Below are 46,310 nucleotides of genomic sequence, written 5' to 3' on the forward strand. Positions count from 1 at the left end.
ATGCCGTTGATCGATGAACAACCGCCCAGCACGCGGCCACGCGGATAGGAAAGCGAGCGGCCGTCGAGTCCCGGTTCCGCCTGCGTCTTGTACAGCCAGTCCGTGCGCGGATTGCCGATGCAATACAAATAACCGACCGGCACGTGGATCCAGTGATAGTTATCCCGGCCTCCCGCTTCCAGCAGAAGGACATTTACATCGGCGTCTTCGGTCAGGCGATTGGCAAGCACGCACCCCGCAGTCCCCGCGCCCACGATGATGTAGTCGAATTCGCCCTCGAGCTTACGTGCGTCCTGTTTCATTTTCGCCTCCTGCACGGCTTCATATGGGGCCGTTCATCCAAGTTTTGAACCGTACTTTCTGCACACCCTACTGCGGTCGCACCGCAGCAATCCAATCAGATATCTTCAATAGCTTTATAAGCCACGTTAATATCAGGCATGGACCTCACTCTTCTCCGTGCCTTTATAACCGTCGCCCGCGAGGGCAATCTAACGCGAGCCGCGGTGCAACTGCATGTAACGCAGCCCGCTGTCAGCCTGCAGATCAAGAACCTGCAGGAAGCGCTTGGCGTGACGCTTTTTGTGCGGACGTCGCACGGACTCATCATCACGCGCGACGGCGAAGCGCTGCTGCCACACGCGGAGCGCGCGCTCAACGCCGCGAGCGAAGTGCGGCGCGTCGCCGCCGCGTTGCGGCACGAAATCAGCGGGCGTCTGACTATCGGTACGATTCTGGATCCCGAATTTCTCCGGCTGGGCGGGTTCTTGCGCGCGCTGGTGGAGACGTATCCGCGCGTTGAAACCGCGCTCAGGCACGGCATGTCGGGCTGGGTGCTGGAGCGCCTGAAAGCGCGCGACCTGGATGTCGGGTTCTACATCGGCGATCCGGCAATCGATGAACCCCGCGATGCGCATCGATTTCATGTCGTACAGCTCAAGCCTTATCTGTATCGCGTGCTCGCGCCGGCCGGATGGAAGGATCGCGTCAACCGGACGACACATCCGAAGACCGGCACGCCCGACTGGGTCGCGCTTGCCCGTCTGCCCTGGATCTGGACGCCAGCGGAATCGGCGCATAACCGTCTGCTGACCCGTCTCTTCAACGCCCACGGCGTTCAGCCCGTCAAGGTCGCTGAAGTGGATCAGGAGCCGTCCATGCTCGATCTCGTCAAATCGGGCGTGGGTCTCACGCTCGTGCGCGATTCCATTGCACTTGCGGAAGCGCACGCGCATGCGCTCACTATCGTGGAAGGCGTCACGGTGCCGACGCAGTTATCGTTCATCGTATTAGCGGAGCGCCGCGAGGAGCCGAGCATTGCCGCGGCGTTACGTCTGATCGAAGACCAGTGGGCGACGTAGCGGCGAAGAAGACTCGCGGCCGCCAAACTTTGTTAGTCTGAGGGACGCGCTTCTCGCGCCCACGTCAACAGGAACACGCAAACATGGCACGCAACATTGAAATCAAGGCTCGCGCACATCAGTTCGACCAGCTTCTCGCGCGCGCGGCTGCGCTCGCCACTGAACCGCCCATGATCTATCGCCAGCAGGATTTTTTCTACGACGTGCCGAACGGCCGCCTCAAATTGCGTCAATTCGATGACAACACGCCTGCCGAACTGATCTTCTATCAGCGCGATGACCGCGACGGTCCGAAGGTTTCGTATTACTCGCGCAGCCCGGTGACGAACCCGGAAGCGATGCATGCGCTGCTCGCGCAGGCGCTGAACACGCGCGGGATCGTGAACAAGGAGCGCCATGTTTATATTGTCGGGCGCACGCGCGTGCATCTGGATCGCGTTGATGGACTCGGCGATTTTATCGAACTGGAAGTGCTGCTCGGCCAGGATGACGACGAAGAAGGCGGCGAGAAGGAAGCCGAGGAATTATTCGCGAAGCTGGGTGTATCGAGCGCGGATCTGGTGCCGGTTGCGTACGTCGATTTGCTCAGCGAACCGGCCTGATTCCTTTTTAGTCGATATCTTTCGGCGCAAGATGCCCGAGCGGCAACGGTCCATTGCGCTTGAACGTAGTCAACACGATGTTCGAACGCACGCTGTCCACGCCGGGCACACGCATCAGTTTTTTCATGACGAACGTGGAAAGCGCGTTCAAATCGGGCGCGACAATGCGCAGCAAATAATCGGCGTCGCCGACGGTCGCGTGGCATTCCAGCACTTCCGGCAATGTCTCGATCTGCTGCTGAAACTGGTCGATGACCGTATCGCCGTGATGCTTGAGCTTCAGGCTCGTGAACGCGGTCACGCCGAGTCCGAGCTTTTCCGGACGCAGCACCACACGGTATCCATCGATCACGCCAGTCGCCTCCAGCCGCTGAAGCCGCCGCCCGATCTGGGACGGCGACAACGGCACTTCCTCGGCCAGTTGCTGATGCGTGGCGCGGCCGGAGCGCTGCAGAACGTCGAGTAGCGCGAGATCGAAGTGATCGAGATCGATCATGGGAAAGCCTGCGTTAGATCTGAAAGGACGCAAGCTTACCGTGCCCGGACGCAAGATAATGCGTCGCCAGGCCCGACATTGCGAAGGAGAAAAGATCCGGGACTCGCATAACCATCACAATAAAGTCAATCGATCCGCCATGAATCCGTAACCTTCGTATTACAAACGATGACATCCAAAAACCGCAATAACCACGGCTAAAAGACATGTCACACCGTCATTCGAAAGCAAAAACAAAGTGATATGCAAGCCTGAATCGACTTATCCTTACATATGGAAAGTTGATTCCTGATCGATGTGTAAGCTTTAACTGCAACGCTGCGCCCTCGGTTACGTCACTTCGTTGGCGGTACAGGGCGACCCTGTACAATCACCACGCATGCGGTTTTGGCGGCGCATTCAAACTGAAAAAGCCTGGAAGCGCAGCAAAAACCCGATGCGGCCAATTCGACGCAAATGGGAACTGGCGAGTGTCGAGCCGCAATAAACCGCTGCAAGGCAATGTGCAATGCAGCATTTGGCGTAATAAGAAAGGATTGCTGACCTGCCCCGGACGCCGCCGCGGTATGCAACACGTGCGATTTCCGGCTGGCAGCCGCAGCGTGCAATCGAGCCTAACCCATATCGTATAAGAGCGACTTCCATGCGAATCCTTCTGATTGAAGATGACCGCCCTATCGCACGCGGCATTCAAAGCAGTCTCGAACAAGCCGGTTTTACCGTCGATATGGTTCACGACGGCATTTTCGCGGAGCAAGCGCTCACGCAAAACCGTCATGAACTGGTGATTCTCGATCTCGGCTTGCCGGGTATCGACGGCATGACGCTGTTGTCGCGTTTTCGCCAGGGCAACCGTCACACGCCCGTGATCATCCTCACCGCGCGCGACGAGTTGCATGACCGCGTTCAGGGCCTGAACAGCGGCGCCGACGACTATATGCTCAAGCCGTTCGAACCCGCGGAACTCGAAGCGCGTATTCGCGCTGTGATGCGCCGTAGCGGCCCGCATGGCGACGTGCCGCGTCCGGAAGTATCGCTGGGTGGTTTGCGTTTGTCGGGCGTGGATCGCCGCATTTTCAACGACGAAAAACCGCTCGAACTGTCGCCGCGCGAATTCGCCGTGCTGGAAATGCTGCTGCTTCGCCATGGCCGTGTGGTCAGCAAGGCGCAATTGCAGGATCACCTCACGCACTTTGGCGGCGATCTCGGCGATACCGCCATTGAAGTCTACGTGCACCGGGTTCGCAAGAAGCTCGAAAACTGCCGCGTGGAAATCGTGACGGTACGTGGCTTCGGGTATTTGCTGCAGGAAATCCGGCCAGCCGCGTGAGCGGTTTGTCCGTGGCCCACCCGCCCGACGAGTAAAGACTCAGTACCTTGCGATTCCCTCCGCGGCGCACCGCCGACGAACGTTTCGACCGCGCCGACTGGCTGCATCTGGCGCAGTCGAAAACAACGTCTTCGAGCCAGCCGCCAAGCCTGCGGCGCTCGCTGCTGCGCCGTCTTGCGGCGCCGCTGTCCCTGCTTGCGCTGATGAGCGGCCTGATGGCCTATTGGCTTGCGTGGCAATACACGCAACACGTGGTCGACCGTTCGCTTGCCGATCTCGCCACCGCCATCTCCAAGCAGATTCAGCTTGCTGGCGTCGACGCCCCTCTGACTGTTCCGCCGCTAGCCCGCGCGATGTTTTCCGACCCGGTGGAACAGTTGATCTACCGGATCAGCGACGGTGAAAACGAAATCGCCGGCGAGACCGATCTGCCGCTGACTGGCACGAACGTGCGGCGGATTCACTACGCCTACGTTTTCGAAACAACCTATCAGGGCACGAGCGTACGCGCGGCGCAGGTGCGCGTGGACCAGACGCACGGCAATCCTATCGTGGTCGAAGTGGCGCAGCGCGTGGGCTCTCGATACCGGATCGCCGTCGAATTCATGGTCGCGATCATGATGCCGCTGCTGCTCCTGCTGCTGGCGGGCTGGGTAATCGTCTGGCGCGTGGTCAACCAGCAGCTCAATCCATTGACCGATCTCGCCGATACACTCAACCGGCAGACGCATACATCGCTGGAACCAGTCGACGAATCGTTCGTGCCCATCGAAATCCGTCCGCTGACGAGCGCCATGAACGGCCTGCTCGATCGCCTGAAGACAGCGCTGGACGCACAGCGCAAATTCATCGCTGACGCCGCGCACCAACTGCGTACACCCTTGACCGCCGTGAAGCTGCACGCCGAACAGGCCGCGAGCGCGAAGGATCCAGCGAAGGTGCTGGAAGCGGTGAAGGAACTGCGGGCATCGGCGGATCGCGCCGTGCGTTTGTCGAATCAATTGCTGTCGCTCGCGCGCGCCGAGCCGGGTGAACAGGCCGCGCGTTTTACCGATTTCGACTACGCGGCGCTCGCGTTCGAAACCGGCGCGGAATGGGTGCCGCGCGCGCTCAACGCGCATGTGGACATGGGCTTCCAGCGTCTTGACGATCCTGAAAACGAATATCCGCTGATCGTGCGTGGCAATCTCGTGCTGGTGCGCGAAGTGATCGCCAATCTGATCGATAACGCGTTGAAATACGTCCCCACTTCTCGCGTGGAAGGTGCGCGCGTGACGCTCACCGTGACGCAAACGACCGACGCTAAAGGCCAGCGGTTCGGCGAAATAGTGGTGGAAGACAACGGCCCGGGCGTGTCGCCGGAACAGCAGCCGGATCTCTTCAAGCGCTTCTTTCGTGGCGACGGCCACGGCGTGGAAGGCGGCGCAGGACTCGGTCTTGCCATCGTCCACGACATCATGGTGCTGCACGACGGCAGCGTGCACTATGAAGACGCCCCGGCCCCGGAAGGCGGCGCGCGGTTTATCGTGCGCATGCCCTTGAAGCCCGCGCCTGCATAAAAAAGCCACGGCGGTCAAGCCGTGGCGCTTTCGCATACAACAGCATGAACAGCATGCAACAGGGCCGCCCGCTTACTTCTTCAGCGCCAGCATGGTGCCACGGCACTTCTTGGCGCCGCAGCGGCACTCGTATTCCTTCTTCAGCTTCTTGGTGATGCGACCGTCGATGACGAGACCGTAGTCGTAGTACAGCTCTTCATCTTCCTTGATCGCACGCAGCGCGTGAATGAATACGCGCCCTTCCTTCTCTTCGGCTTCGCAATTCGGCGCGCACGAGTGATTGATGTAGCGCGCGCTGTTGCCATCGACCTTGCCGTCGATCACCTTCCCGTTTTCAAGCGCGAAATAAAACGTGTGATTCGGCTCGTCCGGGTTGTGTGGATGACGGCGCAATGCCTCTTTCCACGAAATGCGTTCGCCCTTGTACTCGATAATCAGCTCGCCCTTGGCGAGTGGCACAGCGGCGAACACGCCCTTGCCGTGTATGCCCGAACGGCGGACAGCGACCCTCCGTGAACTCATCGACTGAATCCTTTAAAACGAATCGGTTTGGCTTAGCAAGACGCTTCCAACTTCGCCCCGAACCGGCTTCACGCGAACGGTGATGAACCGGAACGTGGATTAAAAAAACGCGGCGGCCTGATGCGAGGCGCCGCGTTGCTTGGCTTCCTTCCCTGCCGATTTGTTGAACGCCTGGTTGCGTTTCGGCAGGTGAACATCGGCATCGTACACGCTAGGCGCGCACGAGTTCAACCGCTCCTTTAATTCCGTTACTTGGCGTGCCGTGGATTTATCGTTGGCCGAAGGAAATATCGCCGAATAGCGCCTTCTGGTCGCGCGGCTGCGAGCGCCAGTATTGCGGCGGCGCTTCCACCGTTGCGCCCAGTTGAGCCGCCGCGTGCCACGGCCAGCGCGGATTGTAGAGCAGCGCGCGGGCAAGCGCGACAAGATCGGCCTGCCCCGACTCGATGATCTCTTCAGCGTGCTGCGGGTCCGTGATCAAGCCAACGCCCATGGTGTTCACGCCCGTTGCTTCCTTGATCGCCTTGGCAAACGGCAGTTGATAACCCGGCGACAGCGGAATCTGCTGCAAAGGCGAAACGCCGCCCGACGATACATCGATCCAGTCCACGTCGTGCTTCTGCAATTCCTTCACGAACACAATGGTCTGCTCCAGATCCCAGCCGCCCTCGACCCAATCCGACGCCGATACACGCAGGCCCACGGGCTTCTCGGCGGGGAAAGCGGCACGCACAGCGTCGAACACTTCGAGCGGAAAACGCATGCGGTTTTCGAGCGAACCGCCGTATTCGTCGGTGCGCTGGTTTGCGAGCGGCGAGAGAAACTGATGCAGCAGGTAGCCGTGCGCGGCGTGTACTTCGAGCGCGTCCAGGCCCAGGCGCGCGGCGCGTTTTGCCGTTGCCACGAAAGCGTCACGAATGCGGATGAGGCCGGCTGAATCGAGCGCCAGCGGCGGCGTTTCACCTTCCTTGTGCGGAATCGCCGATGGCGCGAATGGCATCCAGCCGCCCTCGGATACTGGAATCAACTGGCCGCCGTCCCATGGCGCCGCGCTCGATGCCTTGCGGCCAGCGTGGCCGAGTTGCATCGTGATCGCGATGTGCGAATGCTTGCGGATGGCGTCGATTACTGGTTTCAAGGCCGCTTCTGTTACGTCGTCCCACAGGCCCAGGTCGCCCGGGGTGATGCGGCCTTCTGGTTCCACCGACGTGGCTTCCAGGCACAGCATGCCAGCGCCGGACAGCGCCAGGCTTCCCAAGTGGATCATGTGCCATGCCGTTGCTTCTCCACGTTCCGCAGAGTATTGGCACATCGGCGATACAACAATGCGGTTCGGAAGCGTTACGCTCCGCAGCGTGAATGGGGAGAATAGTGCACTCATGGGAGATCCGATGTGGAATGGACGGCGTGGAATGGACGGCGGATTTCGCAGTTTAGAATAGCACTTCGGTTTTTTCCATGCACAAGGGGTCGCGCTGGCGCTTGATGAGGGTTGGTTTTTGCGAAAAGAAATGAAGCAAAGAAAACGCCTTTCAACCGCTAATTCTTATGTGGACCAAGCGCGCATTCCATCTGCTTGGGACTTCAAAAGAACGCTGGGCGTAAAACCACAGACAGTTGAAACCCTCCCCCTCCGGCCACAGATACCCACACGCTTCACCACCAGTGTCCGTGGCAGCTAAATTGGAAATCGCTAGTCTCTTCGCGTTGCCTTTCTTGAATGCTTTTCTTTTATATCGCGCCGGATGGCGTGTTAAGTCTCATCGCCCAGGATTCCGTCTTGCCACTCTCCAGACGCTTCGCCGCCGTGGCGCGCCAAGACGGCGTCAGTGCCTCAAGCGCCGCCATCTCTTCCAGCGCCACACCATCATCACGGTCGACGTAGAACACCCGCAACAAACGCTCAATACTCCATTCAGCATGCGGCCGCGCCAACCTTTCCATAACGTCACCAGCAGCTACTTCTCCCGGCTCCAGCACCCGGTAATACCAGCCCGTGCGGCGCGTATCCTGTACACGCCTTGACATGTCATCGCGGGAAAAATGCAAGTTGAGCTTCCAGCACGGCTGGCGCGGCTGCGATACCTGCACAATCACCGTGCCAAGCCGATACACATCCCCAACACACACATCAGCTTCATTCAGGCCCTTCGTCGAGATGTTTTCTCCGAAAGCACCCGGCGCGTCAAAACGCTCCAATCCCGCCGACAGTTCCGGCCATTCATCACGCCATGCGGCGTAGTGATCGCGGCTGTAATGGTGCAGCGCCTTCTCCGGGCCACCATGGTGCTTGCGCTCATACTGACGATCACCTTCAAGCCCCGTTTCCCCCACATGGACACGCGCCGCAAGCGCCGTCTTGCGAATCGCACTGCGCTTGCCCCGCGTGCCAAGCGGCGCAATGTCGCCAGCAAGCACAGCATCGATAACAAGATTCATGGGTCAATGCTCCCGCTTCATTTGGAAGGCTCAACGCCATCGAGCCATTCGCCAAACATCTTGCGCGCCGCACGCTCAAGCGCAGGACCATGGCGCGCCGTCTCCGCGCGCAAGGTGACCACGTCGCCGCCACTTTCCGCCACTTCGCCCGGATACGCGACAAGCCAGCTTTCGAACCGGTCGACCAATACCTCGGGATGACATTGCAGGCCAAGAACATGGCCGCCCCAACTGAATGCCTGGTTCGCACAAACATCAGTCGATGCCAGCAGCGTCGCGCCCGCAGGAAGGTCGAAGGTATCGCCGTGCCAGTGAAGAACGGGCGTGGATTTGCCATCCACCTCAAGATGCCGCAACGCGGATGCACGCCCGGCATCGGTCAATGTGAGCGGCTTCCAACCCAGCTCTTTTTGCGCCGCCGGATAAACGCGAGCGCCCAGCGCACGAGCAATCAATTGCGCACCCAGGCAAATGCCAATCGTAGGCAAGCCCGCCTCAATGCGCTTTTCAAGCATCGCGAGCAAGGGATTCAAGTGCGGAAAAAGCGCGTCGTCGTAAGCGCCAATGGGACCGCCAAGCACGACCATCAACGAGGTATCGAGCGGATCCGGCGCTTCAATGCGGGCCCGGCCGACATCAAGGTAACGCACCAGTTGTCCACGATCCCCCAGCACCAGCTCCAGGCTACCGAGATCTTCGAAATGGACGTGGCGTATCGCCAGGACTTCACGTTTCATCAGCGGTCATCCAGGATAAGCCAGCAAGCAGGATAAAGACGGGCGCGGCCAGAGCGGCGCACGCACGCAAACGCCAGATCCAGCATTGAGTGCTTCGATCAGGCGCTTCAAAATAGTCTAACCGAGACTTGAAAGCTTCGCGCTCAGGCGGAAAGCAAAAATGACAAAAGACGACTCACGCAGAGCCGTCTTTTCAAACCAGTCAAGTCTAAAACCGGGAAGCCCGGTCAGAAACCATCACGCGATCTGCGCGAAAATCTTCCAGTTCTTCTTCTGCTTGGCCAGATCACCTTCTTCGTATACCGAACAATCAAGACGCAAGTCGGTATCGCCCATGTCGATGTTCAGCAGATTGCAGTGATGTGGCGTTTTCTTGACGTTCTTGCTTGCTTCGAGGTGCGTACAGCTCAGGCACATGCGATGCGGCGGAATCTGCTGCACGACTTCGAGTTGTCGAATGGTCTTGAGCAAGCTCCTGTACAACTGCGTCTGCTCGTCGGCCTTCAGCGTGCCAACCGCCTTCGTCAGGAATTCCGGCCAGACCAGCGCCTTTTTGGCGGCTGTCCTTCCGCGCGCAGTCAGGCGCACGGCAAGCGCGCGGCCGTCGTCTATAGCGCGGCGCTTTTCGACCAGACCCTTGCTTTCCAGCGTGCTGACAGCGTCGCTGGTGGTCGCGGCGGTCAGCGCCGTTTCCCGCGCGATTTCGCCAAGCCGCATTGGTCCGCGCCGCTGCATCAACAGCACGAGAATCTCACCCTGGGTTGGCGTGAGTCCCGCACCTTCGGCCCATTCCCATGCCTGGCTGCGCATCGCCGTGCTCAACCGCAGCAAGCCGTGGGTCACCCGCCCTGTGGCCTGCTCTCCGTATACGCCTTCGCTCATAGTCGTTCGCTTCGTCTTTCTTGATGCTTATCTGATGTTCGGCAGCAACTTTGAATACCGGCAAAAACGTCAGACCCCGCTCCGTTTTGCCAAAGCCGCTGCTGGCTCGATCGCCGGCTAGTCCGACCGGCGAATCCTATCTTATCTACCACCGTCTCAAAATTCGGACGAACCAACCAGCCCTACTCGTTCGTCGTCCAGATCATACATTTCATCTTCGCAGCTCCTGTTCCATACCGTCGAGCGCTTTTATTTCACCGGATTACTGCCCATTCACGCCGGTAAAGCCGACATTCTAAGCGAGGCGGAAGAAACGTACACCTTAGTTATTCACGAAAGCATGTGGATAAGACTGTGGGTAACCTCATTATCCGATGTGCGCCGATTCTTGATAACCCCGGGTGCATCAAAAACGGTTCGTGCGTTATCCCGGGTTGCCCGCGCTCATCCATGCTTTCGCCATAAGGTTATGCGCACTCCAAACTGTTGAGTAAACGACGTTTTTAGCAGTTGCCCACAGAAAAACCGGATGCTTGTTAACTACTATTACGTATGTATACGACTTCGTGAAGGTAAACCTTAGAGGCGGGTTATCGGTTCGAAAATCTAATTTGGGGATCGCCGGAAGACTGAAATTCGCGAAACGAAAACCGCGAAAAAAAACCCGCGGTTAGCGGGTTTGTACAAAAGGCTCGGGGTTTTACACGCTGTTTTCGAGCCCCTTGACCTTACTTCCTTGCAGATTCCTTTATTCGCGCCACTGCAAACATTGCTGGCGAACGGCTTCATGAAGCGAGCGTTCCCGATCGAAAACGCCGCGCAGCCAGGTCGCATCGTTCATGTTGCTGCGTGCTATGTCACCGACCTGGCGCAGCGCTTCGCGCGAACCGAGGGCATCGGCGTGAGGCGCGATCACATCGAGCGTCGCAAGAATGTCTTCCGCGATCGTGCGCCGTTCGCCAGTTTGCGGGTCGATACAACTTCCCTCCAGGCCAAACCGGCACGCCTCGAAACGATTGAATGTGTAGACGAGGTAGTCGTCCTCTTTCAGCGTCAAAGGCTTGTCCAGCAGCAGATAGCGCGCGAGCGTCTGGATATAGCAGGCGATCGCCGCCGCACGATCAACCGATAGCGGCGTGTCCATCACACGCACTTCGATGGTTCCAAAACCCGGCTTCGGGCGGATGTCCCAATAAAAATCCTTCATGCTGTTGACCACGCCGGTGCTGACCATCTTCGAGAAATATTCCTCGAAGCTGTCCCAGGTCAGCGTGAACGGGGCGCGGCCGGACAGCGGAAACGCGAACACGGAGTTCAGGCGCGCGGAGTGAAAACCGGTATCGACACCCTGCACATACGGCGACGACGCCGACAACGCGATGAAATGCGGAATGAAGCGCGACATGGAATGCAGCAGGAACAGCGCGCTATCCGGATCCGGACAACCGATGTGCACGTGCTGACCGAACACCGTGAACTGCTTCGCGAGATAACCGTAGAGCTCGGAAAGGTACTGGAAACGGGGGGTATCGAAGATCTGACGGTCGCTCCACTGCTGGAAGGCATGCGTGCCACCGCCACACAGTCCGACGTTCAGGTGGTCAGCCGCGGCCACGAGCGTGTCGCGGATCCGGCGCAGGTCGGTCAGAGCCTGTTCATGCGTCGTACAGATGCCCGTGGACAACTCGATCATGCTTTCCGTGATCTCCGGCGTGATGCTGCCGGGAATCTTTTCGTCCTTGACCAGGCGCATCAGGTCGGATGCGGCCTTGGTCAGGTCGTAGTCGTGCGTGTTGACGACCTGGATCTCGAGTTCGACCCCGAAGGTGAACGGCTCCGAATTGATGAAAGGTTCGAGTGACATGGTGCCTCTTGATTGACAAAGCCTGGGTCATCCAGCCATGGATGACGGTTAAAACGACTTGCACTCGGCAACTTATTCGCGCCGCTCGCCGACCGCCGACAAGCTGCGATACACCAGAAACGGCGTGACGATCTGCAACACGACGATCGAACACATCACGATTGCGCGCAGTGTGGGGTCGTAATCGGGATACAGCACGTACATGTCGTCGACGAGAAGATACGCAAGCGCCGACATGGGCGTGAGCGCCACGCCGAGCGCCGCCCCCTGCTTCCAGTTCAGCCCGCTCGGCTTGGCGAAGATCAGCACGCCAGCCAGTTTGCCGATAAACCGCGCCACGATCAGCGCAAGCGCCGCCAGGCCGCCAAGCGCAATATCGCGCCATTCGAACGCTGTCAGCGTCAATGCGAACAGGATCACGGTAAGTAGCCAGCCCGCCGTGCCAAAGTGCGTTGGCCAGAGTTGCGGCCGCTCATTCGAATTCTTCACGATGATCCCGGCTGCCAGCAACGCAAGAATCGTCGAAAGCTTGAACACATGCGCGAGCGCAATGGCGAGCAGCACGAGACCGAACAAGGCAACGAACGAATGTTCGTCGTTGGTGTTGAGCCTTCGGTACAGCAGGTTGCAAGCAAGCGCGAGCGCGAGCGCCAGCACGAGCGAACCGAGCAGCAGATAAAGCGGCTGCACGATGGTCGCAAGCGTGTTGCCGTAAATTTCCTGATGCAGCACGCCGGCCGCGAGTTTTTCCACGACCACCGCATACATGCTGTTGAGCGCGGTCAACGTCAGAAGGCGCTGCGTGACCTGGCCTTCGGCGCGCAGTTCGGTGCGAAGCTGGATCACCATGGCCGGCGACGTAGCCATTGCAATCGCTGCAATTACGACCGAAGGCATGGTCGGCACCTTGCACAGCGTCAGCGCGATCAAAACAAAACCGAATGTCAGCGTGCTCTCGGCAATGCTCGACAAGATCAGATACGGATTGCGACGGATCCAGCGTAAATCGAGCCGGCTGCCGAGTTCGAACAACAGCAAGCCGAGCGCAACGTCGAGCAGCACGCGAGAGAGACCGGCGGAACTGACATCGATAACACCAAAGCCTGCATTTCCCGCAATCAGGCCGATGACGGCATATCCGGTAATCCGCGGCAAGCGCCAGGCGCGCCAGAGCAATTCGCCGCAGAGACCGGCGGCAAGCAGCGCGAGTCCGGCCCAAAAAATGGCGTCGGGTGTAAGCGGCCAGGCAGGTAGGAATGAAAAGGCCGACTTCATTGTGAGGACTTCTCCTTTGCAGCTAGTGCGGATGGGCGGTAAAGAGACGTTTTTTGTTCGCGGCGAACGATGCGTGGCACAGGGTGCACGGCGTTGTCGCATAAAGCCGGTTCGACACGTTGGTCAAGTGGCGCGGCTGCGGAGTTCACAGCGTTTGTGTCTAGTCCGCGCGCTCGCGCGAAATGTAGCTGAAGCGATAAGCCGGCAAGGCGGCCAAACGAAAGAACGGCGATTGTGCCATAGCTCTTGGCCTGACCTGGGCTTGGTCAACAAGTGCTGAAGTAAAGCGGTAACAATGGGTTTTGATGTGTCGCCGCGAGGAAATAACTACCGTAAACCCGCTGGTGCGGGATTAGCGAAACCGGCGTTTTTCGACTTTCAGCATCGCCGATGACGCGTGTTTTAAGGTTTACAAGTTTTGTTTATATATACGTAGTAGTAGTTAACAAGAACGGCGATTTTCTGTGGATAACCTGCTTTTCCTTATTGTTAACAATTAGTTGTGGAACGCATAAGCACGGGGCGAATGTGTGCGCGCCAGATAGCGAACTCCGAACAACTTTGGCGGGTTTCGGCGCGCAAACGAGTTGTCCCGTTTACGCCCACAGCGAGTGCACAGCTCATCAGCCGGTAATCTGCCAACTTATCCACAGGTTGCGGTGGAAAAGATTTTTAACCGTGTCACATGAATTCGCGTTGCCGCAATGCCCGCAGGAAAAAGCGCGCAGGATCGACCGCTTCGGCGAGTTCGCGCTCAATAGGCCACGGTTCGCCTTCCAGTTGGGCCGCGATGAGTTCGGCCGCTAGCGCAGCCCAGATCAGGCCACGCGACCCGAAAGCAAACGCGCCATATAAGCCGGGCGTGCGCGGAAGGTCGAGCGGCCATGCACCGGCAAGGCGGGCGGTATCGGCGCGGGCGGCGGTTTCGTCGGCGAAAGAACCGATCATGGGCATGCGGTCGCTCGTCACGCACCGGAACGCGACCCGGCCTTTCAGCGTGGCCGGATCGGGCGCGAACGTGCTCAATGCCGGCAGCATCCTGGTTACGCGCTCCAGATTTTCATCATGGCCCGATGGCTCGATAAGCGGGTTGGTGTCGTCGATATCGTAGGTTGCGCCGGTCAGGGTCTTGTGGTCATCGAGCGGCACGGCGTAGCCATCGCCAACAAGGGGAACGCGCAGGCCGTCGAGCGGACTCGCGTCCAGCAGCGTGAGCTGCCCACGGACGCCGCGCGTCGGCTGGCCGTGCAGCCTCCCGAGGCGTTGCGCATCGCCGGCATTCGCCAGGATTACGACCGGCGCTTGGGCGATGGCACGGCCGGTCGTATCGAAGGCCGTCCATACGCCATTTTTGCGTTCTATGCGTTCGACTTGGGTGTTGAAGCGCGATTCAAGCCGATCGCCTGCCGCAGCGCATTGCGCCGCGCAAACGGCCGCTGGCGAGATAAAGCCGCCATGAGGAAAAAACCATCCCGCGCGCGATACCGGCTGGCCAGCGAGGCGCGCGGCTTCGGTTTCATCGGCTGCGCTCACATAGACGCCTGGCAAGCCAAAGCGTGTAATCGCCGACGCGATAGCGCGTGCGTCCTCCGCTGAATCCGCGATCTGCAACAGGCCGTTGCGGCTGCGCCCGAGATCGTGGCCGTGTTGCTCGAGCACGGACCATCGGTTGCGCGCGTAGAGAAATCCGGCGCGCGTGAGCCGCGCGGCAATGCTGTCGTCGCGCCAGACGACCGGATGGAACACGCCGGCGGGATTGCCGGACGCTTCGCGGGCAGGGCGTTCGTGGCGATCGATCAACGTGATCCGCCATCCTCGCGACGCAAGCCGCTCGGTGATCGCACAACCGCCAAGTCCGGCGCCGATGACGATCGCATGGCGGGCGCTTTCTTCTAACGCACACGGCGATGCAACGGGCGGTTCATGGCGACGCACACGCCAACGCGGCGCGAATCGCGCGCTCACATGGTGGGAATTCGCGGCGGATTCATCGATGGCAAAACCCGCGTCATTCAATGCTCTCAGCAATAGTGGGTGCGCCTCGGCGCAAAGGGTGGCCGAGTCGCCAGCAATGCGCGCGAGCGCTTTGGCCATGAACGGCAAGTTCTCCCCGAACGTGCCGCTACGCAAATAAAACGAATCCGCGCGCATCCAGAGTTTGTGCAGCATGCTTGGCGCGTCGCCAGCGGCGATGGTCAGCACAACACGTCCGCTTTCGAATTCCAGCCGGTGAAGACCTGGAACCGGCATTGGCCATGCATCGATCAGAGGTTGCCGCAACGCTGGTGTATCGGCCGGAATATCGGGCGCTTTCATCGCTCCGGGCGTCATGACAGCTACGACATGCAGACGCTCGCAGCGCTGTTGATCGTCTCGCCACGCGCTCCATGTATCGATAAACCGCCCGGCATCGAATTGTGTTTGCAAAACAGTGAAAACCCGACGTCCAGCCCAGCGTGAACGGTCAGCGAGAAGAGACGTGTTGCCTGAAAAATCGTTCATGCAAGGTCGAAACCCAATTAATGAGATAGCGCGCAAGACGACGTGTTTCGCATGCGGCGGGAAGGTGCGCTTGGCGCCCAGGAAGCCAATAGGGGCAAGGCTTTGGGCACAATACCCCCTGGCTTTTGAGCAACCGTTGGCAAAAACCAACGACGCGTTGCGTGCACCGTGCGAAGCGATTGCCCGTGCGCGCAATCTGGAAATAAAGGGTTTTCCCCTGCCAGATCACGCGTAAATCTTCGAAACCCTTGTCCTGATTGGGTTTGCGCTGCGTTATGATAACAACCGCCGAGTAGGGAGGTGGCCCGGCTGCCGGAAGCTTGAGGGTTTGCCGGAATAGGGGGCCAAGGGGCTGGACCCGCGCCAGTGCTCGACTGCAAGGCCCGCGCACGTATAATCGGCGCGTTCGCGCTGTTCGTGTCAACCTAAACTGATAAAGGAACCTTAATGAATAAACAGGAACTGATCGACGCCGTGGCCGCTCAGACCGGCGCCAGCAAGGCTCAAACCGGCGAAACGCTGGACACGTTGCTCGAAGTGGTCAAGAAGGCTGTCTCGAAGGGCGACGCCGTGCAATTGATTGGCTTCGGCAGCTTCGGCTCGGGCAAGCGCGCAGCGCGCACCGGCCGTAATCCGAAGACCGGCGAATCCATCAAGATTCCGGCAGCCAAGACCGTCAAGTTCACGGCTGGCAAGGCATTCAAGGACGCAGTGAACAAACGGTAACTCATAACCGATTGTCAGCGCTGGACTGTAGATTCAGCGCACGTAACCCGCCATTGGCAACAAGCCTCGGCGGGTTTTTTTTTGGGGTTCAGCGTGCTGCGCGAAGTCGCCAATTGCGCGCCGAGTGCGTCAGTGATCATCTCCGTGCGCGCCGCAGTCGCAATCGTCGCCGTGATCGTGATCATGCTCATGATCTTCGTGATCGTCTATTTCCCACGATGGAAACGGATCGCCGAAAGACGCCCATGCTTGAGCGCCTAGCGACCATTCTTCATCGGTGAGGAGGCACGCATCGAACGCGCTGCGCCAATGCGCTTCGTCAAGCGCCGTGCCGATTATCGCCAGTTCCTGCCGGCGATCCCCAATGCTCGTGTCGTCCGCGTCGCCGAACCAGTCCGCCGCAATCTCCGCCTCCAGCTCGGCGTCGCCCGTCGGCCATTCATTGCGATCCTGGGCTGCCCACCATACGCCCGCCGGCCCGTGCCGCAGCGCGCCACCGGCTTGTGAAAGCGATCCACCAATATCACTGCGCGTAGCAAGCCAGAAAAAACCCTTGGACCGCAACACGCCAGTCCATTCCTGATGCAGCAGCGACCAGAGCCGCTCAGGATGAAACGGCCGCCGCGCCCGATACACAAAGCCGCCAATGCCCGACTCGTTCGCCGCAATGAGCGTTGCACCGGGTTCGGCGTTGAGCATGGCAAGCCAGCCTGGCGCGCTCGATGTTGCATCGAAGTCGAAACGATCAGTATTCACAACCTCTTTTGATGGCACGACGCCGAACTGCGTACCGATGATCTCAGCGCGCGGGTTGAGCGCGTGCAGGATGTCGCGAAGCTTCGCGAGCGCGGTTTTATCGATCAGATCGGTCTTGTTGATCACGATCACATCGCAGAACTCGATCTGCGCGACCAGCGTTTCCACGACCGTGCGCTCGCCTTCTTCGTCGTGGCCGAGCATGGCTGTCGACGCGTAATCGCGCGGGAAATTTTGCGCGTCGATCACGGTCACGACGGTGTCCAGTTGAGCAATGTCGTCATCGAAGACGAGATTTTCCGCGACGCTCTGCGGATCGTCGTGACCCCGCGCTTCCACCACTATGGCATCCACATTGCCCCGCGCCGCGAGCCGTGCAATCTCGTTGGAAACGTGGTCCGTTTCGCCCGATACCAGCGCGATGCGCGGACCGGCGTGATCGGCATGGCTGCCGCCAAGGAGGTGGTTCACGAGCGTGGTTTTGCCCGCGCCTGGCAAACCGGCAAGTACGGTGACTGGCAATGGCTGATTCATCGCGTTGGCTTGGAAAGGCGCGAATTCGCGCGCGCGGCCGCAAAATGAGCGGGGCGCTTTCAAGAAAAATCGCTCGTTTAAGTGGCGAGCCGGAACGCGGAATTGTGCATCAAACCCGGCTGGAACGCCGCGCCATGCGATGAAAAACGCTTGAACAAGACTGGAAATTCAGGGGAGTCAACGCGAAGCCGTCAACAGTTTCCACTTCCCGAGGATGGCGATGATCTGCTTTGAATACTGATCGCGCAACGAAGGCGTTTCCGAGTGGTAAGCGCCGACTGCTTGCCACGTGTTGCCATACTTGTTCATTTTCTGGCGCAAATGCCAGGCTGCTACGTACACCGACTTGCAGGGTTCCATCAGCGTGGTGGTGGAGATGCCGTACTGCGCAAGCTGGCCCAGATGGATCGAGTTAATCTGCATGAGACCGTAGTCAATCGAACCGTTCGCATTCTTGTTCATGGCGCCGGGCTGGTTGTGTGACTCTTGCCATGCAATCGCCCGCAATATCAACGGGTTCACTTTCTGATATTTGGCCGCTTCGTCGAAGCAGTCGGCGTGCGCCGGCGCAGCCATAAGCAGGCCACCAAATCCAAGCGCAAGAAATTGCAACACTAGTTTCATCATCTGTAGGTCCACTTGATCAACGGCGTGCCTGACGCCCACACGCTGTTTTCCTTTCGCGAGGCTCCGGACGTAAAAGGTCCATGTGCCCGGCGAAGCGGGTAAGACTGCGTAACACGTGGTAAGGCATTGAAAACACGGGAAAACCCACCCGAACAGAGCGCATCCGGAACGTCAATCCGCCCGTATCATACCGGCAGACTATTTCGTTTTAAATTCGGCCATCCGACATACGCCAGCTATCCTGCGCCAACCGGCAGCAAATTTTTTGCAAGCAAAGGTTTCGTGTGATCTTTCCTTTATAAGCCGGTCCGATGTAGATACGTCGCCTGTACGAGAGAAGCCGCAAAAATATGACAATTCCGGGATGCCTTGCTGGGAAACGGATACCTAGTAGACATCAAAAAACATGGAGAAAAATTTACCTTTCTAAAATGGAATTAATTGAATCTTCAGGTGTTTTTGAAAATTGTGCGTCGTCAGCCAATTGATAGTAGTTTTGTGACAAAACGGACATCAAAAGCTGCTATGGTTCACGTTTTTGGGATATGGCATTGCCCGGGCATCGGCCCTGGAAACGTTGGCAGCGGACTATCGGGCGGTAAAAGTGTCGAATTGGCACTTAATTCGATGTGTCGGGTGCGGCGTTATCAGCAGGTCTAGACATCACACTCCATGAGAAGAAAACGTATGGCATTGCGTCGCGCGGCGACGGCTTTGCTGGTGGCTGGTCTTGTCACCACGCAACTCGCGCACGCACAAGTGACACTGAATTTCGTCAATGCGGACATCGATCAGGTTGCTAAGGCGATCGGTGCCGCGACGGGAAAAACAATCATCGTCGACCCCCGGGTCAAAGGGCAATTGAATCTGGTATCGGAAAACCCGGTGCCGGAAGATCAGGCCTTGAAGACGCTGCAGTCAGCATTGCGGATGCAGGGCTTCGCGCTCGTACAGGATCACGGAGTGCTGAAGGTCGTGCCCGAAGCCGACGCAAAGCTGCAGGGCGTACCCACTTATGTTGGCAACGCGCCGACCGCGAGGGGCGACCAGGTCATCACGCAGGTTTTCGATCTGCACAATGAGTCGGCCAACAACCTGTTGCCGGTGTTGCGGCCGCTCATCTCGCCGAACAATACGATTGCGGCCTATCCGGCGAACAACACGCTGGTCGTGACCGATTACGCCGACAACGTGCGGCGCATTGGCAGCATCATCGCGGGAATCGATACAGCGGCGGGACGTCAGGTCGACGTCGTCGCGCTGAAGAACGCGAATGCGCTCGATGTGGCCGAACAGATGAGCAAGCTGCTCGATCCAGGGTCGATCGGCAGCACCGACGCCACGCTGAAAGTCACCGTCACCGCGGATTCGCGCACCAACTCGTTGTTGCTGCGCGCATCCAGCAGTTCGCGGCTCGCAGCGGCGAAGCAGCTTGCGCACAAGCTCGACTCCGCGACCACGCAGCCCGGCAACATGCACGTTGTCTCGCTGCGCAACGCGGACGCCACGCGTCTTGCCAAGACCTTGCGCGCGATGATGGGCAAGGGCGGCGACAGTTCGTCCTCGTCTTCGTCCGGATCGGGGTCGTCGAGTGGTTCAGGCTCGTTCGGGCAGAGCGGCCTTGGCTCTAATTCGTCGACGGGAACGAACGGCTTGCCGCCATTGCCGGGTGGTCTGGGCGGCAGCAGTTCGTCATCGAGCAGCAACCCGATGGGCGGCGGTGGCCAGAGCAACGACAAGAGTTTCAGCAATAACAACAACGACAGCAGCGGCGGCAACGACCAGCCCGGCAACGGCATGATCCAGGCCGATACGTCGACCAACTCGCTGATCATCACGGCGTCGGACCCGGTGTATCGCAACTTGCGCACGGTTATCGATCAACTCGATGCACGCCGGCCGCAGGTTTATATCGAAGCGCTGATTGTTGAACTGTCCGCCACGACGGGCGCGAATCTCGGCATTCAGTGGCAAGGCGCGCTGTTGTCGAGCGGTGGCAACAACGCCATTTACGGCGGCTCGAACTTCGGCACGGGCAGCAGCAACATTGTCGACCTGACAGCCGCCGGGTACGCGGTGGGCAGTAACCCGTCCTCGCTTGCCGGGCAGACGGGATTGCTCGCGCAGGGCTTGAACATCGGCTTGCTGCATAAATTCGGCAATTTCTTCGGACTTGGCGGTTTGCTGCAGGCGCTGTCGACGTCGGCGGACGCCAACATTCTTTCAACGCCTAACCTCATTACGCTCGACAACGAGGAAGCGAAGATCGTGGTCGGCCAGAACGTTCCTGTGGTGACCGGTTCGTACGCCACGCCGACGGCGAATACCGGTACGTCGGTGTCCGCGTTCAACACGTTTGACCGCCGCGACGTGGGCGTGACGCTGCACGTGAAGCCGCAGATCACGCAGGACGGCATTCTGAAGCTTCAGCTTTATCAGGAAGATTCAAGCGTCGATACCACCACGACCAACAATCCTGGCGGCGTGACTATCAACACGCGTTCCATCCAGTCGACCATTCTTGCCGACGATGGCGAAATTGTCGTGCTGGGCGGATTGATGCAAGATCAGTACAACACGAGCAACAGCAAGGTGCCGCTGCTTGGCGACATTCCGTGGATTGGACAATTGTTTCGCAGCGAGCAGAAGACCCGGACGAAGACTAACCTGATGGTGTTCCTGCGTCCGGTCATCGTGCGCGATCAGGCCACCAGTTCGCAGATCTCGAACGATCGCTACGAATACCTGCGCCAGCAACAGTACAACTCGATCTCCGATAACCGGATCGAAAAAGATCGCGACGTTCCGGTGCTTCCGCCGCCGCCGATTGGCCCGAGCCAGGGTGGCGTGGCGTCGCAGAACTTGTTCGATTGGAACAATATGACACGCTCGCCGTCGCAGGGCGGCAGTACGACCCTGCCGCAGGCCAGGCCGCCAAGGGGCCAGCAACAGTCGCTGGAGCAACAAGATCAATATCAAGGGCAGCAGCAATACCAGCAAGCCCAACCACCGGGCCAGCAGCAGCCGTATCAGCCGCAACCACAGCCGCAGCAGCCCGCGAATGTGAACAACTACGCCGTGCCGAACAACAACCCGGCGCCGGGCGTGCCGCTCAATGGCGATGCAGGAGCCAAGCCGTGAGTACGTTGAACCTGTCCGCAGCAGCACATGTCGCCACGAGCATTCCGTCGCCGCTCGCGGCACGGCTGATTCCGTACGCGTTCGCGCGCACGGGGCAGATTCTCGTCGCGCATCAGCACGCGGACAGCATTGAAGTGTGGATCAGCGACAAAACCAGCGACGCCGCACTCGCCGAAGTCGCCCGCAACTTCGGCGCGCTGTCTATTGTGCGTTTGCCGGTGGACGAGCTTTCCGCCGCGATCAATTCCGCCTACTCGCGCAACGACGGCAGCGCGGCGCAGGTGGTGGGCGAAGTGGAAGGCGAAGTCGATTTGTCGCGGCTGATGCAGGACATTCCCGAGATCGAGGACTTGCTCGAGTCGGAGGACGACGCGCCGATCATTCGCATGATCAATGCGTTGCTGACGCAGGCGGCGCGCGAGCAGGCATCGGATATTCATATTGAACCGTTCGAGACGTCTTCCGTCGTGCGTTTTCGTGTCGATGGCACCTTGCGCGACGTCGTGCGCCCGAAGAAGGCGCTGCATGGCGCGTTGATCTCGCGGATCAAGATCATGGCGCAGCTCGATATCGCCGAAAAACGGCTGCCGCAAGACGGGCGGATCACGCTGCGCGTCGGCGGCCGGCCGGTGGACGTGCGTGTTTCCACATTGCCGACCGGTCACGGCGAACGCGCGGTGCTGCGTCTGCTGGAAAAAGACGCGCAACGCCTGAACCTCGAAACGCTCGGCATGGCGCGCGACACGCTGGTTCATTTCGACAAGCTGATCGGTCGCCCGCACGGCATCGTGCTCGTGACGGGTCCGACGGGTTCCGGCAAGACGACCACGCTGTATGCCGCCATGTCGCGCCTCGAAACGGCGACCACCAACATCATGACGGTGGAAGATCCTATCGAATACGATCTGGGCGGGATTGGCCAGACGCAGGTGAACGAGCGCATTGGCATGACTTTCGCGCGCGCGTTGCGATCCATTCTGCGGCAGGATCCGGACATCATCATGATCGGGGAAATCCGCGATCTGGAAACGGCGCAGATTGCGGTGCAGGCGTCGCTGACGGGTCACCTCGTGCTCGCCACGCTGCACACGAACGACGCGGCCTCGGCGGTGACACGTCTGACCGACATGGGTGTGGAGCCGTATTTGCTGGCTTCGTCGCTGCTTGGCGTGTTGGCGCAGCGGCTCGTGCGCCAGTTGTGTCCGGTGTGCAAGGAACAGCGCACGGAAAATGGCCACATGCATTGGCACGCGGTCGGATGCGATAAATGCGGCAACTCCGGCTATGCAGGGCGGCGCGGCGTGTACGAACTTTTGCTGCTAGACGATCCAATCCGCGCGTTGATTCACCGCAATGCATCGGATGCCGAAATTTTGACGGCTGGCCGCGAACAGGGCATGCGCACGCTGCGTGAAGACGCAAACCGGTGGCTGGCGACTGGCGCGACTTCGCTTGAAGAAGTGCTGCGCGTGACGGGCGGAGACTAAACATCCATGCCGGCGTTTCGTTTCGAAGCAATCGATCAGGCGGGCAAGTCGCAAACAGGCGTGCTCGATGCCGACAGCGCCCGCTCCGCGCGCAGCCAGTTGCGTACGCAAGGGCTCACGCCGCTTGTCGTGGAAGCGGCCGGGTCGCGTACGCGTGGCGAGCGCAAACAGCGTTTGTCGCTGGGGAAACGTTTGTCGCAGCGCGAGCAGGCCATCCTCACGCGCCAGCTTGCGAGCTTGTTGATTGCGGGATTGCCGCTCGGCGAAACCCTTTCGGTCCTGACCGAGCAATCCGAGCGTGATTACATTCGCGAACTAATGGCCGCGATACGCGCCGAAGTGCTTGGCGGCCATTCGTTTGCCAGCGCGCTTGCTGAGCATCCGCGCGATTTCCCGGAGATTTATCGGGCGCTGGTGGCCGCCGGCGAACATACGGGCAAGCTTGGGCTCGTGTTGTCGCGGCTCGCGGATTACATCGAACAGCGCAATGCGCTCAAGCAGAAGATCGTGCTTGCGTTCACGTATCCGGCCATCGTCACGTTGATCGCATTTGGCATTGTCACGTTCTTGCTGAGCTACGTAGTACCGCAGGTGGTGAACGTCTTCGCCAGCACCAAGCAGTCGCTGCCGTTCCTCACCATCGCGATGATGGCGCTTTCCGGTTTCGTCCGGAATTACTGGTGGGCCATGCTGATCGGCGTGATTGCAATCAGCTGGTTCATCAAGACATTGCTCGCGCGGCCTGGGCCGCGCATGGCGTTCGACCGCTGGCTCTTGACTGCGCCGCTGCTCGGCAAACTGGTTCGCGGATACAACACCGTGCGTTTTGCCAGCACATTGGCAATCCTGACGGCGGCCGGCGTGCCTATCCTGCGCGCGCTGCAAGCCGCTGGCGAAACGCTGAGCAATCGCGCGATGAGCGAAAACGTACAAGACGCGATTATTCGCGTGCGCGAAGGCACGTCGCTGTCGCGCGCGCTCGGCAACACGAAGACGTTTCCGCCGGTGCTGGTCCATCTGATCCGTTCCGGCGAAGCGACCGGCGACGTCACCACCATGCTCGACCGCGCATCCGAAGGCGAAGCGCGCGAACTCGAACGCCGCACGATGTTCCTGACAAGCCTGCTCGAACCGCTCCTGATCCTCGCGATGGGCGGCGTCGTGCTCGTGATCGTGCTCGCAGTGATGTTGCCGATCATCGAATTGAACAATCTGGTGCAGTGAAGAAGCCGACCTTATGAACGCCCTCCAAACCCGTCTTCTCACGCTCGCCGCGCTGGCCGTTTTCTGCGCGACGCTGACCTGGTGGATCGTCACGCTGACATCGCATCAGAGCGCGCCGTTGCCCGCAGCAGCGGCGGGGCGCGCGCCTTCCACGGAACTCGCGGCCACGCTGTTTGGCGGCCAGTTGAAGCGTCAGGAGAACCAGGACGTGCATCTGTTCGGCATTCTGGCCTTGCAGCACGGCGCGGCGGCGATTGTCAGCTACGGCGGCGAACCGGCGCGCGCGATTTCGCTCGGCGGTCCTTTGACGCAAGGCGTGACGATCAAGGAAGTGCGCAAGCGCTCGATCATCATCGACAGAAAAGGCGCGCTTTCTGAAGTGTTCCTGCCGCCGAATGCGCCGGGACCGACAATTTATGTGCGCTGAGGCAGCGCGAGATCAAAGGGATCGAACGAGGCGGGCGCTCGAGGCGAAATCACCTTACGCCGCACCTATAGAATGCTTTCCTGTCCACAACAACCAAGCGTTGCCTGCGGACAGAGAGTGAAAAAATCATGGCGCGGCGATCTGACGCGCGCCGTGAACGACATCAAAATTGGAAAGGAAGATCAAGTCATGCAAATGTTGATGAAGCGCCGCGACGCACTCCAGACGGCGCAAGGCACACAGCAAAAACGCCGTCAGCGCGGTTTTACGCTGATCGAAATCATGGTGGTGATCGCCATTCTTGGCATTCTCGCGGCGCTGATCGTGCCGAAGATCATGAGCCGTCCGGACGAAGCGCGGCGCGTGGCGGCGAAGCAGGACATAGGCACGATCATGCAGGCGATGAAGTTGTATCGGCTGGATAACGGCCGTTATCCGACGCAGGAGCAGGGTCTGCGCGCGCTGATCGAAAAGCCGACCAACGATCCGATTCCGAACAACTGGAAGGACGGCGGTTATCTCGAACGCCTGCCGAACGACCCGTGGGGCGCGCAGTATCAATATCTGAACCCGGGCGTGCATGGAGAAGTGGACGTGTTCAGCTATGGCGCGGACAACAAGCCGGGCGGCGAGGGCAATGATGCCGATGTCGGCTCGTGGCAATAAGCATTTTTTATAGAAGTAACCGACGTGAACCAGCAGCACGAGCCGGATCGTTCAGCCTTTAAGCCGCAGCGCGCGGCGAAGGCACGGCCGCAAGCTGGCTTCACGTTGCTGGAAATGCTGGTGGTGTTGGTGATTGCGGGGTTGCTCGTGTCGCTTGCTTCGCTGCAACTCACGCGCAATCCGCGCACGGATCTGAACGAGGAAGCGCAGCGGCTCGCGCTGCTGTTCGAATCGGCGGGTGACGAGGCGCAGGTGCGCGCCCGGCCTATTGCGTGGCAGCCGCTCGACGGCGGTTTTCGTTTCGATGTCCGTACCGAAGACGGCTGGCGCCCGCTGCGTGACGACTTGCTGCGCCCGCGCCGCTGGGAAGGCGGCGTGACCGGCGTGACGATTCAGTACCTGGGCTCGGATCAGGAAGCGGGACGGCTGGTGTTCGGCACGGAAGCGATCGATACCCCCATGGAAGTGACGATTGTTTCTGCCGTGGGACGGGCGACGATTGTGGGTACGGGCAACGGCCGGTATCGGGTGCGCTGATGGCGAAGCTTCCATCACTCAAGCACGTACGCGGTTTCACCATGATCGAAGTGCTCGTCGCGCTGGCGATCATTGCGGTGGCGCTGGCGGCGTCGCTTCGGGCCGTGGGATCGCTTGCGACCGGCGAGGCGGATTTGCACAACAGGTTGCTCGCCGGATGGAGCGCGGACAATGAACTCGCGCAGTTGCGGCTGACGCATTCGTGGCCGGAAATCGGCACGCGGACATTCGATTGCTCGCAGGGAAATCTGAGGCTGATATGCACGGATCGCGTGACATCCACGCCGAATCCGATTTTCAGGAAAGTGGAAGTGTCCGTCACCTCGCCCGGCCGGCCCGGCAATCTCGCGCAAATGGTCATGGTGGTGGCGAATGAAACGAACCGGTCGCTCTGAGCGGCGCATTCGCCGCTCACATGGCGAGCGTGGCTTCACGCTGATCGAGATGCTGGTCGCGATAGCGATTTTGGCGGTGATCGCGGTGCTGTCGTGGCGCGGTCTCGACCAGATCATGCGCGGACGCACGACGATCACGAACGCGATGGAAGACGAGCGCGTGGTGCAGCAATTGTTCGACCAGATGCGCATCGATGCCCGCCAGGCCGCAACGGACGACGAAGCCGGCCAGGCGGCGGTCGCGATTGGCGGGAATTCGCTGCAGATCGTGCGCGGCGTGTATGCGGCGGGCGCGGCGCCGCGCTTGCAGGTGATCCGATACCGGCTGAGCAATGGCGTGGTCGTGAGGTTTGCATCGCCGCCGCTCGGAAACATTGGCGAAGTGCGGCGGGCGCTATCCGCTGGAGACGGCACGGACGGCTGGTCCTCAATTCCGTTGATGGCCGGCGTCACGACCTTCGCCACGCGCGCCTACGTGCCCAAAACAGGCTGGACGATGAGGATGGCGGACGTGACCTCGCAGATCACGCAAAACGACAACAACCTGAAAGTGCCGCAACTCGGCAACGCGCCGTTGCCGCGTGCCGTGACAGGCGTTCAGATTGCGGTCGGCGCGCACGGTCTCGCCGCGCCGATCACGCGCGTTTTCCTGATCGGAGAATGACCATGGCGCGGGCTGCATCGAAACCGGCAGAAAGGCGTGAAAAAGGCGTCGCGATTATCAGCGCGCTGCTGGTGGTGGCGTTGTCGGCGATTATTGTGTCCGGGTTGCTGTGGCGGCAGGAAGTGCAGATCAGGCGCATCGAGAACCAGAGACTGCTCGCGCAGGCGCAATGGATCTCGCGCAGCGCGCTCGACTGGACGCGCCTGATCCTGCGCTCGGAAGCCGATACCGCGCCGAACGTCACCTATCTCGGCGGCGTGTGGGGCGTGCCGATCGCGAAGACGCGCCTGTCGGATTTTCTCGGGCAGATTGGCGAAGTCCGGGCGCAGCAAGGGGCGTCGACGTATCTGTCGGGATCGATTGAAGACGCGCAGGCCAAGTTCAACCTGCGCAATCTGGTTTCCACGCCAACGCCGGGCCTGCTGACCATCAACGTGGACGAGATCCAGTCGTTTCAGCGCTTGCTGACGTTGCTCGGCCTTAACGGGTCGCTGGCGAAAACCGTGGCGCTGCAGTTGCGCGCGGGGCTGGCGCAATCGGCGACGCGGTTCCAGACGCAAAGCACGAACGGGACGGCGAACAACACGCAGCAGTCGGTGCTTCAGGGTTTGGCGCAAGGCGGCGGAACCGGCGGCGGCAATTTCACCGACGACCCCGGTCTTTCGGACGCCGACAGCAACGCGCCCGTTGCGCCGCTGCAGATGATCAACGTGGAGTCGTTGCTCGATGTTCCGGGATTTTCGCCGGAAATCGTCGACAAATTGCGGCCTTTCGTGACGGTCCTGCCGACCACGACGTCGGTGAACATGAACACCGCGACTGCGGAAGTGGTCGCTGCCACGGTGCCGGGCATGTCGCTCTCGCAGGCGCAGGCATTTGTCGCGCGGCGCGAGACCGTGTTTTTCCACGATGTCGGCAACGTGCAACTCGCGCTGACCGGCGCGGGCGTGAAGACGGATGGCATCGATATGAACCAGATGGACGTGACGACGAAATACTTTCTGATCCACGGCCGCGTGGAGCACGAGCGCGCCGAAGTGGAGCGGACCACGTTGCTGTATCGCGATCCGGCGACGCACACCACGCGTATTGTTTATGTGCGCGACCAGCTTTGATGCGAAGTACAGTGAATGATCCCCATGAATAAGCTTCAAGCACGACATTCGAACATCCGAAGAGAAGAGAGCGGCCTTTGAGCACATTGATCGTCCTACTGCCGCCGCGCGATCCGGCGGTGCGTTCCGAAGAATGGCATTTGCCGGAGCTGCCGTTTTTGCTGCTGGACAAGCGCAACGTCACGCAACGCACCGGCCGCGCCGCGCTTGGTCTCCTGCCGCGCGCGAGCGCGACAGTGCTGATCGTCGCCGCGCGCGATTTGCTGCTGACCGCCGCGCCGCTGCCGCCATTGAAAGGGCCGCGTTTGCGCCAGGCTTTGCCGAACGTGGTCGAGGATCAACTGATCCAGGACCCGCATACGTGCCATATCGCCGTTGATCCGGTTGCGCTTGCAAGCGGTGCGCGCGTGATGGCGGTGATCGATCGCGGCTGGTTCCGGTTCCTGATGGAAGCGTTCGCGAATGGCGGGCATCGGAACGTGAAAGCCGTGCCGGCAATGCGCTGCCTGCCGCTGCAAGAAAGTGGTGCCGACGTGCCCAATCCGTTCGTCGCGGGCGTGCTGGGCGAGGTGGTTCCAACCGCGCCCGCATTGCTTGTCGGCGAAGCGCTGGCGCCGCCGCCAAACGCCGTGCCGCGCGTTGAGATCGCGATTGCGCGCGGTGAGCACGCGGCGCTCGGCGAAGGTCTCGCGATTCCCGCCGATGCCGCCACGGCCACGCTTGGCGCGCTTGCCGGCGCGCAGCCCATGACGCTCTACACGCTGCGCGATGTGCCCGGCGCGGAACCTCGGCTTTCATCGGTTTCGGGACGTGCCGGCATTCCCGGCGCAGAACCGCTGCCGTTCGAAGTCCTCGCGCGCAACGCGCTCGCGAACCGCTTCGACCTGTGCCAGTTCGAATTCGCCGCCCAACCGTGGCGGCTCGACCGCGCGACCATGCGGCGCCTGAAAGTGCCGATGGCGCTGCTCGCGGGGGCGCTGATCGTGTCGATGATCGGGATCAACATCCAGTGGATCCAGCTCAGCCGGCAACGCGACGCGATCAACGCGCAGATGACCGAACTGCTGCTCAATACATTTCCGAAAACCACGGTCGTGCTCGACGCACCCGACCAGATGGCGCGCCAACTCGACCGTCTGCGGCTTGCATCGGGACAATTGTCGCCCACGGATTTCCTGTCCATCGCCGACGCCTTCGCCCGCGCGCTCGGACCGATTCCGGTGAACGGCATCGCGGCGCTGGATTATCGCGACAGGAAACTCGACGTGACCTTCAAGCCGGAAACCAAGGTCGACCCCGGCTTGCAAAGGCGTCTGATAGCGAACGGACTGACGGGCAGCATCGACAGCAACACGGGCAAATGGTCAGTCAGGAGCGGCCAATGAAACAGGCAATCACCGATACCGGCATGGAGTTCTGGTCCGCCCGGACCCAGCGCGAAAAGACCATCCTGATGTGGGGCGGCGCGGCTTTGGCCATCGTCATTGTGTATCTGGTGCTGTGGGCGCCGGCTTACGAAGGCCGTGCGCGTTTGCGCGAATCGCTGCCGCGCATGCAGGCGCAGCTTGCGCAGATGACGGCGCAAGCCAACGAAGCGCGTTCGCTGGTGGGCAGCGCGCAAGGCGTCACGCCGACCGGCGGCGCGCTGCGCGACGCGTTGACGAAGTCGCTCGCCGACAACAACATGCCCGCGACACAAGTTCAGGTGGTCGGCGCGGCCGTGCAGTTCCAGTTGAAGAACGTATCGTTTCCGGAATGGACGGTCTGGCTCGACGACGTCCGCAAGCAATACAAGGTGCAGGTCAACGAAGCGCATATCACGGCGCAAAAACCGGATGGTCAGGTGGATCTGACGGCGTCGCTGCAACCGGCACAGCCGCAATGAACTATGGAACGCGGCGGCTCCTGGCCGCCTGGCCATGGTTCGCGGTGGCTTTTGCATCGGTCGCCGTGACATTGTTCGTCATGTTGCCCGCCGCGTGGATCGTGCCGCAGTTCGGCAAGAACACGGGCGGTCACGTCAATCTCGTCGATCCAGCCGGTTCGCTCTGGAAAGGCTCGGCCACGCTGATGCTCGCAACCGGCGGCGGCGGTGAGGGCGCGACCTTGCTGCCGGGGCGCATTGAATGGCGCACGGCGTTCTGGCCGTTATTTACCGGGCACGTGCGCATGCAGATGTTCCAGACCGACGCCATGCCGGACCCGGTTCTTGTGGATGCAAGCTCGAAAAGCTCGACGCTTTCATCTGGTTCCATCGCGGTGCCGGCGAGTTTGCTGAGCGGACTTGGGGCGCCCTTCAACACGCTCGATCCCGACGGCAACGTGCGTCTGACGTGGACCGACTGGCGCATTCTGGGAGGCAGCACGTACGGTCAGGTGATCGTGACGCTGGATGACATGTCGTCGCGCGTGTCGCGCGTGAAGCCGCTCGGGTCGTATCGCGTAGTGTTTCAGGCGGAAGGTCAGGCGGGCACGATCAACCTGACGACCACGCGCGGGCCGTTGATGCTGTCGGGCCAAGGAACCGTATCGCAGGGTTCGAGCACATTCAGCGGCGTGGCGACGTCGGCGCCCGAAGCGCGTGAGAATCTGGCTGGATTGCTGAACCTGCTTGGCCGGCATACCGGACCGGATTCCGTCGAGTTGACTTTGAACCGGTAAGCCGCCGCGTTTATTGCCCGGGCGCGCTGGCGTTCGTGGCCAGCACCGGACCCGATTTCAGCGCCGCACTCGAATCTTGCGGCGAACTGGCCGGCGCAGCGGGCGCTGCCGCGCTGCCGGTTTCTTCGTTCATCTGAGCGGTTTCCCATCCGCCGCCGAGCGCCTTGATCAGTCCCACCGACGACACCATCCGCTGTCCCGCAATACTTGCCAGCTTCTGCTGGGCGGTGAACGCCGTGGTCTGTGCGGTGAGTACGTTGATGAACCCGACCGTGCCCGACTTGTACTGGTTGTTCACAATGTCCAGCGCCTGCTGCGCCGACGCGACCGCCTGCTGCTGAACCACGATCTCGTTGGCGAGAATACGAATCGACGCGAGATTGTCCTCGACGTCCTGAAACGCCGTCAGCACCGTTTGCCGATAGGTCGCCACCGACTGGTCATACGCGGCGCGCGCCGCTTCCGTGCGCGCGGCCCGCAAACCGCCATCGAAGAGCGTGGCCGCAATGGACGGTCCGAGCGTCCAGAATTGCGATGGCGCGCGCAACAATTGCGACAGCACGGAACTCTGGAATCCGCCCGACGCCGACAGTGTCAGCGTGGGAAAAAACGCCGCGATCTCCACGCCAATCTGCTCGTTCGCCGCGGCCGCCTTGCGCTCGGCGGACGCAATGTCCGGGCGGCGTTCCAGAATGGACGATGGCAAGTCGGCTGGAATGTCGGGCGGAATGGCGTCGAGCGGCGATGACGCGATGCTGAACGTGGACGCCGGTTCGCCAACGAGCACCGCGATCGCGTGTTCGAATTGCGCGCGAGAAACGCCGTTATCGATCGCGGCGGCCTGCGCCGACTGCAATTGCGTCTGCGCCTGGATCACGTCGGAGCGGGCGATGGTGCCTTGCGCATATTGATTCTGCGTGAGCTGCAGCGTGCGCTGATACGCGGCGACGGTATCGTCCAGCAGCCTTTGTTGCGCGTCGAGCGAGCGCAACTGGAAGTATGTCTGCGCCAGCGTGGCCTGAGCGGAGAGCCGTGCGTTGGCGAGGTCGGCGGCGGCGCTTTGCTCGCCGGCGCGCTGCGCGTTTACCGTGCGGCTGACGGTGCCCCACAAGTCCGGTTCCCACGATGCATCGAGGCCAAGACTGAAGGCGTTGCTCACGCCGCTACTTGAGAACTGCGAGTTCGTGGAGCGGCTGCCGGAACCCGACCGCGTTCCCGACGCCGATAACCCCACAGTCGGGAAATACGCAGATCGCGCCTCCGAGACCAGCGCGCGCGCCTGCCGATACGTCGCCGCAAACTGTTCGATGGTCTGGTTCGAGGTGTTCAGCCGCCCTTCCAGATCGTTGAGCTGCGCGTCGTTGAAAATGGTCCACCAGTTTCCACGATCGATCCGGTCGGCCGGTTGGGCGACCTTCCAGCCTTCGGGTGCTTCCTTGTAAGCGGCGGGAATGGCGGCGTCGGGCCGCTTGTAGTTTGGTCCGACGGCGCAGCCGGCAAGCGTGAGCACCATGACCAGCACGGTTTTACGATTAAAAACGGAGATTCGGGTGAACGGCATCTGCTCTGGATTCCTGTCGGAGGCTGCGCGTTTCGGCACGGCATTGTGGCCAGCGAAACGGGTCCGAAATGGTAACTGAATGCGCGCGCAAGGCGCGCATATGGGCAGACGTAAGGGTAACGGCTTGAAAGGAAACTGGGTTTACCTGCGTCGCGGATTCGGTTACGAGCCGTTACGCCGCGCGGCTATGCGCTTGATGCGATGAGTCAGGCGTCGCAATGCTTCGCGCTGCACAGCAGGGGTTCGGCAACGGCAGTGGCAGACTTGGCCGGCTTGCGCATCTTCCGGTTTTCGAACCACGCCGCGCCCAGTACGACAAACGAACCACCTGGCAGCAAGAAAACGATCACATACAGCGCAAGTTTCCACGAACTGAGGTTCGGCGGCAGGACATGCAGCAATGCGGATGTGACGGATTGGCCGAAGTGTCGGCCGAGGAGGCGGGTGGTTTGGGCAGCGCGGTTCATCGGTAAATCCATATGCGCATCGAGAAGATTCGATGCTTTCAGTCGGTCAGAACATAGTCTCGGGTGGCGCCTTGGCGCGTAACTCGGTGCTTAGAATAATATTGACTATGCAATCGATTTTCAAGATGCATAGCTTGCCAAATTTTTCCGATGTTGTTTTTCGGTTGCAGGAATAGTGCGCCGCACTATCTTGCGGACTGCATCGAGGATTGTGCTTTCGACCGCATGCTTGGCGTGATTTGTAAAAATTGAGCGCGTGTCCGTTGGCGCACAGCAACCGCGTCGCAGCAAATAAACGGAGTTGCAAACGCCAGCGTATAAAAGAATGCCTATGCAAGTGTTTTACCTATCGAATCGACAGGTATATCCGCATCCCGAATGCGCCGGGCAGCGTTTTACCCCGAAAGCGGCCCGCGCGATCGATTATTCCGGCGTCTGATTCTGGCCCGACTGGCCAGGCTGACTTTCCAGCGTCGGCGGCATGGGCTGGACCGGCAAGGCGGGCGGTATCGGTCTGGACGATGGCGTGGGCGAAACCGGGGGCAATGCGTTGCCGCTAGCCGTTGCGCCGGCTCGGGTGCCCATCTGCGATGGACCGCCGCGAACGAATTGCTTGAAATCCGCTCCCGCCTTCCAGGGATTGGGTTCGCAGCCAAGCATGTTGTCGCAATGCGCGGCAAAACCGATTGTTGCCGTGCCTTCGTTGCTTGGTGTTTTCGTGATCTGGTACGCGAGCGCGCGTTTTCCGCCCGATGGCCCCGTGGTCTGGATAATCGAGTCGGTAACGGTCTGCAGCTTGTATTCCGAATGGTTGGTGACCCAGACTTGCGCACGGGCCCACCACGCGTCGCATTCGGCCTTGTTGGTACAGGTGAGGGGCGAGGTGGCCTGTTCCATTGTTTCACCGGCGACCTGACCGTTTGTCGAACATCCCGCAAGCAGCGTAAATGCGGCTGCGGCCGTAGCCAGTCCCGTGATTTTCATCAGGTTCATCTTCCCTTCTCCTTTATTAGCGCGGATCAATCCGGATCCTGATTCGTCGCTAATTTCATACCCGATGTGCGTAAGCCTTCCGAGCGTTGCGTCCTGTTGCAAAAGGAGTAAGGGTTGCCACTGCCGAAGCTACGCGGCATGGGAAAAGCTGCTTGACGATGAGAAAGGCGCCTCAGCGGACGCCCGTCGATCAAACGCTGATGCGATTCAACGTATATGCGCGATATGCGCCGACAAATGCATCGAATGAGCCGATTTCGTCGCGTTCGATCCTGGCCTGATCCTCCAGCGACTTCGCCGCGAGCGCTTCCATCTTGCGTTCGGCTTCCGCGCTGAGCGGACGGCTGCGGAAATAGTTTGCGTGCCTTTCGCTGAGATCGAGCGCGAATGCATCGAAGCTCTGGCCGCGTTCGCGCATGATCGCAAGCACTTGCGCTGAAGGCGTAAGCGATACATCCGCCAAACGCGCACGCTGGGCATCGAGCGCGAGCACATGCTCGTCAATTCCGTGCAGGTTGTCGAGCGCGCGCGCCACCGGTTCAATGGCGTCCAGCAGTTCGCCGGCCCAGCCTTGCATGGCAACTTCCCGCCCGTCACGAGCCAGTGTCAGGCCCGGTTTGCGCCCTTCCTTCGTGATACGCGCGAAGTTTTCGTTGGCTTCCTCATTGGCGGCGCGCGGCAGCAGCGGACTGTCTTCGAGCGTGCAGTACAACAAATACGCGTCCATGAAACGGGACGTCTGCAAGGAGATCCCGGTCGGTTCGAACGGATCGATATCGAGGCAGCGCACTTCGATGTACTGCACGCCCCGCGACGACAACGCGTGCAACGGCCGTTCCCCTGGCTGCGTGACGCGCTTGGGCCGGATGGTCGAATAGAACTCGTTTTCGATCTGCAGGACGTTTGTGTTGATCTGCACCCATTCGCCATTGCGCTGGGTGCCAATAGCCTCATACGGCGGATGCGGCTCGGAAACGGCCTTTGCGAGAACGTCAAGATAGCCGTCGAGCGTGTCGTAGCTCGGCAGCAGCGCGGCTTGCGCCGGATTGTTCGTATAGCCGAGGTCGCTCATGCGCAGGCTGGTCGCGTATGGCAGATAGCGCGTGGTGGCATCGAACGTTTCGAGCGTGTTCGGGCGGTCGCGCAGAAACTGCCTGTTCAGCGCAGGCGACGCGCCAAACAAATACATCAGCAGCCAGCTCGTGCGCCGGAAGTTGCGGATCAGCGCGAAATATCGTTCCGACTGGAAGTCGACCATGCGCGTGGCGCTCTGGCCGTCGAGCGCCGCCCACGCGCGCCACACGTCCTCATTCAGCGAATAGTTGTAGTGAATGCCGGCGATGCATTGCATTGTGCGGCCGTATCGAAGCGACAAACCGCGACGGTACACATGCTTCAACATGCCGATATTCGACGTCCCGTAATAGCCGATGGGAATCTCCTGGTCCGCGGGAAGCTGGCCGGGCATGGAGTTGTTCCAAAGCAGTTCGTCGCCGAGGTGCGCATAAGCAAAACGATGCAGCTCGTCCAGATGCTCGAGCGTGGTCGCCACGTCGTGATCGGCTGGCGTGATCAACTCGATCAGCGCTTCGGAATAATCGGTCGTGATGAGCGGATGCGTGAGCGCGGAGCCAAAGGCGCGCGGATGCGGCGTTGTGGCGAGCGCGCCGTCACGCGTGACGCGCAAGCTCTCCTTTTCGATACCGCGCAATCCCTGCCTCAAGGCGGCGCCGGGCGCGCCCGTTGTCAGCGCCGAGAGGCGTTCCAGGAAAGTGCTGCGGGGGGAGGATGCGGAATTCGTATTTGCCATTGCTGCGACGTTTGCGCTCGGCGCGAAAACAGCACGCGCCAAATCGGATTTTTCGGGTAGCGGGCACTTTAACATCTCAGTGTAAGCCGTGCTTGAAGCCTTGCCGGGTAAGGGTTTGCGCGAATTTCGCCGCATCTCGCTAGAACCTGTCAAGGGGCGATTTTTATCGAACCGACGTCGCGTTTGCGGTTCGGCTGCACGAGCATGGAAGCTGTCGCCGCGCGAGATGGGAGGGGTTACGAGGGGTTATGGGATGTTCGTGGATGTTGAGCGTACGCCTCAGCCGCCCTTGGCCGATCCCGAGCGATCGGCAATCTCGTTCCATACATGCAGCGCGGCATACGCGCGATAAGGCCGCCACGCTTCGGCCCGGGCGCGAAGCGCAGCCGCTTTCGCCATCGATGGATCACGTGCTGCAAGCGACTGCATCAGGATCAGGTCGGTGCCGGGCCACGCGTCGGCGTCTCGCAGCGCGCGCATTGCGACATATTCGACCGTCCACGGACCGATGCCCGGCATTGCCAGCAACGCCGCGCGGAGTTCGCCGCGATCAGCGCGAGGGTCATCGAGCGGCAGCGCGCCTGTCGCGACCTCGCGCGCGAAGCCCTGCAACGCGGCCACACGCTTGCCCGGCATGCCGATCTTGTCAAGATCGGCCGTCGCCAGCGCGGCCGGCGTGGGGAAGCGCCAGGCGGTATCGGGATGAGGATGATCCGGGAGCGGCGTGCCGGCGCGCTGGACAAGCCGGCCAATGATGGTGGACGCCGCCTTTACGCTGACCTGCTGCCCGACGATGGCGCGCACGACCAGTTCGAAGCCGGACCATGCGCCCGGAACGCGTAAGCCGGGTGCAGCTTGCGTAAGTGGCGCAAACCACGGATCGCGGGCGAGATGGGCGGCGATGGCGGGTGCATCGGCCTGAAGATCGAACAAGCGCGTCAAATGCTTGCCGATGAGCTTTGCGTGCCGGCCCGCCGGTCCGCCCACCGTGGCGACAAGGCACGGTTTGGTCGTGTGCCGTATGACGCTGAGCGTGCCTGGATCGCCCAGCCATTCAATCGCGCGTTGATACGCGCCGTTCTCCACCGTTTCTACGCCCAGCGTCGCGCGTCCCGCGAAAAAACGCAGGACGCGCGGCCAGTCATACGGTTCGACAAACGGAAGCTGCAGGCGAACGGCTTTGGATGCCGCCGCCGGCAATTCGAGCGCGGTTTTCAATCAGGAAGTCTCCGCCGTCTCGCGCGCGGTTTCCGGCCGGTGCTCCTTTTCCGCCGATAACAACGCCACTTTTCGCGCCGTTCCCCACCGATACCCCGCGAGCGCCCCGTCCTTATGCACCACACGGTGACATGGAATCGCCAACGCCACAGGGTTCGATGCACACGCGCTCGCCACCGCCCGCACCGCGCGCGGCGAGCCGACAGCTTCCGCGATATCCGAATAGCTCCGCGTCTGGCCGTACGGAATCCGCCGCAGTGCGTCCCACACGCGCTGCTGGAACGCGGTCGCACTGATATCGAGCGGCAGGTCGAAGTGCTCGCGGGTGCCGCGCAAATAGGCATCGATTTGCGCGATAAACGGCGCCAGGCGCGGCGTATCCTCGATCCGCCGGGCTTCCGATAATTCCAGCGCGAGATCGGCTTCGAGCGCCGCGGGTTCGTCGCCGAACGCAATCTTGCAGATTCCCTTGGCCGTCGCGGCGACCAGCACCGTGCCAAGCGCGGACTGCGCGGTCGCGAAATACACGACAAGCCCGGCTCCCTTGCGCCGATAAACCGACGGCGTCATTCCCAGCTCGGCAGGCGCGGCGCCATACATACGCGATGTCGAACCAAAACCGGCGTCCTGCGTGGCGCGCGTGACATCGTCACCGCGTTGCAAAGCCCCGCGCAAAGCGTCCGCGCGACGTGCGGCCTGATATTGGCGCGGTGAAACGCCCACTACGCGCGAAAACAGCCGCTGAAGATGGAACGGGCTGACATGCACGACGCTGCTCAATTGCGCAAGCGTGAGACGCTCCTGCGGATCGGCATCGAGCGCCTTGCATGCGCGTTCAACAATAGCGAGTTCCCGCGACAAACTGCCGGGCTGACACCTTTTGCACGCCCGATAACCGGCCGCTTCGGCTTGCTGGGTGCTTTCGAAGAATTCGACGTTCTCACGGCGCGGCGGCCGCGAAGCGCACGACGGCCGGCAAAACACGCCGGTCGTGCGCACTGCATAGAAAAAGCTGCCGTCGGCGCTGGCGTCCCGGGTGGACAGGGCGTTCCAGCGGGATTCGGGATTGGCGAACGCAAGGCGGGCTTGATTGGGTTTCATCACATTCCTCAATATTCGAAGGGTACGTGATTACTGTAATGACGGGCGTTTTCCGGGTCGCGCCGGTTCTTGCGCTGTCATTCCGGAGCCATTTACACGCGTATGACCGCACGGAGAAATGACGCGCAGATGCCACACTTCGGCACCATAGGGGTTTTTACTACGATAAGTGTTGCAACGTACGAACCCACTGTGTAATATTGGAACTGTCTCCTCCATGTCTCCTCCTGATATGGATTCAGCCCGCTCCAAACCGAGCGGGCTTTTTTTCGTCCATGGGTTTTGCAGAAGCGCTGTATCGGCGCTGTGGAATAAAATTTCCAGCAAAACGGAGACATTCGATGCAAATCCACATCCGCGAGATTGATCACGTCGTGATTCGATGCGCGAACCTCGACGCCATGGTCCAGTTTTACGCCACAGTGCTCGGCTGTCCGGTGGAGAAAGAACAGCGCGAACTCGGGCTGATACAAATGCGCGCCGGGCGGTCGCTGATCGATCTGCTGGCGGTGGGCGCCAGAATTGACCGGCCAGAAAGCGGCGCGCCGGGCACGGGGTGCAACGTGGATCACGTTTGCCTGCGCGTAGAGCCATTCGACGCCGCCGCGCTACGTGCCCATCTGGTGGAAAACGGCGTGCGCCTGGGCGAAGAAGCTCGCCGATACGGCGCGGAGGGTTTTGGCCCATCGCTGTATTTCTTCGATCCGGAAGGCAATCTCATTGAATTGAAAGGGCCGCCGGAGGTTTGAAACGCGCGGCTGGGCCTAGCGCGGCGCGCCCTTGAACACAGTCCAGTCGATGGCAACCGGATCCACGCTTGCGCTGCCAAGCGATGCCTCGCCGTCCTGCACCGTGCATTGAAGCCGCATTGTCCGTTCCGCCAGCGCGCCGAGCGCCGCGGCAACGCCGTCGGTGAGCGACCAGACGGTGACGTTTTGCATCCGTTCGACTTTCGACTTCACGCCCTGCCACCAGATCTCGGATGTCCGGCCGCCGTACGCGATCACCATGACCCGATCCGCCCGCCCGCTCGCCTTTGCGATGCGCCGTTCTTCCGGCTGTCCCACCTCGATCCAGGTTTCGATTTGCCCCGTCAGATCCTTTTGCCAGAGATCGGGCTCGTCGGTGTCCGACAGGCCTTTGGTAAATTCCAGGCGCTCGCTCGCGAACAAGGCGAAGGCGGCGACGCGCACCATCATCCGGTCGTCGGTTTCGGACGGATGCCGGGCAATCGTCAGCGCGTGGTCGCCGTAGTAATGCCGATCCATGTCGGCGATTTGCAGCTCAGCTTTGTAGATTGTGGATTTAAGGGCCATGCAGCACCGGAAGGCCTCGGGTGGGAGGCCGTAAAAGGGATTTGGAAGAGAATTTGGACGAGGAACGCCGCTTTTGGCGTGCGCCGACGCGTGATGATACCGAACGCGTTCGTTGATTGCGCAGATTGACGCGAGGACTGGCGTTGACGCAGAGGATTGCGTCAGAACTGGCACACGTTGTTGCTTGAGGTTGCACGCCTGAATGCAAAAGGGCGGCAAACGCCGCCGGTTTGTTTGTGGCTTTTGCGTAGCGTTTTTTGAGCTTATTGCTTGATAAATCGATCCGCGGTCCACATGCCTTGGGTATCGCTATTTGCGGCATTCACGAATTCGACATCATGGCCAATGACCCGTACCACGCGAAAATCCGCGTTTTCGGGTGTCGCCAGACATTGAAACCCGGAAAAGAACTCCTGCATTTTCTGATGTTCGCCGGCTTGAGCGTGTTGATCGGCGGAATCGAATTTATCCTTCGATAAACATCCATACGAATTAGGCAGGAAACTGAATGTTTGTTGCGGCTGGATGAGCTTGTCTTGTGCCTTGACAGAAGTGATTGCGGCAAACACGCAGATCACCGCGAAAGCAGCGGCAGCGCTCTTTTTCATTTATAGCCTCCATGCAACCGTCTCTGGGGAAGTAGCTATGTATTCAGTGGCTAGTTATTAATATGCAGCGTTTATCGTAGACCACGAATTTGAAAGAGCAAGCACGAGTTGTGTGCGTTTGCAACACGACAGATTGCCGCACCTTGGTGGATTTATTAAAGCGCCTTATTGGTGGACCGGCTAAATGAAATCCAGTAATTGATGCAGCGCAATCCGCGTTCGCTATAAAAAATGCCCGGCTCATTAGAACCGGGCATTAAACCTCACGAGTGAGGGAGGAGACACTTCGCATTACCGGACTTGATCGCTGGTCGAAGTCCGCCGAACAATGAGCAGCTTGTGTGCCAGGAACGCTTGGACCGAACAAGGCCCTAGCGCGCTATTTGTGCACAAATTGTTGTCAGAAACGCGCCGGCATGGATTAATCGAAGCTTCTTCCAAGGAGCTCATATGACACTCGCCCAATGGCTGCCGTTCGCGATCGCATCGGCAATACTTGTTGCAATCCCCGGACCGACCGTGCTGCTCGTGGTGTCGTACGCACTCGGACACGGCCGCAAATACGCTCTCGCGACTACTGCCGGCGTTGCTCTGGGCGACCTCACTTCAATGACAGCTTCCATGCTCGGACTCGGCGTGCTGCTCGCGGCGTCGGCGGAATTGTTCATGATGCTCAAATGGGTCGGCGCGGTGTATCTCATCTATCTGGGTATCAAGCTCTGGCGTGCACCCGTAATGGATGCCGACGCGGTCCGGCCACCCGCCGAATTGCGCACGGGACGGATCGTCGCGCATGCTTATGCTGTGACGACATTGAACCCGAAGAGCATCATTTTCTTCGTGGCGTTCCTGCCGCAATTCATCGATCCACACGCGGCCGGCATTTCGCAGATCGCGATCATGGAGGCGACGTTTGTCGGGCTGGCGGCGGCGAATGCGTTTGGCTACGCGATGCTGGCGTCGGTGGCGCGGCGAGCGATCAGGCGTCCGAGCGTGCAGCGGACGGTGAACCGGACGGGCGGTGTCTTGCTGATGGGTGCGGGAGTGTTTGCGGCGGTTTGGAAGAAGGCGGGGTGATATAGGCTTGCCTGCGTCAGGGCACTTCATTGGCGAGGGTGAAGTGCCGATCAACTCGAACCATCATTTCCCGATACAAAACCGGCTAAAAATCACGCCCAACAAATCGTCCGAACTGAACTCGCCAGTAATCGAATTCAACTGATCCTGCGCAAGCCTCAGTTCTTCGGCGAACAGGTCGAGCGCCTGGGCGTTTTGATCAGCGTGATCCGCCGCTGTGGCCAAATGCTCGCGCGCCGCCCGCAGCGCAATCAAATGCCGCTCGCGCGCCAGGTAGATGCTCTCAGCGCCCGCTTGCCATCCTGCGATCTTCAGCAATTCCTCGCGCAGCAGCGCAATCCCATCTCCCGTTTTCGCCGATAAACGAACCTCGCGAACATCATCGCGGGCGATCGAGGCGGCCGCCTTCACACCCGCCAGATCCGCCTTGTTCAACACGCGCACGACCGGCACGCCAACAGGAAAACGTGCGGCGATGGCGGTGTCGTCCACGCTCAGCGTTTCGCGTGCATCGAGCAGATGCAACACCACATCCGCGCGGTCGATCTCGCCCCATGTCCTTTCAATTCCGATCCGCTCAACCTCGTCCTGCGTGTCGCGCAAACCGGCGGTATCGATGACATGAATCGGAATGCCTTCAATCTGAATGGTCTGCGTAACCTTGTCGCGCGTCGTGCCGGCAATTGGCGTGACGATGGCGAGTTCCGCGCCTGCCAGCGCATTGAGCAACGAAGACTTGCCGACATTCGGCTGCCCCGCGAGCACCACCGACAAACCCTCGCGCAACAACGCGCCTTGCCGCGCATCGGCGAGCACTTTGTCGAGCAACGCCCGGATGCGTGCGAGCTTGCCGCGGGCATCGGCGGCTTCGAGGAAATCGATCTCTTCCTCGGGGAAATCAAGTGTTGCTTCGACCAGCATCCGCAACGTGATCACGTCTTCCACGAGCGCATGGATCTGGCGGGAAAACGCACCATCGAGTGAACGGCCGGCCGAACGCGCGGCAGCCTCCGTGCTTGCTTCGATCAAATCGGCAACGGCCTCGGCTTGCGCTAGATCGAGCTTGTCATTGAGGAACGCGCGACGCGTAAACTCACCCGGCTCGGCGAGGCGCAGGCCGAACTCGCGCCCGGCATCTATGGCGCGCTGTAGCAGCAGTTGCATGACGACAGGTCCGCCATGTCCCTGCAGTTCGAGCACATGTTCGCCGGTGTAGGAATGAGGCGCGGGAAAGTACATGGCGATACCGCGATCAAGTGCTTCACCGTGTGCATCGACAAATGGCGCATACGTCGCGTGACGCGCTTCGAGCAACTGGCCGCACAGCGCGAGCATGGCGTGTTTCGCGGCCGCTTCGCCCGCTCGCCCGAACGAAAGCCGCACCACGCCAATACCGCCGCGACCCGGCGCAGTAGCGATCGCGACGATCGGATCGGAGTCGTTATTGGACATGATTTTCTCGAATGAACCGGCGATAAATGAGTCGCGGCATTGTAGCGCGGCGAGTTGATTTCGCTTAGCTAACCAACGACGTTAAGACAATTCTTAATCTATCTTATGTGGGCTATGATGGTCTGGAGGATGGGTCGGAGATGTGCATCATTTCGGTGTACGCAAATGTCACGGGTAAGGGCTTTGCATGGACTGGCAATTCAACCCCGAAATTTTGTTTGTTTTCCTCGCACACGATAAAAAAGCGGAAACTTGCGCCATATCTAGCGCAGACGGTTGACTTAGCCAGTGCGTTTGCCTCGCACAATCGCGACCTATGCCAACGCCCCAAGAGAAAGCCGATTTTTCGGATCGGCTCAAATTTTCGATGACCCGCGCGCCCGAGAAGATGCGCGGCGCAACTGATCTCGCCTTGCATTTCAATTTGCGATATCACGGCGAACCTGTTTCAGCTCAGACAACTCACAAATGGCTGACTGCGCGTTCGATTCCCACTGCGGACAAATTGGCTACGCTCGCAGCGTGGTTCAAGGTTGAGCAACATTGGTTGCATTACGGACCGCCGCCAAGCGGCAATCCACAAAGCACGCCCAAACCGATTGCCCACGATGAGAAGTATCCAGCGTCCGAAGAAACGCTCGAACTCGCTTCGAAGATTGAAGCGCTATCACCGCATCACCGGTATTTGCTTGAAGAACTTGTTGACCAGTTCTATGGGGCGGGGAGTAAACGGTGAAGCGCTCTCGTTCAAAATCTGAATCAATAGAATGTTGGGGAGCTTTCGCAAGGTTTATCGACCTTTCAAGCGGATGTGGGAAAGCTCTTTAAACCCCTCATAAACAAAAAAACGCCCGGCATAACCGGGCGTTTTCATTCAACCGTTTGCAGTCAAAGACCGAACCTCAAGCCTTTGCTACCTTCTTCTGTCCCATCATTCGCGTGATGTAATACTGCTGCGCGATGGAAAGCACGTTGTTCACCACGTAATACAAAACCAGCCCTGACGGGAAGAAGAAGAACATGACCGAGAAAGCCAGCGGCATGAACATCATCATCTTTGCCTGAACCGGATCCGGCGGCGTGGGATTCAACCGCGTTTGCAGGAACATGGATACAGCCATCAGCACCGGCAAAATGAAGAACGGGTCGGCTTGCGACAAATCGTGGATCCACAAGATCCACGGTGCACCGCGCATTTCCACCGACGACAGCAACACCCAATACAGCGAAATAAACACCGGAATCTGCACCACCACAGGCAGACAACCGCCAAACGGATTCACCTTCTCGGTCTTATAGAGCGCCATCAGTTCCGCGTTCATCTTCTGCGGATCGCCCTTATATCGCTCGCGAATCTGCGTCATGCGCGGCGTGATGGTCTTCATGCGCGCCATCGACTTGTAGCTCGCCGCCGACAACGGGAAGAACACCGCCTTGATCAGCAGCGTGAGCAGGATGATCGCCCAGCCCCAGTTGCCAACATAGCTATGGATCTTCTCGAGCAGCCAGAACAGCGGCTTCGCAATGATCGTCACCATGCCGTAGTCTTTCACCAGCTCGAGACCCGGCGCGATGCCTTCGAGCATGCGCTCTTCTTCTGGACCTGCGAAGAGGCGCGCCTTCACGTCGATGGTTTGTCCAGGCGCAATGGTTTGCAACGGCTGCTGCACGCCCACGCGATACAACGCCGGATCGATTTTCTGCACATAGATATCGCGCTTCACGCCCTGCTGCGGAATCCACGCCGATGCGAAATAGTGCTGCACCATCGCGATCCAGCCGTTATCGGCGGAAGGCGTAAACGTTGCCTTGTCCTTGTCGATATCGCTGAAGTCGATTTTCTGGAAGTGATGCTGGTCGGAATAAACAGCCGGCCCAATGAACGTGTGCGAGAAACGCGGCGTTTCCACCGGCGAGTTGTCGCGTACCAGTTCCATATAAAGACGCGGCGTGACCGGCGCGGTGCCGACGTTCTGCACCTTGGTGTCGACGTTGATCACGTAGCTGCCGCGCGTGAACGTGTAGGTCTTGACGACCTTCACGCCACCCTTGGCCGCCGACTCGAATGCAAGCGACAGCGTGTTGCCGTTACCCATCGACGTCTGGCCACCCGGAACCAGCGTGAACACGTCGTTGTGGTTCGGGAAGTCGCCGCCGAGCAAGCCCGTGCGCGCGAGGTACGTGTGCGTGGCGGTGTGGTCGAAAAGCGTGATGTACAGGTCGGGCTGCTTGCCGTCGCCTTCTTTCACGAGCGACAGCTTCGAGAGCGTGCCGCCGCGTGTGTCGATGTCGCCGGAATACACGTCGGTGGTGAACTTCACCAGTTGCGCGGCGTCGGCGGCCGGCGTGTTGGCGCCAGGAACCGCGGCGGCGCCGGGCGCCGCGGGCGAACCCGGAGCGCCGGCAGTGGCGGGCAGGTCGGAGGCGTGCGTGCCCGGCGTCGTGGTTCCCGGTGCTGCCGTGGCCGCCGTCTTAGTCGGAACGGCGCTCGGGAAGAACATCGACTGACGCCCATGGTCACGTTGCCAGTTGTCGAACAGCATGACAGCCGACATGAAAAAGATGACCCATAGGACGGTACGTTTGATATCCATGCGTTGTCTCAGTGTCGATCGAAAAGCGCGTTATGGGCGCCGTTTGGGTTTGAACTCACCACGTCCACCTTGTCCGTCGATAAAGACGGATCAGGCGAATGTGCTGGATTCGGGGCAGAGTCGGCGACTGGGCCCGCCGCCGGCACGCCATCCTGCGGAACGCAGCCGGCGGCGCACGGTGGCACGGGAACCAGATCGATGCCGCCAGCCGAAAACGGATGGCAGCGGCACAGACGTTTTGCTGCGAGGAATGATCCACGCGCGGCGCCATGATACTGGATTGCTTCGCGCGCGTAGTCAGAACACGATGGGTAAAAGCGGCACCGGTTGCCGAGCATGGGGCTCACCGCAACCTTGTAAAAGCGCAATAAGGCGATCAACGCCGTTTTTGCAATGTGTGCCGTTTGCATAGGATTCACGCCTGGACCCAGGTCCGGCGGACCGGTTTTCCGTCTGGCGCTGCTCAAGAGCCCGCGGGCGTGGGTGGATCGTTGGCAGTAACCGGCGCATCCGGCCCGGAAGCGCGTCGCGCGGCTTCGCGCACGGCACGCTCGAGCAGAGCGTCGATTTCCTCGCGACACAACGCGCGCAGTGGCGGTGATTTTGCGCTCGGCATGGCCTTGCGGTCGATCTTCGCGTGCATGCGCAACAGGATGTCCCAGCCGCCGAGTTCCGCGCGCCGAAGCCTGAACGCTTCGCGCGCGAGCCGTTTGATCAGGTTACGCGTCACGGCGCGCGGCGCAAACTTCTTGCCGATAACCAGTCCGAGCCGTGCTTCGTTGCCCGTCGGCTTGCCGTACAGGACGAAATGCGGGGACCGGCGCCAAGGGCGCAAACGAAAAACGGATGAATACTCATCCGTTTTCAGCAGCCTTGCGGCCTTGGGGAACGCGGCACGTGCTTGCAACTGACCGATTTCCTGTCCGGAGTCCGTCGTACGCTGCGCCTCCTGGCCATCGCTCGCGTTGGGGCGTGTGCCGGTGGGCGCTGTCGATATCAATAGCGACCTTGGCGACCTGGACCCGGCGACCTTAAACTGCCAGGCGCTTGCGGCCCTTCGCACGGCGAGCGTTGATGACCTTGCGGCCACCGGCGGTCTTCATGCGGACACGAAAGCCATGGGTGCGCTTGCGACGGGTTACGGAAGGTTGGTAAGTGCGTTTCATGTTGGTCTCACTTGGGTAAAAACGGACCGCGCGGCATGACGAAGCGACATAAAAAGTGACGCACCGGCCGGTGGTACAGGAATTCGGGTTTTGCGGAACCCGCTATTTAAACCGTTTTCCTATTGACCGTCAATAGGTTACGGTGCATGAGGGCCGTTTTCGGGCGAAGTCCACAGGTCAGCGGATTCGCTTCGCAAGATGGTCCGTCCCTGTGGATAACTCGCGCCGTGATTCCATTTGGCGTTAGAATCACCCCTCAATCCGAAGCAACCGCACGTAGTCCCGGTCCGCTGTACCGCCTGCAAAATCAGGCTGGACAAGACTTCGGGGCACGCTTGTCCGCACGCATCCGGCTTTCGCGCCTGATAGCCGCGCGGGCCGCGGCAGGACTCGCGGTAAACCCTAACGACTGCACTCG

The 46,310-nt window shown here is 60.3% G+C and carries 44 protein-coding genes and 1 pseudogene (1 of these 45 running past the window's edge); 20 read left to right on the plus strand and 25 right to left on the minus strand.

Annotated elements, in window-relative coordinates:
- Positions 1 to 302, minus strand: partial view of a GMC family oxidoreductase gene (locus ACRWA7_RS33095; RefSeq protein ID WP_438394888.1) — the start only. The gene continues 1,378 nt to the left of window position 1, outside the view; only the first 302 of its 1,680 coding nucleotides appear in the window; the start codon lies at positions 300 to 302; its stop codon lies beyond the left edge, outside the window.
- A 138-nt stretch (positions 303 to 440) separates the two neighbouring features.
- On the opposite strand from ACRWA7_RS33095, the gene ACRWA7_RS33100 reads away from it, so the two are divergent.
- Together ACRWA7_RS33100 and ACRWA7_RS33105 are read left to right on the plus strand one after the other, a co-directional pair.
- Positions 441 to 1,361: a LysR family transcriptional regulator gene (locus ACRWA7_RS33100; protein WP_438394889.1), complete on the plus strand. Its 921-nt coding sequence runs from the start codon at positions 441 to 443 to the stop codon at positions 1,359 to 1,361.
- A gap of 83 nt (positions 1,362 to 1,444) precedes the next feature.
- Positions 1,445 to 1,963 (plus strand): class IV adenylate cyclase, encoded by a 519-nt coding sequence (locus tag ACRWA7_RS33105; RefSeq protein WP_060817591.1) that lies wholly within the window; start codon positions 1,445 to 1,447, stop codon positions 1,961 to 1,963.
- A gap of 7 nt (positions 1,964 to 1,970) precedes the next feature.
- On the opposite strand, the gene ACRWA7_RS33110 is transcribed toward ACRWA7_RS33105, so the two are convergent.
- The gene (locus ACRWA7_RS33110; RefSeq protein ID WP_060817590.1) at positions 1,971 to 2,459 is read right to left on the minus strand and encodes an Lrp/AsnC family transcriptional regulator; all 489 of its coding nucleotides are present in this window, start codon (positions 2,457 to 2,459) and stop codon (positions 1,971 to 1,973) included.
- 643 nt (positions 2,460 to 3,102) lie between these two features.
- On the opposite strand from ACRWA7_RS33110, the gene ACRWA7_RS33115 reads away from it, so the two are divergent.
- Complete coding sequence (locus tag ACRWA7_RS33115; protein ID WP_056356328.1) at positions 3,103 to 3,789, plus strand: response regulator transcription factor; 687 nt, start codon at positions 3,103 to 3,105, stop codon at positions 3,787 to 3,789.
- Between the two features lie 107 nt (positions 3,790 to 3,896).
- On the plus strand, positions 3,897 to 5,348 hold the full coding sequence (locus ACRWA7_RS33120) for a sensor histidine kinase (protein WP_060817792.1): 1,452 nt from the start codon (positions 3,897 to 3,899) through the stop codon (positions 5,346 to 5,348).
- 72 nt (positions 5,349 to 5,420) lie between these two features.
- Here ACRWA7_RS33120 and ACRWA7_RS33125 read toward each other — a convergent pair whose 3' ends face one another.
- The 8 genes from ACRWA7_RS33125 to mnmC form a co-directional block, all read right to left on the minus strand.
- A complete protein-coding gene (locus tag ACRWA7_RS33125) occupies positions 5,421 to 5,870 on the minus strand; it encodes an SET domain-containing protein (RefSeq protein WP_060817589.1) in 450 nt (149 codons plus the stop codon).
- Positions 5,871 to 6,138: 268 nt separating this feature from the next.
- Complete coding sequence (locus ACRWA7_RS33130; RefSeq protein ID WP_438394891.1) at positions 6,139 to 7,251, minus strand: NADH:flavin oxidoreductase/NADH oxidase; 1,113 nt, start codon at positions 7,249 to 7,251, stop codon at positions 6,139 to 6,141.
- A 350-nt stretch (positions 7,252 to 7,601) separates the two neighbouring features.
- Complete coding sequence (locus tag ACRWA7_RS33135) at positions 7,602 to 8,309, minus strand: MOSC domain-containing protein (RefSeq protein ID WP_060817587.1); 708 nt, start codon at positions 8,307 to 8,309, stop codon at positions 7,602 to 7,604.
- A 17-nt stretch (positions 8,310 to 8,326) separates the two neighbouring features.
- Positions 8,327 to 9,046, minus strand: coding sequence for a glutamine amidotransferase (locus tag ACRWA7_RS33140; protein ID WP_060817586.1), 720 nt, complete (start codon positions 9,044 to 9,046; stop codon positions 8,327 to 8,329).
- Positions 9,047 to 9,283: 237 nt separating this feature from the next.
- Positions 9,284 to 9,928 (minus strand): MarR family winged helix-turn-helix transcriptional regulator, encoded by a 645-nt coding sequence (locus tag ACRWA7_RS33145; RefSeq protein ID WP_060817585.1) that lies wholly within the window; start codon positions 9,926 to 9,928, stop codon positions 9,284 to 9,286.
- Between the two features lie 748 nt (positions 9,929 to 10,676).
- Positions 10,677 to 11,792 carry a YbdK family carboxylate-amine ligase gene (locus tag ACRWA7_RS33150; RefSeq protein ID WP_438394893.1) on the minus strand — a complete coding sequence of 372 codons (1,116 nt, stop codon included), beginning with the start codon at positions 11,790 to 11,792 and terminating at the stop codon, positions 10,677 to 10,679.
- 72 nt (positions 11,793 to 11,864) lie between these two features.
- Entirely contained in the window at positions 11,865 to 13,067 is a 1,203-nt protein-coding gene (locus ACRWA7_RS33155) for a cation:proton antiporter (RefSeq protein WP_438394895.1), read from the minus strand.
- Positions 13,068 to 13,748: 681 nt separating this feature from the next.
- Complete coding sequence (gene mnmC / locus ACRWA7_RS33160) at positions 13,749 to 15,569, minus strand: bifunctional tRNA (5-methylaminomethyl-2-thiouridine)(34)-methyltransferase MnmD/FAD-dependent 5-carboxymethylaminomethyl-2-thiouridine(34) oxidoreductase MnmC (RefSeq protein ID WP_438394897.1); 1,821 nt, start codon at positions 15,567 to 15,569, stop codon at positions 13,749 to 13,751.
- Between the two features lie 447 nt (positions 15,570 to 16,016).
- On the opposite strand from mnmC, the gene ACRWA7_RS33165 reads away from it, so the two are divergent.
- Positions 16,017 to 16,295 (plus strand): HU family DNA-binding protein, encoded by a 279-nt coding sequence (locus tag ACRWA7_RS33165; RefSeq protein ID WP_031364544.1) that lies wholly within the window; start codon positions 16,017 to 16,019, stop codon positions 16,293 to 16,295.
- 129 nt (positions 16,296 to 16,424) lie between these two features.
- On the opposite strand, the gene ACRWA7_RS33170 is transcribed toward ACRWA7_RS33165, so the two are convergent.
- Together ACRWA7_RS33170 and ACRWA7_RS33175 are read right to left on the minus strand one after the other, a co-directional pair.
- A complete protein-coding gene (locus ACRWA7_RS33170) occupies positions 16,425 to 17,585 on the minus strand; it encodes a GTP-binding protein (protein WP_438394899.1) in 1,161 nt (386 codons plus the stop codon).
- Positions 17,586 to 17,762: 177 nt separating this feature from the next.
- Entirely contained in the window at positions 17,763 to 18,209 is a 447-nt protein-coding gene (locus tag ACRWA7_RS33175) for a lytic transglycosylase domain-containing protein (protein WP_060817790.1), read from the minus strand.
- 690 nt (positions 18,210 to 18,899) lie between these two features.
- On the opposite strand from ACRWA7_RS33175, the gene gspD reads away from it, so the two are divergent.
- From gspD to gspN, 12 genes are all read left to right on the plus strand, one after another.
- The gene (gspD, locus tag ACRWA7_RS33180) at positions 18,900 to 21,353 is read left to right on the plus strand and encodes a type II secretion system secretin GspD (RefSeq protein WP_438394901.1); all 2,454 of its coding nucleotides are present in this window, start codon (positions 18,900 to 18,902) and stop codon (positions 21,351 to 21,353) included.
- A complete protein-coding gene (gene gspE / locus ACRWA7_RS33185; RefSeq protein ID WP_060817581.1) occupies positions 21,350 to 22,840 on the plus strand; it encodes a type II secretion system ATPase GspE in 1,491 nt (496 codons plus the stop codon). Before gspD ends, gspE begins: the two co-directional genes overlap by 4 nt.
- Positions 22,841 to 22,846: 6 nt before the next feature.
- Entirely contained in the window at positions 22,847 to 24,064 is a 1,218-nt protein-coding gene (gene gspF, locus ACRWA7_RS33190) for a type II secretion system inner membrane protein GspF (RefSeq protein ID WP_438394902.1), read from the plus strand.
- A 13-nt stretch (positions 24,065 to 24,077) separates the two neighbouring features.
- Positions 24,078 to 24,491, plus strand: coding sequence for a type II secretion system protein N (locus tag ACRWA7_RS33195; protein WP_060817579.1), 414 nt, complete (start codon positions 24,078 to 24,080; stop codon positions 24,489 to 24,491).
- Between the two features lie 201 nt (positions 24,492 to 24,692).
- The gene (gene gspG, locus ACRWA7_RS33200; protein WP_099050494.1) at positions 24,693 to 25,157 is read left to right on the plus strand and encodes a type II secretion system major pseudopilin GspG; all 465 of its coding nucleotides are present in this window, start codon (positions 24,693 to 24,695) and stop codon (positions 25,155 to 25,157) included.
- A 24-nt stretch (positions 25,158 to 25,181) separates the two neighbouring features.
- Entirely contained in the window at positions 25,182 to 25,694 is a 513-nt protein-coding gene (locus ACRWA7_RS33205) for a GspH/FimT family pseudopilin (RefSeq protein WP_244163934.1), read from the plus strand.
- A complete protein-coding gene (gene gspI, locus ACRWA7_RS33210; RefSeq protein ID WP_438394904.1) occupies positions 25,694 to 26,089 on the plus strand; it encodes a type II secretion system minor pseudopilin GspI in 396 nt (131 codons plus the stop codon). Before ACRWA7_RS33205 ends, gspI begins: the two co-directional genes overlap by 1 nt.
- Positions 26,067 to 26,753 (plus strand): PulJ/GspJ family protein, encoded by a 687-nt coding sequence (locus tag ACRWA7_RS33215; RefSeq protein ID WP_438394905.1) that lies wholly within the window; start codon positions 26,067 to 26,069, stop codon positions 26,751 to 26,753. Before gspI ends, ACRWA7_RS33215 begins: the two co-directional genes overlap by 23 nt.
- 2 nt (positions 26,754 to 26,755) lie before the next feature.
- Positions 26,756 to 27,868: a type II secretion system minor pseudopilin GspK gene (gspK, locus tag ACRWA7_RS33220; RefSeq protein WP_438394907.1), complete on the plus strand. Its 1,113-nt coding sequence runs from the start codon at positions 26,756 to 26,758 to the stop codon at positions 27,866 to 27,868.
- Between the two features lie 77 nt (positions 27,869 to 27,945).
- A complete protein-coding gene (gene gspL / locus ACRWA7_RS33225; RefSeq protein WP_438394909.1) occupies positions 27,946 to 29,253 on the plus strand; it encodes a type II secretion system protein GspL in 1,308 nt (435 codons plus the stop codon).
- The gene (gene gspM / locus ACRWA7_RS33230; RefSeq protein ID WP_060817574.1) at positions 29,250 to 29,753 is read left to right on the plus strand and encodes a type II secretion system protein GspM; all 504 of its coding nucleotides are present in this window, start codon (positions 29,250 to 29,252) and stop codon (positions 29,751 to 29,753) included. The genes gspL and gspM overlap by 4 nt, the downstream gene beginning before the upstream one ends.
- Positions 29,750 to 30,529 (plus strand): type II secretion system protein N, encoded by a 780-nt coding sequence (gene gspN / locus ACRWA7_RS33235; RefSeq protein WP_060817573.1) that lies wholly within the window; start codon positions 29,750 to 29,752, stop codon positions 30,527 to 30,529. The genes gspM and gspN overlap by 4 nt, the downstream gene beginning before the upstream one ends.
- A 10-nt stretch (positions 30,530 to 30,539) precedes the next feature.
- Here gspN and ACRWA7_RS33240 read toward each other — a convergent pair whose 3' ends face one another.
- The 6 genes from ACRWA7_RS33240 to ada all read right to left on the minus strand — a co-directional run bounded on the left by ACRWA7_RS33240 (position 30,540) and on the right by ada (position 37,679).
- Positions 30,540 to 32,090 (minus strand): efflux transporter outer membrane subunit, encoded by a 1,551-nt coding sequence (locus ACRWA7_RS33240; protein WP_438394912.1) that lies wholly within the window; start codon positions 32,088 to 32,090, stop codon positions 30,540 to 30,542.
- Positions 32,091 to 32,296: 206 nt separating this feature from the next.
- Complete coding sequence (locus ACRWA7_RS33245; protein WP_438394913.1) at positions 32,297 to 32,557, minus strand: hypothetical protein; 261 nt, start codon at positions 32,555 to 32,557, stop codon at positions 32,297 to 32,299.
- 423 nt (positions 32,558 to 32,980) lie between these two features.
- A complete protein-coding gene (locus ACRWA7_RS33250; RefSeq protein WP_438396854.1) occupies positions 32,981 to 33,541 on the minus strand; it encodes a hypothetical protein in 561 nt (186 codons plus the stop codon).
- Positions 33,542 to 33,740: 199 nt separating this feature from the next.
- Entirely contained in the window at positions 33,741 to 35,360 is a 1,620-nt protein-coding gene (gene gshA / locus ACRWA7_RS33255) for a glutamate--cysteine ligase (RefSeq protein WP_438394914.1), read from the minus strand.
- A gap of 279 nt (positions 35,361 to 35,639) precedes the next feature.
- Positions 35,640 to 36,578: a DNA-3-methyladenine glycosylase family protein gene (locus tag ACRWA7_RS33260; protein WP_438394915.1), complete on the minus strand. Its 939-nt coding sequence runs from the start codon at positions 36,576 to 36,578 to the stop codon at positions 35,640 to 35,642.
- Positions 36,579 to 37,679 (minus strand): bifunctional DNA-binding transcriptional regulator/O6-methylguanine-DNA methyltransferase Ada, encoded by a 1,101-nt coding sequence (gene ada / locus ACRWA7_RS33265; protein WP_438394916.1) that lies wholly within the window; start codon positions 37,677 to 37,679, stop codon positions 36,579 to 36,581. It lies immediately after the preceding gene.
- 341 nt (positions 37,680 to 38,020) lie between these two features.
- Here ada and ACRWA7_RS33270 point away from each other — a divergent pair, with 341 nt between their 5' ends.
- Complete coding sequence (locus tag ACRWA7_RS33270) at positions 38,021 to 38,428, plus strand: VOC family protein (protein ID WP_438394917.1); 408 nt, start codon at positions 38,021 to 38,023, stop codon at positions 38,426 to 38,428.
- Between the two features lie 15 nt (positions 38,429 to 38,443).
- Here ACRWA7_RS33270 and ACRWA7_RS33275 read toward each other — a convergent pair whose 3' ends face one another.
- Together ACRWA7_RS33275 and sap1 are read right to left on the minus strand one after the other, a co-directional pair.
- Positions 38,444 to 38,995: a YaeQ family protein gene (locus ACRWA7_RS33275; protein WP_438394918.1), complete on the minus strand. Its 552-nt coding sequence runs from the start codon at positions 38,993 to 38,995 to the stop codon at positions 38,444 to 38,446.
- 263 nt (positions 38,996 to 39,258) lie between these two features.
- A complete protein-coding gene (gene sap1 / locus ACRWA7_RS33280; protein WP_438394920.1) occupies positions 39,259 to 39,603 on the minus strand; it encodes a surface attachment protein Sap1 in 345 nt (114 codons plus the stop codon).
- A gap of 450 nt (positions 39,604 to 40,053) precedes the next feature.
- On the opposite strand from sap1, the gene ACRWA7_RS33285 reads away from it, so the two are divergent.
- Complete coding sequence (locus ACRWA7_RS33285) at positions 40,054 to 40,680, plus strand: LysE family translocator (protein ID WP_438394922.1); 627 nt, start codon at positions 40,054 to 40,056, stop codon at positions 40,678 to 40,680.
- Between the two features lie 63 nt (positions 40,681 to 40,743).
- On the opposite strand, the gene mnmE is transcribed toward ACRWA7_RS33285, so the two are convergent.
- Complete coding sequence (mnmE, locus tag ACRWA7_RS33290) at positions 40,744 to 42,132, minus strand: tRNA uridine-5-carboxymethylaminomethyl(34) synthesis GTPase MnmE (RefSeq protein WP_438394924.1); 1,389 nt, start codon at positions 42,130 to 42,132, stop codon at positions 40,744 to 40,746.
- Positions 42,133 to 42,448: 316 nt separating this feature from the next.
- Between mnmE and ACRWA7_RS33295 the strand changes: the two genes are divergently transcribed.
- A complete protein-coding gene (locus ACRWA7_RS33295) occupies positions 42,449 to 42,868 on the plus strand; it encodes a hypothetical protein (RefSeq protein WP_060817564.1) in 420 nt (139 codons plus the stop codon).
- A gap of 166 nt (positions 42,869 to 43,034) precedes the next feature.
- Here ACRWA7_RS33295 and yidC read toward each other — a convergent pair whose 3' ends face one another.
- The 4 genes and pseudogenes from yidC to rpmH form a co-directional block, all read right to left on the minus strand.
- Positions 43,035 to 44,726, minus strand: a complete 1,692-nt coding sequence (yidC, locus tag ACRWA7_RS33300) for a membrane protein insertase YidC (RefSeq protein ID WP_438394925.1) — start codon at positions 44,724 to 44,726, stop codon at positions 43,035 to 43,037.
- A gap of 179 nt (positions 44,727 to 44,905) precedes the next feature.
- Positions 44,906 to 45,136: pseudogene (yidD, locus tag ACRWA7_RS33305) on the minus strand (membrane protein insertion efficiency factor YidD); the annotation flags it as partial.
- A 53-nt stretch (positions 45,137 to 45,189) separates the two neighbouring features.
- Positions 45,190 to 45,633 (minus strand): ribonuclease P protein component, encoded by a 444-nt coding sequence (gene rnpA / locus ACRWA7_RS33310; protein ID WP_438394927.1) that lies wholly within the window; start codon positions 45,631 to 45,633, stop codon positions 45,190 to 45,192.
- A 124-nt stretch (positions 45,634 to 45,757) separates the two neighbouring features.
- Positions 45,758 to 45,892: a 50S ribosomal protein L34 gene (gene rpmH, locus ACRWA7_RS33315; RefSeq protein ID WP_006998755.1), complete on the minus strand. Its 135-nt coding sequence runs from the start codon at positions 45,890 to 45,892 to the stop codon at positions 45,758 to 45,760.
- Between the last annotated feature and the right edge of the window lie 418 nt (positions 45,893 to 46,310).

Origin of the sequence: Caballeronia sp. DA-9 (assembly GCF_051615025.1) — a bacterium.
GTDB classification, from domain to species: Bacteria; Pseudomonadota; Gammaproteobacteria; order Burkholderiales; family Burkholderiaceae; genus Caballeronia; species Caballeronia sordidicola.

Bases quoted from the DNA above. Each gene is read 5' to 3' on its own strand.
- ACRWA7_RS33145 (WP_060817585.1), bottom strand. From the start codon at position 9,928: ATGAGCGAAGGCGTATACGGAGAGCAGGCCACAGGGCGGGTGACCCAC.
- ACRWA7_RS33270 (WP_438394917.1), top strand. From the start codon at position 38,021: ATGCAAATCCACATCCGCGAGATTGATCACGTCGTGATTCGATGCGCG.
- ACRWA7_RS33195 (WP_060817579.1), top strand. From the start codon at position 24,078: ATGAACGCCCTCCAAACCCGTCTTCTCACGCTCGCCGCGCTGGCCGTT.
- rpmH (WP_006998755.1), bottom strand. From the start codon at position 45,892: ATGAAACGCACTTACCAACCTTCCGTAACCCGTCGCAAGCGCACCCAT.
- mnmC (WP_438394897.1), bottom strand. From the start codon at position 15,569: ATGAACGATTTTTCAGGCAACACGTCTCTTCTCGCTGACCGTTCACGC.
- ACRWA7_RS33295 (WP_060817564.1), top strand. From the start codon at position 42,449: ATGCCAACGCCCCAAGAGAAAGCCGATTTTTCGGATCGGCTCAAATTT.
- ACRWA7_RS33105 (WP_060817591.1), top strand. From the start codon at position 1,445: ATGGCACGCAACATTGAAATCAAGGCTCGCGCACATCAGTTCGACCAG.
- ACRWA7_RS33275 (WP_438394918.1), bottom strand. From the start codon at position 38,995: ATGGCCCTTAAATCCACAATCTACAAAGCTGAGCTGCAAATCGCCGAC.
- ACRWA7_RS33170 (WP_438394899.1), bottom strand. From the start codon at position 17,585: ATGAATCAGCCATTGCCAGTCACCGTACTTGCCGGTTTGCCAGGCGCG.
- ACRWA7_RS33245 (WP_438394913.1), bottom strand. From the start codon at position 32,557: ATGAACCGCGCTGCCCAAACCACCCGCCTCCTCGGCCGACACTTCGGC.
- gspK (WP_438394907.1), top strand. From the start codon at position 26,756: ATGGCGCGGGCTGCATCGAAACCGGCAGAAAGGCGTGAAAAAGGCGTC.
- gspD (WP_438394901.1), top strand. From the start codon at position 18,900: ATGGCATTGCGTCGCGCGGCGACGGCTTTGCTGGTGGCTGGTCTTGTC.
- gspF (WP_438394902.1), top strand. From the start codon at position 22,847: ATGCCGGCGTTTCGTTTCGAAGCAATCGATCAGGCGGGCAAGTCGCAA.
- gspM (WP_060817574.1), top strand. From the start codon at position 29,250: ATGAAACAGGCAATCACCGATACCGGCATGGAGTTCTGGTCCGCCCGG.
- mnmE (WP_438394924.1), bottom strand. From the start codon at position 42,132: ATGTCCAATAACGACTCCGATCCGATCGTCGCGATCGCTACTGCGCCG.
- ada (WP_438394916.1), bottom strand. From the start codon at position 37,679: ATGAAACCCAATCAAGCCCGCCTTGCGTTCGCCAATCCCGAATCCCGC.
- ACRWA7_RS33215 (WP_438394905.1), top strand. From the start codon at position 26,067: ATGAAACGAACCGGTCGCTCTGAGCGGCGCATTCGCCGCTCACATGGC.
- ACRWA7_RS33150 (WP_438394893.1), bottom strand. From the start codon at position 11,792: ATGTCACTCGAACCTTTCATCAATTCGGAGCCGTTCACCTTCGGGGTC.
- ACRWA7_RS33130 (WP_438394891.1), bottom strand. From the start codon at position 7,251: ATGAGTGCACTATTCTCCCCATTCACGCTGCGGAGCGTAACGCTTCCG.
- ACRWA7_RS33110 (WP_060817590.1), bottom strand. From the start codon at position 2,459: ATGATCGATCTCGATCACTTCGATCTCGCGCTACTCGACGTTCTGCAG.
- ACRWA7_RS33285 (WP_438394922.1), top strand. From the start codon at position 40,054: ATGACACTCGCCCAATGGCTGCCGTTCGCGATCGCATCGGCAATACTT.
- ACRWA7_RS33140 (WP_060817586.1), bottom strand. From the start codon at position 9,046: ATGAAACGTGAAGTCCTGGCGATACGCCACGTCCATTTCGAAGATCTC.
- ACRWA7_RS33135 (WP_060817587.1), bottom strand. From the start codon at position 8,309: ATGAATCTTGTTATCGATGCTGTGCTTGCTGGCGACATTGCGCCGCTT.
- ACRWA7_RS33100 (WP_438394889.1), top strand. From the start codon at position 441: ATGGACCTCACTCTTCTCCGTGCCTTTATAACCGTCGCCCGCGAGGGC.
- gspI (WP_438394904.1), top strand. From the start codon at position 25,694: ATGGCGAAGCTTCCATCACTCAAGCACGTACGCGGTTTCACCATGATC.
- ACRWA7_RS33125 (WP_060817589.1), bottom strand. From the start codon at position 5,870: ATGAGTTCACGGAGGGTCGCTGTCCGCCGTTCGGGCATACACGGCAAG.
- ACRWA7_RS33250 (WP_438396854.1), bottom strand. From the start codon at position 33,541: ATGAAAATCACGGGACTGGCTACGGCCGCAGCCGCATTTACGCTGCTT.
- gspN (WP_060817573.1), top strand. From the start codon at position 29,750: ATGAACTATGGAACGCGGCGGCTCCTGGCCGCCTGGCCATGGTTCGCG.
- ACRWA7_RS33165 (WP_031364544.1), top strand. From the start codon at position 16,017: ATGAATAAACAGGAACTGATCGACGCCGTGGCCGCTCAGACCGGCGCC.
- ACRWA7_RS33240 (WP_438394912.1), bottom strand. From the start codon at position 32,090: ATGCCGTTCACCCGAATCTCCGTTTTTAATCGTAAAACCGTGCTGGTC.
- gspG (WP_099050494.1), top strand. From the start codon at position 24,693: ATGAAGCGCCGCGACGCACTCCAGACGGCGCAAGGCACACAGCAAAAA.
- ACRWA7_RS33175 (WP_060817790.1), bottom strand. From the start codon at position 18,209: ATGAAACTAGTGTTGCAATTTCTTGCGCTTGGATTTGGTGGCCTGCTT.
- ACRWA7_RS33115 (WP_056356328.1), top strand. From the start codon at position 3,103: ATGCGAATCCTTCTGATTGAAGATGACCGCCCTATCGCACGCGGCATT.
- yidC (WP_438394925.1), bottom strand. From the start codon at position 44,726: ATGGATATCAAACGTACCGTCCTATGGGTCATCTTTTTCATGTCGGCT.
- ACRWA7_RS33155 (WP_438394895.1), bottom strand. From the start codon at position 13,067: ATGAAGTCGGCCTTTTCATTCCTACCTGCCTGGCCGCTTACACCCGAC.
- gshA (WP_438394914.1), bottom strand. From the start codon at position 35,360: ATGGCAAATACGAATTCCGCATCCTCCCCCCGCAGCACTTTCCTGGAA.
- sap1 (WP_438394920.1), bottom strand. From the start codon at position 39,603: ATGAAAAAGAGCGCTGCCGCTGCTTTCGCGGTGATCTGCGTGTTTGCC.